The 55961-nt window shown below is 63.5% G+C and carries 51 protein-coding genes and 2 pseudogenes (2 of these 53 only partly in view); 24 read left to right on the top strand and 29 right to left on the bottom strand.

The window, feature by feature from the left end; translation table 11 throughout:
- Positions 1 to 638, bottom strand: partial view of a 2-hydroxy-3-oxopropionate reductase gene (locus ACQKRQ_RS36555; RefSeq protein WP_427482492.1) — the 5' portion only. It extends 256 nt beyond the left edge of the window; the window shows 638 of its 894 coding nt (coding positions 1-638); its start codon is at positions 636 to 638; its stop codon lies beyond the left edge, outside the window.
- Between the two features lie 31 nt (positions 639 to 669).
- Complete coding sequence (gene garL, locus ACQKRQ_RS36550; RefSeq protein WP_427482490.1) at positions 670 to 1470, bottom strand: 2-dehydro-3-deoxyglucarate aldolase; 801 nt, start codon at positions 1468 to 1470, stop codon at positions 670 to 672.
- A gap of 221 nt (positions 1471 to 1691) precedes the next feature.
- Here garL and ACQKRQ_RS36545 point away from each other — a divergent pair, with 221 nt between their 5' ends.
- Positions 1692 to 3275, top strand: a complete 1584-nt coding sequence (locus ACQKRQ_RS36545; protein ID WP_427482488.1) for an aldehyde dehydrogenase (NADP(+)) — start codon at positions 1692 to 1694, stop codon at positions 3273 to 3275.
- A gap of 98 nt (positions 3276 to 3373) precedes the next feature.
- On the opposite strand, the gene ACQKRQ_RS36540 is transcribed toward ACQKRQ_RS36545, so the two are convergent.
- The 3 genes from ACQKRQ_RS36540 to kdgD all read right to left on the bottom strand — a co-directional run bounded on the left by ACQKRQ_RS36540 (position 3374) and on the right by kdgD (position 6797).
- Entirely contained in the window at positions 3374 to 4117 is a 744-nt protein-coding gene (locus ACQKRQ_RS36540) for a FadR/GntR family transcriptional regulator (protein ID WP_132382844.1), read from the bottom strand.
- Positions 4118 to 4318: 201 nt separating this feature from the next.
- On the bottom strand, positions 4319 to 5731 hold the full coding sequence (locus tag ACQKRQ_RS36535; protein WP_427482486.1) for an MFS transporter: 1413 nt from the start codon (positions 5729 to 5731) through the stop codon (positions 4319 to 4321).
- Between the two features lie 148 nt (positions 5732 to 5879).
- Positions 5880 to 6797 carry a 5-dehydro-4-deoxyglucarate dehydratase gene (kdgD, locus tag ACQKRQ_RS36530; protein ID WP_132382848.1) on the bottom strand — a complete coding sequence of 306 codons (918 nt, stop codon included), beginning with the start codon at positions 6795 to 6797 and terminating at the stop codon, positions 5880 to 5882.
- 226 nt (positions 6798 to 7023) lie between these two features.
- Here kdgD and garD point away from each other — a divergent pair, with 226 nt between their 5' ends.
- The 7 genes from garD (at position 7024) to ACQKRQ_RS36495 (ending at position 15340) form a co-directional block, all read left to right on the top strand.
- A complete protein-coding gene (gene garD, locus ACQKRQ_RS36525) occupies positions 7024 to 8613 on the top strand; it encodes a galactarate dehydratase (RefSeq protein ID WP_427482483.1) in 1590 nt (529 codons plus the stop codon).
- Positions 8614 to 8667: 54 nt separating this feature from the next.
- Positions 8668 to 9510, top strand: coding sequence for an NAD-dependent epimerase/dehydratase family protein (locus tag ACQKRQ_RS36520; protein WP_427482481.1), 843 nt, complete (start codon positions 8668 to 8670; stop codon positions 9508 to 9510).
- Positions 9507 to 10436, top strand: coding sequence for an SMP-30/gluconolactonase/LRE family protein (locus tag ACQKRQ_RS36515; RefSeq protein WP_427482479.1), 930 nt, complete (start codon positions 9507 to 9509; stop codon positions 10434 to 10436). Before ACQKRQ_RS36520 ends, ACQKRQ_RS36515 begins: the two co-directional genes overlap by 4 nt.
- Positions 10437 to 11063: 627 nt before the next feature.
- Positions 11064 to 12056, top strand: a complete 993-nt coding sequence (locus ACQKRQ_RS36510; RefSeq protein ID WP_132382856.1) for a TRAP transporter substrate-binding protein — start codon at positions 11064 to 11066, stop codon at positions 12054 to 12056.
- Positions 12057 to 12202: 146 nt separating this feature from the next.
- Positions 12203 to 12682 carry a TRAP transporter small permease gene (locus ACQKRQ_RS36505; RefSeq protein ID WP_132382858.1) on the top strand — a complete coding sequence of 160 codons (480 nt, stop codon included), beginning with the start codon at positions 12203 to 12205 and terminating at the stop codon, positions 12680 to 12682.
- 7 nt (positions 12683 to 12689) lie between these two features.
- Positions 12690 to 14042, top strand: coding sequence for a TRAP transporter large permease (locus ACQKRQ_RS36500; protein ID WP_095420608.1), 1353 nt, complete (start codon positions 12690 to 12692; stop codon positions 14040 to 14042).
- 98 nt (positions 14043 to 14140) lie between these two features.
- Positions 14141 to 15340, top strand: a complete 1200-nt coding sequence (locus ACQKRQ_RS36495) for a porin (protein WP_132382860.1) — start codon at positions 14141 to 14143, stop codon at positions 15338 to 15340.
- 178 nt (positions 15341 to 15518) lie between these two features.
- Here the strand turns inward: ACQKRQ_RS36495 and ACQKRQ_RS36490 are convergent, their stop codons facing one another.
- The 3 genes from ACQKRQ_RS36490 to ACQKRQ_RS36480 form a co-directional block, all read right to left on the bottom strand.
- Positions 15519 to 15704: a 4-oxalocrotonate tautomerase gene (locus tag ACQKRQ_RS36490; RefSeq protein WP_106280598.1), complete on the bottom strand. Its 186-nt coding sequence runs from the start codon at positions 15702 to 15704 to the stop codon at positions 15519 to 15521.
- Positions 15705 to 15756: 52 nt separating this feature from the next.
- Positions 15757 to 16533, bottom strand: a complete 777-nt coding sequence (locus ACQKRQ_RS36485; RefSeq protein ID WP_427482476.1) for a class II aldolase/adducin family protein — start codon at positions 16531 to 16533, stop codon at positions 15757 to 15759.
- Between the two features lie 70 nt (positions 16534 to 16603).
- Positions 16604 to 17554 carry an urea transporter gene (locus ACQKRQ_RS36480; RefSeq protein ID WP_427482474.1) on the bottom strand — a complete coding sequence of 317 codons (951 nt, stop codon included), beginning with the start codon at positions 17552 to 17554 and terminating at the stop codon, positions 16604 to 16606.
- 275 nt (positions 17555 to 17829) lie between these two features.
- Between ACQKRQ_RS36480 and ACQKRQ_RS36475 the strand changes: the two genes are divergently transcribed.
- The gene (locus tag ACQKRQ_RS36475; protein WP_132382866.1) at positions 17830 to 18384 is read left to right on the top strand and encodes a putative glycolipid-binding domain-containing protein; all 555 of its coding nucleotides are present in this window, start codon (positions 17830 to 17832) and stop codon (positions 18382 to 18384) included.
- Here ACQKRQ_RS36475 and ACQKRQ_RS36470 read toward each other — a convergent pair.
- From ACQKRQ_RS36470 to ACQKRQ_RS36440, 7 genes and pseudogenes are all read right to left on the bottom strand, one after another.
- Positions 18359 to 19057 (bottom strand): annotated as a pseudogene (locus ACQKRQ_RS36470) (alpha/beta fold hydrolase); the annotation flags it as partial. The gene ACQKRQ_RS36475 and the pseudogene ACQKRQ_RS36470 overlap by 26 nt on opposite strands.
- Positions 19023 to 19202: pseudogene (locus ACQKRQ_RS36465) on the bottom strand (MerR family transcriptional regulator); the annotation flags it as partial. The pseudogenes ACQKRQ_RS36470 and ACQKRQ_RS36465, both read right to left, overlap by 35 nt.
- A gap of 254 nt (positions 19203 to 19456) precedes the next feature.
- The gene (locus tag ACQKRQ_RS36460; RefSeq protein WP_427482472.1) at positions 19457 to 20050 is read right to left on the bottom strand and encodes an N-acetyltransferase family protein; all 594 of its coding nucleotides are present in this window, start codon (positions 20048 to 20050) and stop codon (positions 19457 to 19459) included.
- 180 nt (positions 20051 to 20230) lie between these two features.
- The gene (locus ACQKRQ_RS36455; protein ID WP_408178412.1) at positions 20231 to 20515 is read right to left on the bottom strand and encodes a hypothetical protein; all 285 of its coding nucleotides are present in this window, start codon (positions 20513 to 20515) and stop codon (positions 20231 to 20233) included.
- A 56-nt stretch (positions 20516 to 20571) separates the two neighbouring features.
- Positions 20572 to 21135 carry a D-alanyl-D-alanine dipeptidase gene (gene ddpX, locus ACQKRQ_RS36450; protein ID WP_427482470.1) on the bottom strand — a complete coding sequence of 188 codons (564 nt, stop codon included), beginning with the start codon at positions 21133 to 21135 and terminating at the stop codon, positions 20572 to 20574.
- A 22-nt stretch (positions 21136 to 21157) separates the two neighbouring features.
- A complete protein-coding gene (gene sapR, locus ACQKRQ_RS36445; RefSeq protein ID WP_132382874.1) occupies positions 21158 to 22054 on the bottom strand; it encodes a sap1 transcriptional regulator SapR in 897 nt (298 codons plus the stop codon).
- 167 nt (positions 22055 to 22221) lie between these two features.
- Positions 22222 to 23112: a DMT family transporter gene (locus ACQKRQ_RS36440; RefSeq protein WP_132382876.1), complete on the bottom strand. Its 891-nt coding sequence runs from the start codon at positions 23110 to 23112 to the stop codon at positions 22222 to 22224.
- 283 nt (positions 23113 to 23395) lie between these two features.
- On the opposite strand from ACQKRQ_RS36440, the gene ACQKRQ_RS36435 reads away from it, so the two are divergent.
- Positions 23396 to 26785, top strand: a complete 3390-nt coding sequence (locus ACQKRQ_RS36435; RefSeq protein ID WP_427482467.1) for an autotransporter outer membrane beta-barrel domain-containing protein — start codon at positions 23396 to 23398, stop codon at positions 26783 to 26785.
- Between the two features lie 166 nt (positions 26786 to 26951).
- On the top strand, positions 26952 to 27479 hold the full coding sequence (locus ACQKRQ_RS36430; RefSeq protein ID WP_427482465.1) for a hypothetical protein: 528 nt from the start codon (positions 26952 to 26954) through the stop codon (positions 27477 to 27479).
- Positions 27480 to 27531: 52 nt separating this feature from the next.
- Here the strand turns inward: ACQKRQ_RS36430 and ACQKRQ_RS36425 are convergent, their stop codons facing one another.
- From ACQKRQ_RS36425 to ACQKRQ_RS36415, 3 genes are all read right to left on the bottom strand, one after another.
- The gene (locus tag ACQKRQ_RS36425) at positions 27532 to 28608 is read right to left on the bottom strand and encodes a TAXI family TRAP transporter solute-binding subunit (protein WP_408314056.1); all 1077 of its coding nucleotides are present in this window, start codon (positions 28606 to 28608) and stop codon (positions 27532 to 27534) included.
- Positions 28609 to 28801: 193 nt separating this feature from the next.
- Positions 28802 to 30076: a hypothetical protein gene (locus tag ACQKRQ_RS36420; RefSeq protein WP_427482463.1), complete on the bottom strand. Its 1275-nt coding sequence runs from the start codon at positions 30074 to 30076 to the stop codon at positions 28802 to 28804.
- A 375-nt stretch (positions 30077 to 30451) separates the two neighbouring features.
- Positions 30452 to 31987: an MDR family MFS transporter gene (locus ACQKRQ_RS36415; RefSeq protein ID WP_427482461.1), complete on the bottom strand. Its 1536-nt coding sequence runs from the start codon at positions 31985 to 31987 to the stop codon at positions 30452 to 30454.
- A 74-nt stretch (positions 31988 to 32061) separates the two neighbouring features.
- Here ACQKRQ_RS36415 and ACQKRQ_RS36410 point away from each other — a divergent pair, with 74 nt between their 5' ends.
- Entirely contained in the window at positions 32062 to 32856 is a 795-nt protein-coding gene (locus ACQKRQ_RS36410; protein ID WP_427482459.1) for a TetR/AcrR family transcriptional regulator, read from the top strand.
- 65 nt (positions 32857 to 32921) lie between these two features.
- Here ACQKRQ_RS36410 and ACQKRQ_RS36405 read toward each other — a convergent pair whose 3' ends face one another.
- Entirely contained in the window at positions 32922 to 33641 is a 720-nt protein-coding gene (locus ACQKRQ_RS36405) for a ribonuclease activity regulator RraA (protein WP_427482457.1), read from the bottom strand.
- A 478-nt stretch (positions 33642 to 34119) separates the two neighbouring features.
- Between ACQKRQ_RS36405 and ACQKRQ_RS36400 the strand changes: the two genes are divergently transcribed.
- Positions 34120 to 34632: a response regulator gene (locus ACQKRQ_RS36400; protein ID WP_408234591.1), complete on the top strand. Its 513-nt coding sequence runs from the start codon at positions 34120 to 34122 to the stop codon at positions 34630 to 34632.
- Positions 34633 to 34770: 138 nt separating this feature from the next.
- On the opposite strand, the gene ACQKRQ_RS36395 is transcribed toward ACQKRQ_RS36400, so the two are convergent.
- Together ACQKRQ_RS36395 and ACQKRQ_RS36390 are read right to left on the bottom strand one after the other, a co-directional pair.
- Complete coding sequence (locus ACQKRQ_RS36395; protein WP_132382892.1) at positions 34771 to 35346, bottom strand: Fur family transcriptional regulator; 576 nt, start codon at positions 35344 to 35346, stop codon at positions 34771 to 34773.
- A 132-nt stretch (positions 35347 to 35478) separates the two neighbouring features.
- Positions 35479 to 36105, bottom strand: a complete 627-nt coding sequence (locus ACQKRQ_RS36390) for a glutathione S-transferase family protein (protein WP_427482455.1) — start codon at positions 36103 to 36105, stop codon at positions 35479 to 35481.
- Positions 36106 to 36320: 215 nt separating this feature from the next.
- Here ACQKRQ_RS36390 and ACQKRQ_RS36385 point away from each other — a divergent pair, with 215 nt between their 5' ends.
- Positions 36321 to 38006, top strand: a complete 1686-nt coding sequence (locus ACQKRQ_RS36385; RefSeq protein WP_427482453.1) for an ATP-binding domain-containing protein — start codon at positions 36321 to 36323, stop codon at positions 38004 to 38006.
- Between the two features lie 11 nt (positions 38007 to 38017).
- Here the strand turns inward: ACQKRQ_RS36385 and ACQKRQ_RS36380 are convergent, their stop codons facing one another.
- A complete protein-coding gene (locus ACQKRQ_RS36380) occupies positions 38018 to 38965 on the bottom strand; it encodes a phosphoribosyltransferase (RefSeq protein ID WP_132382898.1) in 948 nt (315 codons plus the stop codon).
- Positions 38966 to 39214: 249 nt separating this feature from the next.
- On the opposite strand from ACQKRQ_RS36380, the gene ACQKRQ_RS36375 reads away from it, so the two are divergent.
- Both ACQKRQ_RS36375 and ACQKRQ_RS36370 read left to right on the top strand, forming a co-directional pair.
- Complete coding sequence (locus tag ACQKRQ_RS36375) at positions 39215 to 39757, top strand: molybdopterin-dependent oxidoreductase (RefSeq protein WP_427482451.1); 543 nt, start codon at positions 39215 to 39217, stop codon at positions 39755 to 39757.
- Complete coding sequence (locus tag ACQKRQ_RS36370) at positions 39727 to 41583, top strand: ATP-binding protein (protein ID WP_427482449.1); 1857 nt, start codon at positions 39727 to 39729, stop codon at positions 41581 to 41583. Before ACQKRQ_RS36375 ends, ACQKRQ_RS36370 begins: the two co-directional genes overlap by 31 nt.
- A gap of 81 nt (positions 41584 to 41664) precedes the next feature.
- Here the strand turns inward: ACQKRQ_RS36370 and ACQKRQ_RS36365 are convergent, their stop codons facing one another.
- The 3 genes from ACQKRQ_RS36365 to ACQKRQ_RS36355 form a co-directional block, all read right to left on the bottom strand.
- A complete protein-coding gene (locus ACQKRQ_RS36365) occupies positions 41665 to 42519 on the bottom strand; it encodes a helix-turn-helix domain-containing protein (protein ID WP_132382904.1) in 855 nt (284 codons plus the stop codon).
- Positions 42520 to 42812: 293 nt separating this feature from the next.
- A complete protein-coding gene (locus ACQKRQ_RS36360) occupies positions 42813 to 44153 on the bottom strand; it encodes a type II toxin-antitoxin system HipA family toxin (RefSeq protein ID WP_408178398.1) in 1341 nt (446 codons plus the stop codon).
- Positions 44154 to 44155: 2 nt separating this feature from the next.
- Positions 44156 to 44410 carry a helix-turn-helix domain-containing protein gene (locus ACQKRQ_RS36355; protein ID WP_310815576.1) on the bottom strand — a complete coding sequence of 85 codons (255 nt, stop codon included), beginning with the start codon at positions 44408 to 44410 and terminating at the stop codon, positions 44156 to 44158.
- A 262-nt stretch (positions 44411 to 44672) separates the two neighbouring features.
- Between ACQKRQ_RS36355 and ACQKRQ_RS36350 the strand changes: the two genes are divergently transcribed.
- The 6 genes from ACQKRQ_RS36350 to zwf all read left to right on the top strand — a co-directional run bounded on the left by ACQKRQ_RS36350 (position 44673) and on the right by zwf (position 51090).
- On the top strand, positions 44673 to 46013 hold the full coding sequence (locus ACQKRQ_RS36350) for an NAD(P)/FAD-dependent oxidoreductase (RefSeq protein ID WP_427482446.1): 1341 nt from the start codon (positions 44673 to 44675) through the stop codon (positions 46011 to 46013).
- Between the two features lie 35 nt (positions 46014 to 46048).
- Positions 46049 to 46681 carry a C39 family peptidase gene (locus ACQKRQ_RS36345; protein ID WP_132382912.1) on the top strand — a complete coding sequence of 211 codons (633 nt, stop codon included), beginning with the start codon at positions 46049 to 46051 and terminating at the stop codon, positions 46679 to 46681.
- Positions 46682 to 46778: 97 nt separating this feature from the next.
- On the top strand, positions 46779 to 47030 hold the full coding sequence (locus ACQKRQ_RS36340) for a hypothetical protein (protein ID WP_132382914.1): 252 nt from the start codon (positions 46779 to 46781) through the stop codon (positions 47028 to 47030).
- 200 nt (positions 47031 to 47230) lie between these two features.
- Complete coding sequence (locus ACQKRQ_RS36335) at positions 47231 to 48337, top strand: potassium channel family protein (protein WP_132382916.1); 1107 nt, start codon at positions 47231 to 47233, stop codon at positions 48335 to 48337.
- A 45-nt stretch (positions 48338 to 48382) separates the two neighbouring features.
- Positions 48383 to 49318, top strand: a complete 936-nt coding sequence (gene lhpI / locus ACQKRQ_RS36330) for a bifunctional Delta(1)-pyrroline-2-carboxylate/Delta(1)-piperideine-2-carboxylate reductase (protein ID WP_427482443.1) — start codon at positions 48383 to 48385, stop codon at positions 49316 to 49318.
- 290 nt (positions 49319 to 49608) lie between these two features.
- Entirely contained in the window at positions 49609 to 51090 is a 1482-nt protein-coding gene (gene zwf / locus ACQKRQ_RS36325; protein ID WP_132382920.1) for a glucose-6-phosphate dehydrogenase, read from the top strand.
- A 325-nt stretch (positions 51091 to 51415) separates the two neighbouring features.
- Here the strand turns inward: zwf and ACQKRQ_RS36320 are convergent, their stop codons facing one another.
- The 4 genes from ACQKRQ_RS36320 to tssJ form a co-directional block, all read right to left on the bottom strand.
- A complete protein-coding gene (locus ACQKRQ_RS36320; RefSeq protein ID WP_427482441.1) occupies positions 51416 to 51682 on the bottom strand; it encodes a tlde1 domain-containing protein in 267 nt (88 codons plus the stop codon).
- A gap of 180 nt (positions 51683 to 51862) precedes the next feature.
- A complete protein-coding gene (gene icmH / locus ACQKRQ_RS36315; protein ID WP_408178391.1) occupies positions 51863 to 52642 on the bottom strand; it encodes a type IVB secretion system protein IcmH/DotU in 780 nt (259 codons plus the stop codon).
- Positions 52639 to 53985, bottom strand: coding sequence for a type VI secretion system baseplate subunit TssK (tssK, locus tag ACQKRQ_RS36310; protein ID WP_408178390.1), 1347 nt, complete (start codon positions 53983 to 53985; stop codon positions 52639 to 52641). The genes icmH and tssK overlap by 4 nt, the downstream gene beginning before the upstream one ends.
- Before the next feature lie 108 nt (positions 53986 to 54093).
- A complete protein-coding gene (tssJ, locus tag ACQKRQ_RS36305; RefSeq protein ID WP_427482561.1) occupies positions 54094 to 54720 on the bottom strand; it encodes a type VI secretion system lipoprotein TssJ in 627 nt (208 codons plus the stop codon).
- 364 nt (positions 54721 to 55084) lie between these two features.
- Here tssJ and ACQKRQ_RS36300 point away from each other — a divergent pair, with 364 nt between their 5' ends.
- Together ACQKRQ_RS36300 and tssB are read left to right on the top strand one after the other, a co-directional pair.
- Positions 55085 to 55771, top strand: coding sequence for a tetratricopeptide repeat protein (locus tag ACQKRQ_RS36300; protein ID WP_427482439.1), 687 nt, complete (start codon positions 55085 to 55087; stop codon positions 55769 to 55771).
- 36 nt (positions 55772 to 55807) lie between these two features.
- Positions 55808 to 55961: the beginning of a type VI secretion system contractile sheath small subunit gene (tssB, locus tag ACQKRQ_RS36295; protein WP_106280696.1), read on the top strand. It continues 395 nt past the right edge of the window; only the first 154 of its 549 coding nucleotides appear in the window; the start codon lies at positions 55808 to 55810; the stop codon falls past the right edge of the window.

The following is a 55961-nucleotide window of genomic DNA, read 5'->3' as shown; positions in this document are numbered from 1 at the left end:
CGCGAGGACGCGAACCCGCCCATCAGCGCTTCCCGCACGCGCGCCGGATCGACGCCGGCCTTGGAGGCGAGCAGCAGCGCCTCGCCGACTGCCTCGATCGTCGCGGCGACGATCACCTGGTTGGCCACCTTGCACACCTGGCCGGCGCCGACGCCACCGATCAGCGTGACGTTCTTGCCCATCATGTCGAACAGCGGCTTGACGGCATCGAAGGTCGCGGTTTCGCCGCCCACCATGATGGTCAGCGAGCCGGCCTTGGCGCCGACTTCGCCGCCGGAAACCGGCGCATCCAGATAGTCCGCGCCGCTCTCGCGCACGCGGGCCGCGAACTCGCGGGTGGCCATCGGCGAAATCGAGCTCATGTCGACGACGGTTTGTCCCGCGCGCAACGATCCGGCGAGACCTTGTTCGCCAAACAGCACGCGCTCGACGTCGGGCGTATCCGGCACCATGATGAAAATCACGTCGGCCTGCGCGGCCACGGCGGCGGGGCTGTCGCACGCGACAGCGCCCGCCTGGATGAGATCGTCGGGCACGCCGCTGCGTGTGAACGCTGCCAGCGCGACGCCGTTCTTGAGAAGGTTGGCGGCCATGGGCTTGCCCATGATGCCGAGTCCGATAAAGCCTGCTTTTTGCATGGAATGCTCCGAAGATGTCATGGCGGCCGGGTTATTGCTGGCCCGCCTGTTTCTGCATGAAGTGTTTTTGAACCGTCTGCGCGGCCGCTTTCAGCAGCCCCATATCCGCGCAGACCGCGACGACGCTGCAGCCCATGGAGATGTAGCGCTCCGCGTCGGCCTGCACCGGCGCGAGAATGCCGCTCGGCTTGCCCGCGGCTTGCGCGCGTTCGAACACGCGCGCGATCGCCGCCTGCACGTCGGGATGATTCGGATTGCCGAGATGGCCGTATGCGGCCGCGAGGTCGGACGGTCCGACGAACACGGCGTCGATGCCGTCAACGGCGAGAATTTCGTCGATCGCGTCGACGGCCTTGCGGCTTTCAATCTGCACGATGACGCAGACGTTGTCGTTGGCGACGTCGAAGTAGTCGGGCACCGTCGCGTAACGATTGCCGCGATGGCTCACCGAAACGCCGCGAATGCCCTGCGGCGGGTAACGCGTGGCGGCAACGGCGCGCGCCGCGTCGTCGGCGCTTTCCACGAACGGCACCAGGAAATTCGAGAAGCCGGTGTCGAGGAGCCGCTTGATGAACACGCTGTCGTTAGCGGGCGGCCGTACGACCGGCGCGCTGCCGCTGTCCTTGAGCGCCATCAACTGCGGGATCAGCGTGAGGACGTCGTTCGGCGCGTGCTCGGCGTCCAGCAGCATCCAGTCGAAGCCGATAATGCCGAGCAGTTCGGTGACGATCGGGCTGGCGAGCGACGCCCAGCAGCCGATCAGGGTTTCACCGCCGCACACTGCTCGGCGGAAACTGTTGGGTAAGGGCTGGTAAGGCGTGACGGCTGGCATCGGCTGTTTCCTCGAACGGTAATGGATCGGGCAAGTTCCGACGACGGCTCAACACGAGTTATAGGTCGTCGTATGTCTTGATTGCAGATTAGCACCGGCCTCGCCGGTTGTAACGGTCACGTTAACCCGAATTCCTCGCCAGGCAAGCGTTTCAGGTTGCGCTCATACCTCGTAATGTTGTAGGATGACCTATATCTTAGGCCTTCACTCAAGGAAAGCAAATGTCTATTACCGGCGAAATGCTGATCGGCCGCCAAGCGGTGCGCGGCGAGGAAAAACCATTGCATGCGTTCAATCCTGCCACGGGTTCCGATATCGCGGAGCCGGTTTTCGGCAGCGGCTCGGTGGCCGTCGTGGGACAGGCATGCGAGCTGGCGCAGCAAGCGTTCGATCCGTACCGACAACTGCCGCTCACGGTGCGCGCCGAGTTTCTCGAGCGTATCGCCGACGGCATCACGGCGTTGGGCGACGCGCTGATCGAACGGGCGCACCAGGAATCGGGTCTGCCGAAGGCGCGTCTCGAAGGCGAACGCGGCCGCACCACCGGCCAGCTCAAGCTGTTCGCGCAAGTCGTGCGCGCCGGCCAGTGGCTCGCCGCCACGCTCGATTCGCCGCTGCCGGAGCGCAAGCCGCTGCCGCGCTCTGACCTGCGCATGCAAAAGATTCCGCTCGGCCCGGTCGCGGTGTTCGGCGCCAGCAATTTCCCGCTCGCGTTTTCGGTGGCGGGCGGCGACACGGCGGCAGCGCTCGCGGCCGGCTGCCCGGTCGTGGTGAAGGCGCACCGCGCGCACCTTGGCACGTCCGAGATGGTCGGCCGCGTGATCCAGCGCGTCGCGCAAGAGATGGACTTGCCGGAAGGCGTGTTCTCGATGATCGTCGGCGCGGGGAATTCCGTCGGCGAGGCGCTGGTCGCGCATCCGGCGATCAAGGCGGTTGGCTTCACCGGTTCGCGCGCGGGCGGCACGTCGCTGATGCGCGTCGCGGCGGCGCGTGCCGAGCCGATTCCGGTCTACGCGGAAATGAGCAGCATCAATCCCGTGTTCCTCCTGTCGAATGCGCTGGCTGCGCGCGGCGAGAGCATTGCGCGCGGTTTCGTCGATTCGCTGGTCCTTGGCGCCGGCCAGTTCTGTACCAATCCGGGTCTCGCGATTGCCGTCGACAGCGACGCGCTCAAGACTTTCGTCGCCACGGCGTCGAACGCGCTGAGCGGCAAGCCCGCGCAGACCATGCTGACGTCCGGCATCTGCGCTGCTTATGAAGAAGGCGAGGGCAAGCTGGCGGCGATCAAGGGCGTCGAGGCAGTAGCGCGCGGTGTCGATACAACCGGCCCGACGCAGGCGCGCGCGGCGTTGTTCGTGACCGACGCACAGACGTTCCTCGCCACGCCGGCACTGGAAGACGAGGTGTTCGGCCCGGCGTCGACCATCGTCCGTTGCAAGGACGAGCGGGAACTGCTCGCGGTCGCCGAGCACTTTGCCGGCCAGTTGACCGCCACGGTGCAGATGGACAGCGCCGACCTGGCAGCGGCGAAGAAGCTGGTGCCGATTCTCGAACGCAAGGCCGGCCGGATTCTGGTGAATGGTTTCCCGACGGGCGTCGAGGTGTCGCACGCGATGGTGCACGGCGGCCCGTTTCCGGCGACGTCCGATAGCCGCGCGACGTCGGTCGGCACGACGTCGATCGAGCGTTTTCTGCGTCCGGTGTGCTACCAGGATTTCCCGGCCGATCTGCTGCCGCAAGCGCTGACCGACGGCAACCCGCTGGACCTGTGGCGTCGTCGCGATGGCGAGATCACGCGCAGTTAAGGGGCGGGTAATCGAGTGAGATAAAAGAATGGCCGGGATATCCCGGCCATTTTTCTATTGCGTCCGCCTTAGCGAACCTAAATCAGAAGCGAGCCGAATCAGCTATTCGCCTCGGCGGCTTCGTTAGCGCGCCGCAGACGCTCGCGGCTGTTGGACAGATGCATGCGCATGGCCGCGCGCGCGCCTTCCGCATCGTGCCGCGTGATTGCTTCGAGAATGCTTTCGTGCTCAAGGTTGACGAGCGACAGATACGCGTCCGGTTCCGCGCGCGCAATGCCCGCCGAATCGAGCCGGTTCCGCGGAATCAGCGCGCTGCCCATTTGCGTGAGAATGTCGACGAAATAGCGGTTGCCCGTGGCGCGCGCCACCGAGATATGAAACTGCAGATCGGCGTCGACGCTGTCCAGCCCGTTATGGCGCGTGGCTTCGATTGCGTCGAGCGCGCCGCGCATGCGCGCGAGGTCATCCGGCTTGGCGCGCTGGGCCGCGAGACCCGCGCATTCCGTTTCGAGACTGATGCGCAGTTCCAGGATCGACAGCACGTCGCGCAGAGTGGTGGCGGGCACCATGTCGATGCCCAGCTTTTCGCGCTGCGGCTCGAGCACGAAGCTGCCGATGCCGTGCCGCGTCTCGATGATCTTGCCCGCCTGCAAACGCGAAATCGCCTCGCGAATGACGGTGCGGCTCACGCTCAGCGTGACCATGAGCTGCGATTCGGTCGGCAGCTTGTCGCCGGGCTTCAACGCGCCGGACGCGATTTGCTCGGTGACGTAGCTGACGACGAACTCGGCAAGATTACGAGCGCGTCGTGGCGGTGCCGCGGATGCCAGTGGTGTAGCCATCGAAAACGCCCCTTGAATCAGATAGTTGCAGACACTTCATGCGTTTCATTATACCGTCGTCTGACGACTGATTATAACCACGCCATATCATTTTGCGGGCCGGCGCCCGATGCGACGCCGGGGTCCCTTTCTAGCCTGCGTTTCACGCTGCGGCGGCGCTCATTTCGCCGTCCGCAGAGAAGTACGATAACCGCCGCGCGATCAGCGCGGGCGCAACTCGACCCGCTTGATGTCTTTCACGATCACGAGATAGCTGAACACCGTGAGCAGGGCATTGATGCCCACGAACACCAGCGCGCCGTTGAACGAGCCGGTCTTCGCCACGAGATAGCCGATCACGATCGGCGTCACGATGCCGGCCACGTTGCCGAACATATTGAAGATCGCGCCCGAGAGGCCGAGCGCTTCTTTCGGCGACGTATCGGCGACGACAGCCCAGCCGAGCGCGCCGATCCCTTTGCCGAAGAACGCGAGCGACATGAGCGCGACGACGACCCAGTCGGTCGACACATAGTTGCAGCCGATGATGCACACCGACAGCAGCATGCCGCCGACGATCGGCACCTTGCGCGCGATCGTGAGCGAATGGCCGCGACGGATCAGTCCGTCGGACAAGATGCCGCCGAGCACGCCGCCCGAGAATCCGCAAATCGCCGGCAGCGAAGCGACCAGACCCGCTTGCAGAATCGTCATGCCACGCGCCTGCACGAGATAGATCGGAAACCACGTCAGGAAGAAGTAGGTCAGCACGTTGATGCAGTACTGCGCAAGATAGACGCCGACCAGCATGCGGTTGCTGAGGAGTTGGCGAACCAGGGACCAGCCGCCGGTACTTTCGATCTTGTCGGCGGATCGGGCTTGCTTCTGCCCGCTGATCACGCCGCCGCCCTGTTCGATGTACTCCAACTCGGCGCGCGAAACACGCGGATGATCCGTGGGATTCTTCATCACCTTCAGCCAGGTGAGCGCGAGCAGGAGCCCCATCACGCCCATCACGACATAGACCATGTGCCAGCCGAACGCGTGGGTAAGCCACGCCATCAACGGCGTGAACACGACCGCCGCGAAGTATTGCGCCGAATTGAAAATGGCCGACGCCGTGCCGCGTTCGTTGGTCGGGAACCAGCTCGCCACGACCTTCGCATTGGCCGGAAATGCCGGCGATTCGGCCGCGCCCATCGCAAAGCGCAGCACGAACAGCGCGGTGACGGCGGCCGCCGCGCTGCCCAGCAAGCCGATCGAGCTTTGCAGCAGCGTGAAGAGCGACCAGAAGAAAATGCTCGCCGCGTAGACGCGCCGTGCGCCGAAGCGGTCCAGCAGCCAGCCGGCCGGCAGTTGCGACAGCACGTAGGCCCAACTGAACGCGGAGAAGATGTAGCCCATGCGGATCGCGTCGAAGCCGAACTCGGCGCGCATGGCCGAGCCGGTCACCGACAGCGTGGCGCGGTCCGCATAGTTGAAGGTCGTGATCAGAAAGATCAGCAGCAGGATTCCGTAGCGGACTCGGGTGCGCTTTGCGACGTGGGCGGCACTGACGGTGCGGCTCATTTCCATGGTCATCTCCTGAATTTCTTTTGCGCGGGAGGAGTGAGCTCCCGAGGCGTCGTGGCGCAAAAAGCGGCTACGACGCCTTGTCGATACATTCGTGCGGCACAAAAACGCCCGGCGACGTTGCCGTCCCGGGCGCTCTTTGCGGTGCCGTCTACGCAGCCATCGTTCGCACGGCCGGCGGGTGTCAATTGCTACTAATAGGCCAGCCGGATTACTGCGGACCGAGCGTCTTGATGAGCGCGTCCAGCTTGCTCATTTCTTCTTCCGTCAGATCGGTCAGCGGCGCGCGGACCGGACCGGCGCTGTGGCCGACCAGCTTCGCGCCCGCCTTGACGATGCTGACCGCGTAGCCGGCGCGGCGGTTGCGGATTGCCAGATACGGCAGGAAGAATTCGTCGATCAGCTTGCCGACGGTCGCGTGGTCGTCCGCGGCGATGGCGCGATAGAAGTCCATCGCGGTCTTCGGAATGAAGTTGAACACTGCCGACGAATACACCGGCACGCCCAGCGCCTTATACGCCGCGGCATAGACTTCCGCGGTCGGCAAGCCGCCGAGATAGGAGAAGCGGTCGCCGAGGCGGCGGCGGATCGACACCATGTTCTCGATCTCGCCCACGCCGTCCTTGAAGCCGATCAGGTTCGGGCAGCGCTCGGCCAGCCCTTCGAGCATATCGGCGTTAAGCTTCGAGTTCGCACGGTTGTAGATGATCACGCCCATGTTCGGCACGGACTTGCAGACTTCTTCAGCGTGCGCGGCGATACCTTCCTGGCAGGCTTCCGTCAGGTAGTGCGGCATCAGCAGAATGCCGTTCGCGCCGTGGCGCTCGGCTTCCTGTGCGTAAGCGATCGCGACGCGCGTCGGGCCGCCCGCGCCGGCGAGAATCGGCACCTTGCCTTTGCAGACTTCGGCGGCCGTCTTCACGACGTTCGAATAGTCGTTGTGCGTGAGCGAGAAGAATTCGCCCGTGCCGCCGGCGACGAACAGCGCCGACGCGCCGTAAGGAGCGAGCCATTCGAGGCGCTCAGCATAGGTGTCGGCGCGGAAATCGCCTTGTTCGTCAAAGTCGGTAACGGGGAAGGACAGGAGGCCTTCGGAAACGATCTGCTTCAGTTCCTGCGGTGTCGTCATGATGAGTATCCAGAGCGTCGGAATGGTTCGCGGGTGGTTCGTTCAGATAGAAATTGAGATTTCTTATACGTCATCGTACAACAACAAAACGGCTAACTCAACGGGCATTTCACGGCATAATGCTTCTCCTAGGGTAAATACGGAACGTCTGTGCAATCTTCTGTGTTGTAGGATGACGTATGAATAGCTGGCGCAGCAGGCGTACATCGCCATAAGGATCGATGCAATGGAACAATCTCCGCTCTACATTCGCGTTCACCCCAATGACAATGTCGCGATCGTCGTCAACGACGGCGGCCTGGGTGAGGGCGCGGTATTTCCCGATGGCCTGGCGCTGCGCGAGCGCGTGCCGCAAGGGCACAAGGTCGCGCTGGCGGATCTGGCCGAGGGCGACGAGGTCATCCGCTACAACGTGGTGATCGGCTATGCGCTCAAGGCGCTGCCCAAGGGCAGCTGGATCAACGAACATGTGATCCGCATGCCGAGCCCGCCGGGACTCGAGGATCTGCCGATCGCCACGATCAAGGCGCCGGAGATGCCGCCGCTCGAGGGCTACACGTTCGAGGGCTACCGCAACGCGGACGGCTCGGTTGGCTCGCGCAACATTCTCGCCATCACGACCACGGTGCAATGCGTCGCCGATGTGGTCCAGCACGCGGTCACCCGCATCAAGGCCGAACTGCTGCCTAACTATCCGAACGTCGACGACGTGGTGAGCCTCGGCCACACCTACGGTTGCGGCGTTGCGATCGACGCACCCGACGCGATGGTGCCGATCCGCACCGTGCGCAACATCAGCCTTAATCCGAATTTCGGCGGCGAGGTGATGATGGTCAGCCTCGGTTGCGAGAAGCTGCAGCCTGAGCGCCTGATGCCGCCCGGCACGATTCCGATCGCCGCGGCCGCGAATGTGGCCGAAGTCGCGGACATCGGCGATATCGAGGCCGATCTGAACGGCGACGTCGTCGTACTGCAAGACGAATCGCACGTCGGCTTCCAGTCGATGATCGAGTCGATCATGCGAATGGCCGATGGTCATCTGAAGCGTTTGAACAATCGCCGCCGCGAGACTTGCCCCGCGTCCGATCTCGTGATCGGCGTGCAATGCGGCGGCAGCGACGCGTTCTCCGGCCTCACCGCGAATCCCGCGGTGGGCTACGCGACCGACTTGCTGGTGCGTGCCGGCGCCACGGTCATGTTCTCCGAAGTCACCGAAGTGCGCGACGGCGTCGATCAATTGACGGCGCGCGCGGCCAACCCGGAGGTCGCCGCGGCGATCATCCGCGAGATGCAGTGGTACGACGATTATCTGAAGCGCGGCGGCGCCGATCGCAGCGCCAACACCACGCCTGGCAACAAGAAGGGCGGCTTGTCGAACATCGTCGAAAAGGCGATGGGGTCGATCATCAAGTCGGGCAATTCGGCGATTTCCGGCGTGTTGTCGCCGGGCGAGAAGGTTCGCCAGAAAGGCCTGATTTACGCGGCCACGCCGGCTAGCGACTTCATCTGCGGTACGCTGCAAGTCGCGGCGGGTATCAACCTGCACGTTTTCACCACCGGCCGCGGCACGCCGTATAGCCTCGCCGAAGTGCCCGTCATCAAGGTCGCGACGCGCTCGGATCTGGCGCGCCGCTGGCACGACCTGATGGACATCAACGCCGGCACCATCGCGACCGGCGCGGCGACCATCGAAGAGGTGGGCTGGGAACTGTTCCGTCTGATGCTCGACGTCGCCAGCGGGCGCAAGGAGACCTGCGCTGAAAAGCTCAAGCTCCACAATGCGTTGACGCTGTTCAATCCGGCGCCGGTGACCTGATGGGCCGGCTGGCTGCCTTGCCTGATCCGATCGCACTCACACCACTATAGAAACATGACTGACTCGAACCTTGACCGCGGCGCGGCACAGAAACCCTTTCGCCGCCTGCTGCTCACCGGCGCGGCGGGCAACCTCGGCAAGCAGTTGCGCGGCGCGCTCGCCACGTGGGCCGATATCGTGCGCGTCACGGATATCGCTCCGCTTGGCGACGTGGCGGCGCATGAGGAAGCTTCGACCGTCGACCTCGCGGACGAAGCCGCGGTCCACGCGCTGCTCGAAGGCGTGGACGCGGTGATTCACCTCGGCGGCATTTCCGTCGAGGCGCCGTTCGAAGATCTGATCGAAGCGAATATCCGTGGCCTGTACAACCTCTATTCGGCTGCGCAGAAGCAGGGCGTGAAGCGCATCGTGTATGCGAGCTCGAATCATGCGGTGGGTTTTCATCCGGTGACGGAGGTGGTCGATATCGATGCGCCGCTGCGTCCCGACAGCCTGTACGGCGTGACGAAATGCTTTGGTGAATCGTTGTCGCGTTACTACTTCGATCGCTTCGGTCTGGAGACCGTGTGTCTGCGGATCGGTTCGTCGTTCGAGCAGCCGAAGAATCCGCGCATGCTCGTGACCTTTCTGAGCTATCGCGACTTCATCGAGCTGGTGCGCTGCTCGCTGTTCACCAACCGCGTGGGTCACGCGATCGTCTACGGCGTGTCGGATAACCGGACCAAGTGGGTGGACAACACGAAGGCCGCGTTCCTTGGTTTTCGTCCGCAAGACAGTTCGGTCGAATTCGAGCATCTCTTTCCGGTCACGGCACCGACCGCCGAACTCGACGATCCGACGCAGCGTTTCCAGGGCGGCCCGTTTGTGCTCGCCGGTCCGATGGAGCCGAAACGGTGAGCGCCGCGGCGAACCCGCGAGTGGAGCGAGTCGAGGCAGCGGGGCAGGCGCCGGCCTCAGTCGGTGAAAGTCCTGTGTGGCGCGTCGCGGAGCAAGCCCTGTATTGGGTGGATATTCCGGCGCAAAAGATCGTGCGGTTGCGGATCGATTCGGGCGAGCGCTCTGAATGGTTGCTGCCGGAGAAAGTCGCATGCATCGCGTTCGATCATCGCGGCACGGTGCTGGCCGGCTGCGAGACTGGGCTCTTTGCGGTCACGCTGACCGCGCCCTCGGCGAACGGCGAACCCGTGCAGGTGACAGGGCGCAAGCTCGCCGCCCCGGATTTCGCTTGCGACGACATGCGTTTCAACGACGGCCGCTGCGACCGGCAAGGACGCTTCTGGGCCGGCACGATGGTGCAGGACATGGCGGCGGCCAAGCCGGCCGGTGCGCTCTATCGTTTCGATGCGCGCGGCGTGCTGTCCGCGCCGGTCGTCGACGCGCTCATTACGCAGAACGGCCTCGCGTGGTCGCCGGACGGCACGACCATGTATCTGTCGGACTCGCATCCGTTGCGCAGGCAGATCTGGGCCTTCGATTACGACGTCGAGACTGGCGAGCCGCGCAACCGTCGCGTGTTCGCTGATCTGAACAACCATGCGGGCCGTCCGGACGGCGCCGCGGTGGACGCCGACGGCTGCTACTGGATCTGCGCGAACGACGCAGGCCTGTTGCTGCGCTTCACGCCCGAAGGCAAGCTGGACCGGCAGATCGCCGTGCCGGCCATCAAGCCGGCCATGTGTGCCTTCGGTGGCCGCGATCTGGACACGCTGTTCGTCACTTCGATTCGTCCCGCAGCGAACGCGAGCGAGCACGACGGCCATCTGTTCGCCGTGCGTCCTGGCGTGACCGGACTGCCCGAGCCGGAGTTCGCCGGCGAGCTGTAAGCAAAGCCCGCATGAGAAGGGCGCCGGGCATGTCGTCATGCTCCGGCGCCCTTTGTTTGTCTGCTCGATATTCATAGGTCGTCGTACAACATTGTGGTGTAAAGACTACGGTCTCGTCACATTTCGCTACGAAAAACCGCGTCTCCGGGGCATGCCGGTTTTACCCCGGGAGCGCCGCGCCAGTTGGCGTAGGGACTCGCCGTGCGATGCATCGGCCATCCGTGCCGGATGCCTTCGCGGTGCGGGTAAATACCGTCTGTACAACTCAAACTTCGTTTTATAGACTTCATATGTCGTCGTACAACGTATAAGCCCAAACGAATTCCTTTCTGTGAATTTTCAAGTTTTCGGTATGAACGAGGCGGCGTCGACGCGCGCGACTACTCGCACGCGCGACGCAAGCCGATGCAGTTGAAGCAAAAGTAAAAGAGTCGAGTTGTCTGACAGGAGTGCTGAGCATCTGCGCCGGGGACGTTGCACAGACCAGCATGGCAAAGCGCTCGTGACCGCAAGCGGTGGCGAGCGTCGAGCCGGGAGACGCAGCAAACCATGTCGCATCCGCGGGCGGCCACCGCAAGCGGGCCCTCCGCAATCGATTGGATGGTCAATTTTTCAAGGAATTTCACGATGAATAAGAAGTTTGCCTCTTCCCGTGTTTCGATGATCGTCGCAGCCTCGCTGCTGGCCTTCAGCACCGTGTCGGCACAAGCGCGTGTGTTCCGCGTGTCCGACGTGCACGGCGACACCTATCCGACCAACATGGCCGTGAAATACATGGGGGAACAGATCAACAAGGCAACCGGCGGCAAGGATTCCGTGAAGGTCTTCGGCAATAGCGCGCTGGGTTCCGAAAACGACACGATCGATCAGGTGCGCATCGGCGCATTGGACATGGCGCGCGCCAACGGTGCCGCTTTCAACGAGATCGTGCCCGAATCGATGATCCCGTCGCTGCCGTTCCTGTTCCGCGACATCGACCATTTCCGCAAAGTGATGTACGGCCCGGAAGGCCAGAAGATTCTCGACGCATTCAAGGCGAAGGGCATGATCGCGCTGACGTTCTACGAGAGCGGCGCGCGTTCCATCTACACCAAGAAGCCGATTCACACGCCGGCTGACATGAAGGGCCTCAAGGTTCGCGTCCAACCGTCCGATCTGATGGTCGACGAAATCCGCGCAATGGGCGGCACGCCCACGCCGATGCCGTTCGCCGAGGTCTATACGGGCCTGAAGACGGGTCTGGTGGATGCCGCTGAGAACAACCTGCCGTCGTACGAAGAGACCAAGCACTTCGAAGTCGCGCCGGTCTACTCCGAAACCCAGCATTCGATGACGCCGGAAGTGCTGGTGTTCTCGAAGAAAGTGTGGGACACGCTGACGCCGCAAGAACAGGACATCATCAAGAAGGCTGCCGCCGACTCGGTGCCGTACTACCAGAAGCTGTGGACGGCGCGTGAAGCCGACGCGGGCAAGACGGTCACGAAGGGCGGTGCGACCATCGTCGCCTCGACGCAGATCGATCGCGCCGCGTTCGTCAAGGCCATGCAGCCGGTCTGGGCGAAGTACGAAAAGACCCCGCAAATGAAGCAGCTCGTCGACGAGATTCAGGCAGTCAAATAAGGTTCGCCTGAACGGAGGCACAGTTGCGGCGCACAGAGCCTGCGAGAAGATTCGCGGGCTCTGCCGCTGCGTGCTTCCTGAATCGATAAGTCGAACAGGATTGCTGACTATTAAAGACAGGTCGGTCGTATGCAAGGATGGGTTCAATGAGATTCATGAAACGCCCAAATGATTTTCTGTTCCGCGCGCTGGTTATCCTGGCGTCGGTGAGTCTCGCCGTGCTGAGCCTGCTGGTGATCTACAGCGTCGTGATGCGCTACGTTTTCAGCGATGCGCCGGATTTCGTCGAGCCCATCGCGCTTTTGCTGGTGATCGTGATCGCCATGTTCGGCGCCGCGCTCAAAGTGCGTGAGGGCGGTCATATCGGGCTCGATTCGCTCGTCAAGAAATTGCCGCCGAAAGGGCAACTCATCGCCACGGCGTTTCAGCATATTTGCCTGATCGCGTTTGCGGTGATGGTTTTCTTCGGGTGTCTGCAGATGGTGGAGGCCACCGCCGAAGACCGGATTCCAATTATCGGCTTGCCTGAATCGTTGCGTTACTGCATTCCGGTTATTGCCAGCGTCTGCATTGCAATGTTCTCGATTGAGAACCTGCTCGCGCTTTTCGCACAGAAACAAAACTAGAGCAATCATGGAACTTGCCATCCTCTCCGTTAGTTTTCTTGTTTTTCTCCTTCTCGGCGTTCCTGTTTCCTTCGGGCTCGGGCTCTCGTGTGTCCTGACTTATCTGTACGAAGGCTTGCCGGCGGCCACCGCCATGCAGTCGATGATTTCGGGCATCAACGGCTTCTCGTTTCTCGCGGTGCCGTTCTTCATTCTGTCCGGTGAGCTGATGCTGCACGGTGGCATCGCGGACCGCATTCTGCGTTTCGCGCAAGCCACGGTCGGGCATTTCCGCGGCGGCCTCGGTATGGCCAACGTGGTCGCCTGCACACTGTTCGGCGGGGTCTCCGGTTCGCCCTCGGCGGATACGTCGGCCATGGGCGGCGTGGTCATTCCGTTGATGAAGCGTGAAGGTTATAGCGCGGCCTATGCGGTCAACGTGACGACGCACTCGTCGCTGGCGGGCGCGCTGATGCCGACGTCGACCAATATGATCATTTATGCATTCGCGGCCCAGGGCATCACGGGCACGTTGAACGGACACCCGATGAGCGGTGTGTCGATCGGCGATCTGTTGTTTTCCGGTCTGCTGCCGGTGTTGTGGGTGATGGGTTTCGTGCTGATCGCCGCATACTGGCAAGCGGTCAAGTACGGTTATCCGCGTCGTGCCGATGGGTCGACGGAACTGCAAAAATTCCCGGGTTGGTACGCCGTGGCCCGCACGTTCCTTGGCGCGTTGCCCGGCTTGATGGTGATTGCGATCATTCTGGTTTGCGTGGCAAAAGGCATTGCCACGGCGACGGAAGCCGCCGCTATCGCAGTGTTTTATTCGCTGGTGCTGACGATCGTCGTGTATCGCTCGATGACGATGAAGAAGCTGTTCCACGCATTGTCCAAGGCGGCCAAAACCACCGGCGTGGTGCTGCTGCTGATCGGCGTGTCGAACATGCTGCGTTACCAGATGGCCTATCTGGAGATTCCGGATGCGATCGAACACATGCTCGACGGCGCGACCAGCCTGCCGTGGCTGATGCTGCTGTACATCAACCTGATCCAGATTTTCCTCGGCACGTTCGTCGATATGGCGGCGCACATCCTGATCACCACGCCGCTGTTCCTGCCGATGGCGATGCACGCCGGCGTCGGTCCCGTGCAGTTCGGGATCATGATCCTGCTGAATTGCGCATTGGGTCTGGTGCACCCGCCAATCGGCTCGGTGCAGTTTATCGGGTGCGCGATCGGCAATGTGTCGATTGGTGAAACTACCAAGGTGGCGTGGCCTTATTACCTGGCTATCTTCAGCGCGATCAACATCGTGACTTACGTACCGATGTTCTCGACATGGTTGCCTAGCCTGATCAATGGTCATCCGGTATTTTGAAATCCTTAATTAATGCCGGAGCATTCGAAAAATATCCACACTCCGCGGCCCTCGAAGGGTGCCGTGATCAAAGAATAATCTTTTAAAGAGGAGCAGAAATGAAAAAGGCATTGGCAACTTCGGCGCTTGGCTTGGTCGCCCTCGGCGCGCACGCTCAGAGCAGCGTGACGCTGTACGGGATCGTCGATACGGGGATCGGCTATCAGAGTAGCCAAACGTCGCTCGGTTCGACCAGCGGCGGCCGTTCGGTCGTGAAGATGGTCAACGGCATCTGGGCCGGCAGCCGTTTCGGCCTGAAAGGCGCCGAGGACCTGGGTGGCGGCACGAAGGCGATCTTCCAGTTGGAAGAGGGCTTTAACAGCGCAACTGGCGCGCAGTCGGTTTCCGGTCTCGCGTTCAACCGCCAGGCTTACGTCGGTGTGGCGAATGCCAGCTACGGTACGTTCACCGCAGGCCGCCAATATACGTCGTACTACACGCTGCTCTCGCCGTACAGCCCGACCACCTGGCTGACGGGCGCATACGGCGCACACCCGGGCGATATCGACTCCCTGGATACGCTGTACCGCGTCAATAACTCGCTGGTGTACACGTCGCCGAACTTCTATGGGCTGACGGCTAGCGGCTCGTATGCGCTGGGCGGCGTGCCGGGCAGCTTCAACGCCGGTTCGACGTGGAGCGCGGCCTTGCAGTACCTGAATGGTCCGTTCGGCATTGCGGCGGGCTTCCAGCGCATCAACAACTCGACGCCTGGCGGCGGCGCATGGGGCGCTGACTCCACGACGTCGAACAACGGCGCCCAGGCGGGTGTGTCGGGCATCAACAACGGCTATCAGCGCGCCCAGGCACAGCAGCGCGTGGCGGTAACGGGCGGCTATGCGTTCACTCCGCAGTGGGACGTGTCGTTCTCGTACTCGAACGTGCAATACGTTCCGGGTATCAACTCGCCGTTCCACACCACCGCGATCTTCAACACCGGCGGTGCCGTGCTGCACTTCAAGCCTTTGACGGCACTGGACCTGGCTGCGGGCTACAGCTATACGCGTGCTACCAAAGCGAACGGCATCACGAGCTCGGCTAGCTACCAGCAGTTCAACCTCTCGCAGTACTACAGCCTCTCCAAGCGCACCGGTCTGTATGCGCTCGAGGCGTATCAACGCGCAGGCGGTCAGACCCTGGGCACGAACGGCGTGAGCATCATCAACGCGACGGCCGATATCGGCGACGGCCAGAACAGCGCGCCGTCCTCGTCACGCAGCCAGTTTGCTGCCGGTGTGGGCATCATCCACAAGTTCTGATGGCGTAACTTCGTGGCGGTGTGTTGTTACGCCGCCACGGCGATGCGTTAAATACGCTTCGCTGAGCATCACAAGCTGCGCGCGCAACGCGCGCAGCTCAAGGTGAGAACCCTTGGTGACGCGGATTTGAAGCGCCAGTGCACGGCCAGCGTCGTCAAGCATACCGCACGCTTCACCCTCAGGCGTCGGACCACAAACGCCCGGCCGTTGCCCAGTTTTCGCGTTTCACGTCGGTCAGAATGATATCCACCGAATTCGGTTCGACCCCGAGCGATTCGCAAGTCGCCTTGGTAATGGCTTCGACGAACTGGCGTTTCTGTTCCACCGAGCGGCCTTCGAAGAGTTCGATATGAAACGTGGGCATGGTGTGACTCCGTTAAGAACGAGATTGGAATTGAATTGAACGTGGCGCGAATTCAATCGCGATAGCTGGCGTCGAGGCGGTCGAGTTTGCGCAGCAAGGCAGGCCATTCGAGCACGCCTTCAATGGCGCCGCCATCGTACAGTTGTTCCGCCGTGCGTGCGGCGACTGCATCGCTCGGCACGACGAGTTCCGCGCCGCATGCTTGCGCCTGCAACTGGATCTCGCAGGCCTTGAGCAGCGTTGCCATCAGCACGTAGGCTTCGGCGACCGTGCGGCCGGTGGTCAGTGTGCCGTGATTGCGCAACAGCATGGCGGGCTTGTCGCCGAGATGCGCGACGAGTCGCTCGCCTTCCGCCGGCGTGAACGCGAGGCCTTCGTAATCGTGGTACGCGAGTTGGCCGTAAAAGCGCAGCGCGTGTTGCGAGGCGGGCAGCAAGCCGGCCGGTTGCGCGGAAACGGCCACGCCCGCCGTATTGTGCAGATGCATCACGCAGAAGGCATCGGCGCGTGCGGCGTGGACCGCTGCGTGCAGTGCGAAGCCGGTCGCATTCACCGCATGTTCGCTCGTGCCGACGATGTTGCCCGCAATATCGATTTTCACGAGATTCGCTGCGCGCACTTCATCGAAGGCGAGGCCGAATGGGTTGATCAGGAAGTGGCCGGGTTCGTCCGGAACGCTCGCCGAGATATGCGTATAGATCAGATCGTCCCAGCCGTTGAGCGCCGCGAGCCGGTAGGCCGCGGCCAGGTCGACGCGGGTCTGCCGCTCGGCATCGGACAATGGCCCCGCCTCGGCGACGCGGCTGGCAGGGCTGTGAGTGAACGACATGTCTGTCTCCTGAAGTTGCATGATCGCCGAAACGTGTGGTGCGGGCTTGTGACGAAACCCGGCGGCGCAACTAGCTCGCGAGGCTGGCCTGGACCGGCGTCGTCGCGGCGCGTGCGGCGTCCACAGGTTGCGCGGGTTCGGCGGCCGCCGCGCTCACGCCGTGGACCAAGCGTTGCCTGAGCCACTGCACGCTCCAGGTCGCGAGGACGAAGGGCGCCGTCATAACCGGCCAGCCCAAGTGCGCCGCCGACGCTTGCAGCACGACCGACACGGCCACGCCGCCGAGCATCGTGACGAGGCCGCAGTCGGCCAGCGCAAGCGCGGTCAGCGCGCCGTTGAATCCTAACAGGCCCGCGTCGAACGAGGTTATCGTTGCGCCGAGCAGTAGATGCGCAGCGCTGGCGAATCCGGCGCCGATCAGCGCCCACAGCGCATGCCTGCGCGACGCCGCCGCAATCCCGACCAACACCAGCAATCCGGGCAACGCGTCCGACGCAAAGCCTGTTTGCGCGAACCCGGCGAGCAGTCCGCTGCCCACTTGCGTCGCGCTCAGCGCGTGCGCCGGGGGCACGCTGGCGAATGGGGCATTGACCGTGACCATCGGCAGCCAAAGCCACGTGACGATCAGGCACGGGCTCGAAAAGAAGCAGAGTCCGCGCGCCCGCAGCCAGCGCGACCACGGCTCCACGAACCACGCCGTGCACGTGGCGGCGAGAATCGCCACCGCGCCCGCTGTCGCATTGTCGGCGATGAAGTTGAAGGCGGCGAGTCCCGCCAACGCGCCGTTGAAACCGTGCAATCCGGCGCGCGTATCGTCCTCGCGATAACCGGCCAATACCGCGCTCACATTGGCCGCGACCGCGCCCATCAGTGCCGCGCAAGCGAGGCGCGGGTCGTAGAGCAGCCAGGCGGCGAGCAGGCACGCGCCGGTGAAGGCGTTCGGTTGCAGCACGATCTGGCCGAGGCTGCGCAGCAGCGTGCGCAAGGCGGCGGATTGAGCTTCGGTCGCGGCGGCGTGCATGATGGGAAGGCGGGGTGATTTCGATGATGCGCAATTCCGCCGCGCGAGCGTCGGGCGCGCGCCGGTCGGATGACTGCGAACCGCGAGCATAGGCCAGTCAGGCCGCGCCGGGCATCGCTGCGCGTTGATAGTGGCTATTTGCGACACACGCCCGCGATGTCCAGGAGTCGGCGAGTCGAAAGCATTCGCGCTACGATATGAACCCGGCGGAACCCGGCGGAACCCGGCAGAACCCGGCAGAACCCGGCTGCGCCGCCTCACGAGGAGACAGGCACATGCGTGAATTACGGTGGGCATCGGAAGAGGGCGAAGGCATCGAACATCTGGCGTTCGATGCGCACGAGGACGGCTTTGCGGTGGAAAGCGTCGTGGTCGGGCAGCGCTACGGCAAGCCGTATGGGCTGCACTACAAGGTGCGCTGCGACGCGCAATGGCGCACGCGCTATGCGTGGCTGAAGATCGTCGGCGGCGGCGAGCTGGAGTTGCATGGCGACGGTGCCGGCCATTGGCACGATGGGCACGGCCTCGCGCTGAGCGCGATCGAAGGCTGCATCGACATCGATATCGCCGCTACGCCGTTCACCAACACGCTGCCGATCCGCCGCTTGCAACTGGCCGAAGGCGAGCGTCAGCCGATTTCGGTGGCGTATATTTCGACGCCTGATTTGCAGGTCACGCGCGTCGAACAGGCGTATTCGTGCATCGAGTTGCATCGCGAGTATCGCTACGAGGGCATCTTCCGCAACTTCGCGGCGGACATGAAGGTGGACGAAGACGGTCTCGTGATCGACTATCCGACGCTGTTCACACGCCTGCCCCGCGAGCGTTGAGCGTCGGCGCTGCGCAGCCGCCGCAATCCGTGCGGTGCCGCTCTACGAAGCGTTCGATGCTCGCCGCGATCCGGTCGGGTTCGCGCAACACGACCCAATGGCCCGCATCGATCTCGGTGCGCTCATATGCGCCCAGCCAGCACTCCAGTCCGAGCGAGAGCGGCGGCCCGACGTAGCGGTCACGCAGCGGCACGATGAATTGCACCGGCGCGTGCGCATGACGCGCGCGTGGGCGCAGCAGCTTGTCGATGAAATTGGCGCGGTAGAGGTTCAGACCATTGATCGCGTTGCGCATCTGCGCCGGATCGGGCGCGGGGCGCACGCGTTTCGTCACACGCAGCCACAGCGGCCACAGGCGTGCGCCGCCCGCGCGCCACATCAGTTCCGGCAGCCACGGCAAATGAAAGAAAAAGATGTACCAGGACTTGAGCGTTTGCCGAACGCTACTGCCGAATGGGGGCTTCGTTATGGGATGTGCGGTTTGAGTGTCGTCGTCGCCGTCACCCTCGCTCTCGCCGCGCAAGCCGAAAGACGCGTGATCGAGACTCGGCCCCGAAATCGACGTGTACGAAACAATGCGGCCTTTGAACGCCGGGTCGGTCACCGCTTCCCAACTCTGAATCGAGCCCCAGTCGTGCCCGACCAGATGAAACGGCCGCGCGCCGCAGGCCGCGGTCCTGATAGGCGCGCACGTTGCGCACGGTGGTGTCGGTGACGCGCGCGAGTTCGTCGACGGTGTATTCGTTGCGCGGCGTGGTACCGGCCGGGTCGTGCGAGTCGGCGGCCAAGGGCGGGACAGGAGGCGGCGTGTTGGGCATGGGAGGGATTCTAACGAGGCGGCGCGCGCGGCTACCAGCGCGTCGCCCGATGCAGGCCCAAGATGGAAATTTGCATGTGGATTCGCTTGTATTTCCGGTCTCGCGCTTGGGCTACTCACTGTCTGCATATGGCAACCGAATCGCACTACGTAAGCGCGGCGGTTGCCGTTTGCCTGTGCCCTCGAAGGACTGGCCGGTCACCTGCACCGCGGTACTGCGCAACTCGCGCTGAGTCGAATATAAGACACGGCGCTTCAGTCGCGCCCTGACGTCACGTCGTCCGGCATGCTCGAGTCACCCTTGCCGAGCGTTCGCTGCATCAACGTCGTGTCGAGCCACCGGCCGTGTTTGAAGCCCACCGCCTTCAAGGTGCCTGTCAATTCGAATCCCAATTGCGTATGCAGTGACAATGAACCGCCGCTGCCGCCATCCGCGATCACGGCGACCATCTGGCGCCACGGTCCGGTTTCGCAGCGTTCGATCAGCGCCTGGAGCAGCACGCGCCCGAGACCTCGGCCGCGATAGGCGTCGTTCACATAGATCGAATCTTCGATGGTGTTGCGATACGCGGCGCGCGGCCGGTAAGGCGTGGCGTAGCAATAGCCGGCGACTTCTCCGTCGATCTCGGCCACCATGTACGGCAGCCCGTGGCTGCGTACCGACGCGAGCCGCGTGCGCAGGTCGTCGACGGAGGGAGGTATCTCTTCGAACGAGGCGACGCCGGTCAGCACGTGGTGCGCGTAGATCGCCTGAATCGCGGGAAGATCGGCTTCGATGGCGTCGCGGATCAGCGGGGCGGTTGCGTTCGCTGATCCGGAGGTGCCGGGCGCGGGATGGGTGGTGCTCATACAGGTTCCTGTCGTGGCGAAAAATCGGCGGATACGTTTTACTATGCCCGCCGCGCGCGCGAATTTGAAGCGAGTCAAAAATCACCACGACGTATGGCGGGTATTTCGCTTTAGCCCATGCGCGTGTCAGCAAGCTTTAGCGAAGACGACGCACGCTCACGGCCACCCGCCTGGCACCGCTCAGCTATGCGAGTACGTATCCGGCTGCGTCACATGCCCACGATGATGCCGATGATACTTCGCCTTATGTTTCGGCTTGGCCTCGGATACCGGCGCATGCTGTTCGGCGGATTGTTGCGAAGCCGGCGCCTGTTGGGCCTGCGCGCGAGGCGCGGGAGCGGGCTGCGCATGACCGGACGGCAGCGAGCTTTGGCCTTCGCCGAAACGGAAGGTTTGCGAGGTCTGGGCGTACGCGCCGACAGACAGCGTCAGGGCTGCAACCGCCAGGCAAATTGAAAACTTCATGGATCCTCCTTCTGAACGAGCCGGTGAGGATACCCGTTTTCCTGGCAGCCGATCGATCACATCAGGCGCAGCGGCCCGCTTGCGCTGTTGTCGATCAACGGCAACGCGCGCGAACCCGGCAACTCGTAGTGCCACCATTCGCTCTTGATGTGCGTGAAGCCCGCGCCATGCATCACACCTAGCAACAGCATGCGATTGCGTTGCACCTCTAGCCTCAAGCCCGGATGAAAGTGCTCCGATTCGATCGTCATCGCGTCGAAGCCGGTGCCCATGTCGAGTTCCTCGCCGTGTGCGTCGAGCAATGTCAGGTCGAGCGCTGTCCCGCGGCTATGGTTCGAGCCGCGCGTCAGGTCCGCCACGTAAGTCGGGTCGGGCAGAAAATCCCACAGTAGTTGCTGCGCTTGCGGCGGCCGGTACGCATCGAAAATGCGCAACGTCGTGCCGATCTGACTCGCCAGTTCGACCGCACGGCGCAATGCCGCTTCTGCCGGTTCGAGCAGTAGACAATGTGCAGTCTTGTAGATCGGTTTGCCGGTGAGATTGCGCGCGGTGGCGTAGACGAGGTCGATGTCGACGCCATGTGTGGCGGACGTGATTTCGATGAGTCGATGGTCGGTCATGAGGCGAAGGACGTGGCGTGCATCAGAGGTCGTCGAACTGATCGAATTCGCTTTGCAGTTCCCGGTTGCGCGCGACACGTTCGTCGATACGCGGCCCGAGTCTTTCCACAATCGCCGAAATCAGCAGATTGAAAAGACACGTAAGCGGCGCGAGCGAATCCCAGAATTGGCCGACGTCGGTTTTCACCTGCAGCAGATCGCCATCGAATTCGCGCGCCCACGGACAATAGATGTCGGTGATGAGCGCGAAGGGCAGGCTGCGGCGCGTCGCGGCTTCGCAATAGCGGCGCGCGACCTTTGAGTAAGCGCGCGTGTCGGTGACGATCAGATAAGGTGATTCGAATCCGGAGTTCAGCGAATCGACGTACGAGCCCGACATGCCGTCAGAATAGAACACGCGTGGGCGGATGTATTCGAGGTAGCTGTAAAACGCGTTGCTGATGCCGCGCGTGGACTGAATGCCGAGAATGTAGACGGCGTCCGCGTTCGAGATGCGCTCGGCTACGCGCGCGAACACAGGCGACTGCGCGAGTTGATAGACATGCTGGATCGCGCTGGTTTCGAGTTCGAGCGAACGGGCGAGCGCGGGGTTGGGCTCGGCAGGCGAACTCGCGTCCGGCGTGGTTTCGTCGTGTTGGCCGGCAGCGCGGCGGAACGCGTCGAGCCGGTCCGTGATCAGCCACGGACGCTCCTGAGCGCCGCGCAGTTCGCGCTTCAGGTCGTCGAGATTCTGATAGCCGACGCTGCGCAGGAACCGGCCGACCGAAATGCCGCTCGTGCCGGCTTGCTGGGCAATCTGATCGGCGGTTTCGAGGCCGAGCCGGTCGAGGTTGGCCAGCATGTAGCTGGCGACGCGCTTGGAGGTGGGCGTGAGTTCGGCAAAGCGGGCTTCGACGGTTTGAGCAAAAGCGGTCGGCATCGTAGTCGCGGCGCTGGGCAGTGGTTAGTCGATCATGGGAATGATGACATATTCAACTGGCCATCCGCGCCGCGCGGGCTCGAATGTCGATGAGACGCATGCTAGTCGGATACCAACCGAAAGCAAGACGAAAGCTTAATGCGAGCCAGCCGCAGTCGAGACGCGCCTCAGATGGCCGGTCGCGCCGACGCCGGTGCCCGCGAGAAGTGCCGCGCACCCGCCACGCAGCCCACCACGACCACGGAGACCACAATCATCGCCAGCGGCACCTGTTCGTGCAGCAGCAGCCCCGCAAGCAGCAGGCCGAAGAACGGCTGCAGCAACTGCAACTGCCCGACGCCCGCGATGCCGCCGAGCGCGAGGCCGCGATACCAGAACACAAAGCCGATCAGCATGCTGAAGAGCGACACATAGGCGAGGCCCCAGAGCGACGCGTGACTGACACCGTCGAATGATGCCGGCCGCGTCCACACCGCGAGCGGCAGCATGAGCGGCAGCGACAGCACGAGTGCCCACGAAATCACCTGCCAGCCGCCGAGGTGGCGCGACAGTCGCGCGCCTTCGGCATAACCGAGCCCGCATGCGACGATGGCGGCCAGCATCAGCGCGTCGCCGATCGGTGAGGCATCGAGCCCGTGACGCAAGGCAAACGCCACCACCGCGCCGCTACCGAGCGCCGAGAACAGCCAGAACGCCGGTTGCGGACGCTCGCCGCCACGCAGCACGCCGAAGATCGCGGTGGCGAGCGGCAGCAGGCCGACGAACACGATGGCATGCGCCGCGCTCACGTGGCGCAGCGCCAGCGCCGTCAGCAGCGGAAAGCCGACCACCACGCCAAGTGCGACGATCAGCAGTGGAATCAGCTCGCGGCGGGACGGCCGCGCCTGGCGAAATACGAGCAGGAGCAGCAGACCGAGCGTACCGGCGATCGTCGCGCGGGCGACCGTGACGAATAGCGGGTCGAGGCCTTGCACGGCGACGCGCGTGGCCGGCAGCGAGCCGCTGAAGATCAACACCCCGATGAAGCCGCTCAGCCAGCCGTTTGTCGTTTTGTCCATTGGGAAGGTCCGCGTGCGTGGGGAACGAGACTCATAGCATCCGCTATCTGGGCAGGGACGGTAAGGTACGGATCGGTGCAAATCGTCCAAACTGTACCGAGGAATGGGGCGGTACAGCGGTCACATGGCTGGCGATGTGTTGGTCACAGCAACCGGCTCGTGGCAAGGCGAAACAGGCCCACGCCTAAAGTCCCGCCAGGAATCCAACCTGGTAAGAGCCTGTTTCGAATGCTATAACTCAGCGAGTTTGTCCACATGAAGCATCAGGGAAAGGACAAGACACATGCTGAAAACGCTTGGAACGAGGCTTGGTTTTGCCGTGCTGCTGTACCGGGCGTTTGCTCCGTCTGCAGTGGCGTCATGCACCGGTACTGCCCCGCCCAGCGGGACAACTGTGGCATGTACGGGAGCCGGCATCCCTGCAGTGGCTGCCCAGACGGGCAGCACGGGCGTAACGATCAATGTCGACTCGACCGCCGTCGGCAATTTTGCGCGGGCTGCGCAGCCGGTGGCGCTGAGCGTCGACACCGGCAGCGCGATCACGAGCAGCGGCAATCTTTCGCTCACCGGTGGCGGCGGTAGTGGGGGCGCGCGCGGGGCGGTGCTGCTCGGCGTGAGCAGCGCAAACCTGCTCACCAATGCGTCAGCGGGCGTGATCAGCACAACCGGCGCGTTCAACGACGGCATGGCCGCGAACGGCAGCAACAACACGCTGACCAACAACGGTTCGATTACCACCAGCGGCCCCAACGCCTATGGCATATCCGCGGCGTGGGGGCAGACCAATCTCGGACAGGCCGGCAACATGATCGTGAATACCGGCACGGTGTCCACCTCCGGCAGCAATGCCCGGGCTGCGTCGATACTCGGCGGAAGCGGCACCGTCAACAACAGCGGCCAGTTGTCCACGACCGGCGCGGCGGGGCAGACCGTCTACATGCAAGGGAACGCCGATCACCTGATCAACACGGGGACGATTACCGCGAGCGGCGTGACGGCCGGCGGTACTTCGGCTGACGCGGTGTTCTCCAACACCGCAGGCTCGAATTTCACGGCGCTGATCGAGAACCGCGCGGGCGGCCAGATCATCAGTCAGAACGGCTCCGGTATCCGCACGCTGAACGGCAATTCGACGATCATCAACGCGGGGCTCGTGCAAAGCGGTATCGGCACGGCCATTACGATGGGCAATGGCAACGACTCGCTGATCCTGCAAAGCGGCTCGGTCATCAACGGGAGTGCGAACGGCGGCGCCGGCTCCAACACGGTGACCTTGCAAGGGAGCGGGACGGCATCGAACGCATTCACGAACTTCCAGACCTTGCTCATGCAGGGCACGCTGTGGAACTGGACCGGCACCGGCACTTTCACGCTCGCTCACGTGCAGACCGGCACACTGAACCTCACCGGGACACTCGGCACATCGGCGGCGGCGCTCGTCGATGCCGGCTCGACGCTGCAAGCTAATGCGCAGACTCTGCCGCAGAACGTCACGGACAATGGACTGGTCCGCTTTGCGCAAGACAGCGCGGGCACTTATGGCGGTCTGATCTCGGGCACCGGCTCGGTCGAAAAGGCCGGGGCAGGAACATTGACGCTTGCGCCGGCCGCAGCGAGCGGCAACAGCTATTCGGGCGGCACCGTGCTGACTGAAGGGACGCTGTCGGCGTCGGCGGACAGCGCGCTTGGCGCGGCGAGCGGCGGCGTGACATTCAACGGCGGCACGCTGCAACTTGGCAGCAGCTTCAACCTCGCCGCGACGCGGGCCATCACGATTGCGGCCGGCGGCGGCACCATCGACACGCAAGACTTCCAGTCGACGATTACGCAGAACATCTCAGGAGCGGGCGCGTTGAACAAGGTTGGCACCGGCATGCTGATTCTCGACGGCGCGAACTCGTATGCCGGTGGCACGACCGTCAGCGCGGGCACGTTGGTAGTAGGCGATGCCGCGAGCCCGGGAGCCGCGCTCGGTAGCGGCGGCGCGACGACAGTCGCGTCCGGTGCGACGCTCGGCGGCTACGGCAGCGTAACCGGCGACGTCACGAACAATGGCACGATCAGTGTCGCCAACGCGCTCGCACAGTTCGACGATCAGCCTAACGGCGCATTCACCATCAATGGCCAGTTGGTGAACGCCGGTCTCGCGCAAATCGGCAACGCCCGAAGCGTCGGCAACACGCTGACGGTCAGCAACTACGTCGGCCAGAACGGCACGATCGCGCTGGGCGCCGTGCTTGCCGGCGACAACTCGGCATCCGACAAACTCGTCGTCAACGGCGGCAAGGCAACGGGTTCGTCGACGTTGCAGGTCACTAATGCCGGAGGCGCAGGCGCGCCGACGCTCGCTGACGGCATTCAGGTCGTGCAGGCAGCGAACGGCGCGAGGACGGACCTATCCGCGTTCAGACTGTCCGGCGGCGTGGTCGCGGCCGGTGCGTATGACTATTACCTCGCTAAAGGCGGCGTCACGAACGGCACGTCGGAGAGCTGGTATTTGCGCAATACGGTGCCTCCCGCGCCGAGTACGACGACGGGAACGCCAACGGGAACGCCCCCGACCGGAACACCCCCGACCGGAACACCAGGCGGAACGCCGACGGACACGCCAACCGGTACGCCGCCAGGGACACCAGCAAGCATCCAACCGAACCTTCCAATCGCCGCAGCCGGCACGCCGCCGCTTCCAAGCCTGTCGCCGAACGCCGCACCCATGCCCTTATACCGCCCCGAAGTCGCGATCTATGCCGAGGTCCCAAGTGTCGCGCGTCAGCTCGGCATTCTGCAGGTCGACAACTTTCACGACCGCCAGGGCGAGCAGTCGTTGCTCTCCGAAAACGGCACGTTGCCCGCTGCATGGGGCCGCGTGTGGGGCGGCCATAGCACGCTGAGTCAGAGCGGCGATGTGAATCCTGAATTCGACGGCTCCGTGGTCGGCGTGCAGGCCGGCCACGACATTTACGCCGACACCACGGCAAGCGGCCAACGCAACCATTTCGGCTTCTTTATCGGCTTCGCGCGCGCAACGGGCGACGTCAGCGGTCTGGCTGACGCCACGCCGAACGCCGACGTCGGGCATCTCGCGATCAACGCATACAGCCTCGGCGGATACTGGACGCACGTCGGCGCCGGCGGCTGGTACACCGACGCGGTCGTGATGGGCAGCTCGCTGGTGGTCGATCCCTCGTCACGCAACGGCATCGCGACGACGACGCACGGCAATGCGGTGACCGGCTCGCTCGAAGGCGGCCTGCCACTCTCCATCGGCTACGGCCTGACGCTCGAACCGCAGGCGCAACTGATCTGGCAGCATCTGTCGATCAACGATCTGAACGACGGCATCTCGACGGTGACGTTCAACAACGGCAATACCTTCGTCGGCCGTTTCGGCGTGCGGCTCGCGGGTCACTACGATGTCGAGCACACGACTTTGCAACCCTACTTGCGCCTGAGCGTATTGCGTTCGTTCGGCAGCGACGACAAGGCGACCTTCGCCGGCGTGACGCCGATCGTGACGACGGTGGGCCAAACCGCCGGGCAGATCGGCGCGGGAGTCGTGGCGAAGCTTACGAAGCAGGGCAGCGCGTTCGCCACCGTCAGTTACGTCACGAATCTTGGTGGCGAACATCAACGGACGATCATCGGCAACGCGGGCGTTCGTTGGGCGTGGTGAGGTCCACGCTTTGCGTGGGACCAGAGTAAGCGCCAAAGCGCTAACTCTGATCGACCGCTTTGCGTGGGACCAGAGTAAGCGCTAAAGCGCTAACTCTGATCGACCGCTTTGCGTGGGACCAGAGTAAGCGCTAAAGCGCTAACTCTGATCGACACAGGAGACGAACATGAGCAAACTGACCGCCAAGATCAAGCACGAATTTATGGAGATGCTTCCGCCGACGATCTATTTCTTCGTCATCCTGCATATTGTCGCGATCATGCGCGCGCTGATCAACCGAGGCTACGACGTCACGCTGCCAACGTCGGTCTCCGTGACCATCGCCGCGTTGATTCTCGGCAAGTCGGTGTTGATCGCCAACATGCTGCCGTTCATCAACCGTTTTCCCCGGAAACCGTTGATCTGGAATATCGGCTGGAAGACGGCGATTTATACGCTGGTGGCCTTGATCGTGCACTACCTGGAGCATCTCTATGAATACTGGAAAGAGGCGCCGAGTCTCGCCGCCGCCAACCAGAAGCTGCTCGCCGATCTGAACTGGCCGCATTTCTGGGCCATCCAGATCTTGCTGGTGACGCTGGTCGCCAGCTATTGCGTGGTCGCCGAACTGGTCCGCGTGATCGGCCGTGACAAGTTCATCGCGATGTTCTTCGGCCCAATGCCGCCGAAGCCGGCTGGTCAGGCTGCCGGCTAGTTCAGTTGTCGCCGATGGCGCGCCTGAACATCCGCTTGCCAATGCGCCGAACTTACTTGCACAGCAGAAGCAAGCGCTCCTGATCCGTACACGTCGGACGCGGTTTCGGCGCGGCCTGCTGGACCGCCGTGGCGTTCATCGCGGCGCTCTTGTTCACGAGACACGCGCGCAGATGCTTCTCGACCGGTGAGTAGTATTTCCACCCACGCACGAGAGGCGGCAACTCCAGCTTCACCTGCTTCCATTTCGGATGCCCGTGCTCCTGAAGATTGTCGAAGTTGGCGCATAGCGAATCAGCAAAGCGATTCAGATTGCCGACGGTATCGCGCAGGCCATAGTCGTACGTGACGAGAAACGCCTTGACGGTCAGCGCGGGCACGTCTTCCTTCAGCCAGGTCGGATAACTGGCCGCGCGAATCGTCGTCGGGAAATAGGTTTGTTTGGCGCGGGTGGTTTCGGGTGCGGCCGGATCGGCCCTTAGAAGGCGGATTTGCTGCAACAGGTCGGGGTTCATGTCGTTGAACAGTTTCGCCGGCTGTCCGACCACGATGATCGCGACGTCCACTTTCTTGACGATCAACGCGGCCAGCGCGTCTTCGTTGCTGAGATGCTGGATGTTCTGCTCAGGAATTGCCTGACCGAACATCAGGTGATAGAGCGTCGTGGCCGACTGCGCGGTGCCGCTGCCGATCAGGCCGACACTGATGCTTTTGTCCTTGATATCAGCGAGGGTTTTCAGCGGCGAGTCCGCGCGCACCACGACGTTGATTTCCTCGTCGTAGAGCGGCATGATGAGCCGCAGCGGCCGGATTGCCGTGCCGGCATCGGCATTGCCGGCGTTGGCCATGTCGATGTAAGCCTGGTACACGTCGGATTGCACGAGCGCCAGTTTCACGCCCGGCTCGAAGCGCATGCGTTGCACGTTTTCAGCGGAGCCCTTCGAGGCCATCACTTCCAGGTCGATGCCCGCTGGTTGCGCAACCCATTTCGACAGATCCTGGCCGATCTGAATATACGTGCCCCGTTCCGGACCGGTGACGATCTTGTAGTGCGCCGGCTCCGCGCAGGCCAGTGAAGATACGACCATCAGCGCCAGCCCCAGCCATCCCGCCAGAAGTCTCTTCAGCATGGTCTATCTACCTATCGGTCAGGTTCGTACGACTTCGCGCGTCGACTCGCGTGAAGCACCAGTGAGCCGGATTGCCATGTCATGTTCTATGTGCCGCGCCCGCCGCGTCCGTCTGTTACCTCTCAAACGATACGCGCTGACGTGCGCGATTTTCGGGCGGTTTGTTTATACGATTCGGTATCCAGATTATCTGTCACTGGCTCGGTGAACCACCCGCGGAGGGCTTCGCGGCATTCGTCGCTGGACGTTTCCAGCCGGAGTCCTTGATGGCGCGTTCGCGTGCCTCGACGCTGTTGCCCTCCGGCGTCGCGGCGGCGGAACGCGGGGCGGCCACCACGACTTCGCTGTTCGGAGGCGTGCCTTTGGGCAACGGCGTCTGTAGCTGAACCGCCTGCTGCGACGAGGCCGCGGCTTGCGCTTGCGCCGACGCTTTGACTTGTGGCGGCGTGCCTGCCGCGGCGCGCGGGTTGAGCGGCGCCCAGCCGGTCTCGCGAATCACGCGTTCAAGAATGGACTTCGCCGTGTCGTTGCCGGTATCGATCGCGAGCGCTTCGTTGGCGTGTTGACGTGCGCAAGGCCACGACTGCTGCGCGGCGCAAGTTTGCGCTGCTTGCAACGCGGCGTCGCGGCGGGCGGCCAGCGACTTCAATTCTGCCGCGAGGTCTTGTGCGTCGGAGCTGCCCGGTTGCATCGTTTGCGCGGCGCCGAGCGCGGCTTGCGCCGCGGAGAGATCGTTGGCGCGGAAAGCGAGGCGCGCCGCCTGCAAAGCTTGCGCGGCATCGCGGAACTGTGGCGCGGGTTTGGCGGGCGCAGCGGCCACCGGTGGGGCGATGGGCGTCGCCGGCATCGCCTGTACCGGCCTGGCGGGATTGACGGGCACGGCGGGTTTGCCCGCGGCGGCAGCCTGGTTGGTGGACTGAGCCGGCGAATACAGTGCGATCGTACCGGTCGTCGTTCTGGCATCCTGAGTAGTTTCGGTTTCAGCCGACTGGTCGCTACTCCCGCTCAACGAATCGCGATCGCTGAATAGCGCATATCCGACATACGCCAGGCCGATTACGACAACTGCGCCGATGGCATAGAGCACCTTGCGAAGCGGGATTGCGCCGTGAGCCGCCGCATTGGGCAGCGCGTGAAGATGCGGAATCGGCGCGTCCGGTGAAACGAGTGCGGACGCAGGCATCACTACCTCGCCACGAGCGGGTTCGCTCGCGAACGTGGCACGCGTCGTGGGGTCGGTCTCATCGGCTGTCGCCGCTTCGAGGCTGTTCTCGAGGCTGTTCTTTTGCGCGGCTTTGTTCATGGCGCTGGCGCGGCTGCCGGGAATCACTGTGCGCTTGTGCGGACCCGCGTCGAGTGGATGGGCCGCGCCGCAATACGGGCAATAGTCGACTTGCCGGTACAGTGCGCCGCCACACCGCTTGCAAGGCGTCGGAAAACTATGTCCGAGTAGTGTCTGGGTGGACATGCTGTGGACCCACCTTTGGAAAACGATGCCATTACGGCATGTTCCGGATCATGTTGAAGCGGGAGCAATGTCCGCGGAAATCACGATCCACATGCGCCGGAGAGTCATTGCGGCAAGGCCACGCTTGCGATGCCGCTGGTTGCAATATGTGGCGTTTCAGTGAGAACGTCAATCGCCGTTGCTACCTAGGTTATGTGCGCCAGCGCACATTTGCAGGTACGACGAAATACCCCCTATATCGGCAGGACGAACGGGCGTGAAGGTTTTTTCACACCATTCGAAGGGCGCTGAAAATAGAACGAGGTCGGCGCGCGTGGCGTCCGACCTCGTCATTTAAGCGCTTGCATCAAGCGCCTGAGAAAAGCGGGAAAATAGTCAGTGCTTGCGTAGCGGATGATCCTTCAGCAGCCATGCGAGCGCGAATGCCAGCACCACCACGCACGCAGCCGAAAGGTACACCGTGTGCAACGCGCCTGCGAATGCTTGCAGATAATCGTCGCGCAACGCTTGCGGCAACTCGTGGATCGCGGCAGGTCCGAGCGCGTGCGGCAATTCGGTGTCGGGCGGGATCAGCTTTTCGAGGCGCGCGGCGAGACCGTTGGAGAACACGGCGCCGAAGCTCGCCACGCCAATCGAACCACCGATCGAGCGGAACAGCGTCGCGCCCGAAGTCGCCACGCCCATATGCTTGAACTCCACGGTGTTCTGCACCGCGAGAATCAGCACCTGCATCACCATGCCGAGCCCGCAGCCGAGAATGCCCATGTCGAGATACATCACATGAATCGGCGTGCTGATCTGCAGACGTGCGAGCAGCAGCATTGCGACCGCCACGAGAAACGTGCCCGCGATCGGGAACATGCGGTACTTGCCGATCTTGCTGATCACCCGGCCGGTCACCATCGACATCAGGAACAGGCCGCCCATCATCGGCAGCATCTGCATGCCGGCTTCCGATGGCGTCGAACCTTTGACCACCTGCAAATACAGCGGCAGGAACGTCACCGAGCCGAACAGCGATACGCCGATGATGAAGCCGATCAGGCTGCTCAGCAAAAACGTACGCTGTTTGAAGAGTTCGAGCGGCATGATCGGTTCGACCGCGCTGCGTTCTTCGTGAATGAAACCCCAGATCGCCACGAGGCCCATGCCCAGCGTGAACCAGAGTTGCGGCGACGACCACGGCAGGATCGTGCCGCCCTGGCTCGTGAACAGGATGATGCAGGTGAGGGCGCCGGCGAGAAACGCGGCGCCCATGTAGTCGATGGTGTGCTTCACGTGGCGAACGTGCGGCCTGAAGACCGCGCCGATCACGACGAGCGAAATGATGCCGAGCGGCAGATTGATGTAGAAGATCCAGCGCCACGTCAGGTGCTCGACGAGAAAGCCGCCGAGCAGCGGACCGATCACGGTCGCAAGACCGAACACACCGCCGAACACGCCCTGATAGCGGCCGCGTTCAGCCGGCGGAATCACGTCGGCGATGGCGGCCATCGTCACCACCAGCAAACCGCCGCCGCCGAGACCTTGAAGCGCGCGCAGCACGATGAGCTGCGTCATGTCCTGCGCGACGCCGCACAGCGCGGAGCCGACCAGGAACACGATGATCGCTGTCTGCAGCACGATCTTGCGGCCGAACAGGTCGCCGAACTTGCCGTACAGCGGCACGACGATGGTCGAGCTGAGCAGATAGGCGGTCACCACCCATGACAGATTATTGAGCCCGCCCAGTTCGCCGACGATGGTCGGCAGCGCCGTCGAGACGATCGTCTGATCGAGCGCGGCGAGCAGCATGACCAGCAGCAGTGCCGGAAACAGCAGGCGGATCGGCGGGTGATCGGCTGCCTGCGCGCTCGCCTGCGCGTGGGCCTGGGTCAGCTCGGCGGGTTGTGTCGTGGTCGATTGGTCCATGGCATCACGGGTTGAAATTAATTAATTCAGAGATTAATATATGCGACATCGCGTCACCAGTCAATTTGAAGGCAATGGCAAGGATTCCGTCCGATGGTCGAAGGGTGAAAAACACGGTGCCTGACACGGCTGCCGTGAAGGTTCGCAAGGCGCGCTCCGCGCCGAGCCACGCCGTTGAAACCCACGCAGGCGCGCTGTCGGTAAAACCGGAGGCGGCCGCCGCACCCGCACGGCGGCCAGGCAGGCCTTCAGGCGCCGCGCGCGGACCGGAGCAGCGCAACCGCTTGCTCGATGCCGCGCTCGTGCTGTTCGCGCGGCAGGGCATCGTCGACACCACGCTTGGGGAGATCGCCCGCGAGGCCGGTTTCACGCCGGCGATGATGCATTACTACTTCAAGACGCGCGATCAACTGCTCGACGTGCTGATCGACGAACGTTTCGCGCCGCTGCGCGCGGGGCTCGGCGTGCCGTTCCAGGAAAATCCCGACGATCCGGTCGCGGCGATCACGCAACTCGCGCAGCGACTGGTGCAGGTGGCGGCCGACCATCCGTGGTTTCCGTCGCTGTGGGTGCGCGAAGTGATCAGCGACGGCGGTCTGTTGCGTCAGCGCATGCACGAGCGCTTTGGCAACGCGCATCAGAAGGCGTCGCTGTCAGCCATTGCCCGCTGGCAGAAAGAAGGGCGCTTGAACGCCGGACTGGAACCCGCGCTCGTATTCGTCACGCTGCTAGGGCTGACGATCTTGCCGCTGGCCACGTCGAAGCTGTGGTGCAACGATCCCGTGCGTCGCAATATCGGCGGCGAGGAAATCGCGCGGCATGCCGTGGCCTTGCTGCTGCAGGGCATTGGTCCGAAGAAAGCCGATTGATAGGCGATTGATGGCCGCTGCTCGCTGAGCCGCGCCGGCGTCACGCGGAACGCGATCACCCCGCCTTACGCTTTGCGTTTTTCCTTCCACGCCTCATAAGCGGCTTTGGTCGTTTCGTTCGGCGGGTAAGTACCGGGCAAGGCGGCGCCGTCACGAATCCGCTCGGTGAGAAACGCTTCGAGTTGCTCCTGTTCGGCAGCGGCTTGCGCGACCTCTACCGCCATTTTCAAGGGAATCACCACCACACCGTCCGCATCGCCGACGATCACGTCGCCTGGAAACACCGCGACGCCGCCGCAGCCGATCGGCACATTGATATCCACCGCGTGATGGCGAATCAGATTGGGCGGCGCGCTCGCGCCCGCGCAGAACACGGGGATGCCGAGCGCCGCGATCGTCGTGCTGTCCCGCACCGGGCCGTCGGATACCATGCCCGCCACGCCGCGAACCTGCAAGCGTTGCGTCAGGATCGAACCGAACGACGCGCTGCCACGCTCACCGCGGCAATCCTGCACGAGCACATGGCCGGCCGGAATCGTTTCGACACATTTGCGCTGCGCGTACTCGGGATCGGCGAAGAGTTCGAGCACGTCGATGTCTTCCCGCGACGGAATGTTGCGCAGCGTGAACGCCGGCCCGACCAGATTCGCGCCGCTGTGCGCGGCGAGCGGCGCGACGCCCTGCATGAATGTATTGCGCAGGCCGCGCTTGAACAATTGAGTCGTCAGCGTGGCGGTGCTGACCTGGCGAAGGGCTTCGAGCGTGGCGGAGTCGAGATCGGACATGTGTCGGGCGGCCTCAAGGTGGGAAGCGGAAAGCCGGGCATGGCAAGCGCATAACGCGCGGCGCGGTAGCGGCGCAATGCCCGATGCGGTGCGCCCACGATGATAGCGCCCCCCGCAGCCAGTTCAGCAAGGCCCGGCGCCGCGCCGCATTCGTCCGACGCCGAAGCCGGCGAGGCACGCAACGTGCTACTGATCGGTTGGATGTAAATGCAGGCGGCATCAACACAGGTCGCCGGCTTTGCAAAAGAACAGGAATGTGAAAAGAGGCGCCAGGCGGGAAGGGCCGTGCCAATGGGGTTTGCACGAGCCGCCGCGGCGAATCGGGAGTCGGCATCGGTCAGCCATGACTGTGGCGCCGAAGGCCGGTTTTTCATTGGCGTGCAATTTTGGCGCGTTACTGTGCGCGCGTTGGTGCTCGGGCCATGTTTTACAATCTTGGGTCTGTGTGCAACTCGGCGTACGAAATCGAGTCGGAACCATGAACAGCAATATCGCAGCCGCGCAAATCGGCGGCAAGCAGCAGGGCGACACGTTGGCCAAGTCGGACGGCCTAACCGGTTTTTTAGAGCAACAACGGAAAATGAACGGAGCATTGAGACTCGATCAGGCCACGATCGTGCTCGTAGAAGACGACCCGGACAGCCGGGAATCGTTGACCCTATTACTCGAAGCGGAAGGCGCGCATGTCGTCGCTGTGGCGGATGCGGAAGAGGGCGTGGAGGCGGCACTGCGGTTATTGCCCGACGCCGTGGTGTGCGATCTGGAACTGCCCGCCATGGACGGTTTCTACCTGATCCAGCGCCTGCGCGACCACGAGATTCGCGGCGACCACCCGCCGTCGGTGGCGGTGGCGCTCACCGGCCACACTGACGACGCCTACCGACTACGCAGCATCGGTGAAGGCTTCCAGCATTTCATGACCAAGCCGGCTTTGCCCGATGACCTCGTGACGCTGCTGCACGACGCAATTCACGCTCGCGCGGCGGGCTGAATCAGGGCTTCGAGGCAACTCGCGGATTCGCGGCACGGCTTGACAGCCGCGCCGTGAGACGCTTGCGTCCTCAAATGCCTGGCTTGATGGCAAAGTAGGGGGGCGAGTGCGGTTTGCGCACGTTGCCGTTCGTTGCCGCTACTTGACGGCGGCGACAGGCGTTCCCGAATCCTTGCTCGACGCCGCCGCTTCCAACGCCTGGCAGGCAGAACACAATCCCTTCAATTCGATTTCATCGCTCGCGAGACGGTAGCCCGAGTCTTCGATTTGTGCGACGAGTGCCTGGCGCAGTTTCGGCTGATGCAATTCGGTGACGTTGCCGCATTGCTGGCACACCACCAGGATGCCGTGCTGGCATTGCGTCAGATCGTGGCAGACGGTGAAGGCATTGATCGATTCGATCCGATGCACGAGCCCCGCCGAGAGCAGAAAGTCCAGCGCCCGGTACACCGTGGGCGGCGCCGAACCGGGATGGATCTGGCGCATCTCGTCGAGCAGTGAATACGCTTTGGTGGCGCGCCCGGAATTCAGCAGCAATTCGAGCACTTTGCGACGGATCGGCGTGAGTTTTTCGCCGCGTTCGCGGCAATATTCTTCCGCGAGTGTCAGTGCGGCTTCCTGCGAAACACCGTGCGTGTGCCCCGGCTCATCGGAATGAGCGGAGGCGGCGGAGGTGGCTTTGTCGGCGGTCGCGGCGGGCTTGGCGGTCTTCATGCGTCGATTATAAAGGCCATCGCGTCTTGCCGTGCCGGCGCGCGAAGCGCGTGGCCGCCGCCTTGGCTATGCGCGGCATGATCGAGCGGTAGCGCGCGTGGCCAGAGCACGGGCCGCGCGCGGCCCGATGGCTCAAGTCAGCGGGAAGTCGACGTACTTCTTGAACCCCGTGCGCGTCGCAATACGCGAATACCAGCGCTCCAGATTCGGCAGCGGCGGCCGCGCCACGCCGTCCAGCCCGAACCAGCGTTTGGCGTAAGCGCCGATCACGATGTCGGCCAGCGTGAACTTCTCGCCTTCAAGGAAGAAACGTCCTTGCAGATGCGTGTCCAGCATGCGCCACAGCGCGGTGACGGCGTCGAAGTCGGTGGCGAGTCTGGCGGCGTCGCGCCCGGCGGCCGGCGTGCGCACGAGCGCCCAGAATACCGGTCGTTCGGCGGGTTGCAGCGTGGACAGCGACCAGTCCAGCCAGCGGTCGACGCTGGCGCGCGATGCCGGCTCCGACGGATACAACAGACTGCCTTCGCCGTACTGCGTCACGAGATAACGCAGGATCGAGTTCGATTCCCACAGCACGAAGTCGTCGTCGACCAGCGTCGGGATCTTGCCGGTCGGGTTCATCGCGAGATAGTCGGCTTCGTTGTTACGGCCGAATTGCAGGCCGGCGTCGATACGGTCATACGGCAGCACCAGCTCATCGCAGCACCACAACACTTTCTGGACGTTGACCGAATTGGCGCGTCCCCAGATCGTAATCATCCGGTAAATCCTTTTCTTTACGTTGGTAAGCCGCGCCGGCCGCGCGGCGTTCAGCCAGTAACGATACACGATGCGGGTGATTTTGCGCGCCGCCGGGCGGCAGCCGGCCGGGCCGAAGATGGCGGGAAGCGCGTCTGAAAGCGACGCCCCGGCAGGCATTCGGCAATGCGCGCGCGTTGCGTACAATGAGCCCACCCGAATCCGACGAGGCACGCATGGCCCGCATTGTTCCCGACGACTGGAAGAGCCTCGCCGCCACCGGCGCGGCGGCCCGCGAACGCGAAACGCTGGCGTTGCTCGAAGAGGCGCTGCCCGATGGCTACACCGTCTATCACGGCGTGCACTGGACGCGCCTGAACCCGAACTTCTCGGTGTTCGGCGAAGCCGATTTCGTGATCGTCAGCCCGGCTGGGCGCGTGATGATTGTCGAACAGAAAACCGGCTTTCTGCGCGAAACGCCGAAAGGGCTCGTCAAGGTCTATCTGCAGACCGAGCGCAATGTGGCGATCGCGCTCGCGCACACCATCGAAAGTCTGCATCGGCGCTTTACCGCGGCGTTTGGCGCGGGCACGTATTTCGTCGAGGAACTGCTGTACTGTCCGGACCACATCGTCAAGGACGCGGCGATCGCGGGCGTGAATCCCGCGCGGATCGTCGATGCAACGCGTAAAGACCGGCTCGCGGCGATCATCCGCGAAGCCTTGCCGGCCGACGAACCGCGCCTTGCCTGCGCGCCGAAAATCCACCACTTTCTCGCCGACGAACTGGCGCTCACGCCCGACGCGAGCGCGCTGGTCGGGCAAGCGGGCACGCTGGTCACGCGGCTCGCGGGCGGCCTCGCGACATGGGCGCGGCGGCTCGAGTTCGCGCCGTTCCGGCTGCGCGTGATCGGCACGGCCGGCTCCGGCAAGACGCAACTCGCGGTGCAGGTCATGAAGGACGCGGTGGCGCGCGGCCAGCGTCCGTTATACGTGTGCTTCAACCGGCCGCTGGCGGATCACATCGCACGGGTCGCGCCGCCTGAGGCGAAGGTAGCGAACTATCACCAGCTGTGCGACTGGATCGCGCGCGACGCGGGCCGCGAACCCGATTTCCAGGCGGGCGATGTGTTCGACCAGCTCGAAACGACTTTCGCCGATACGCCGATCGATCCGCGCTGGCAATTCGACGTGCTGATCGTCGACGAAGGCCAGGACTTCCAGCAGCCGTGGGTCGCCGCGCTCGAACGTCTGTTGCGCCCCGGCGCCGCGTGGTGGTGGCTCGAAGACCCGCTGCAGAATCTGTACATGCGTGAACCCGTCGCACTACCGGGCTGGACCACGTTGAAGGAAACCACCAACTATCGCAGCCCGCGCGACATCCTCGATTACGTGCGCGACGTGGTCGGCGCTTCGGTGCCGGTCGCCGCGGCGCTCGCGTCCGGCAGTCCGTTCGACGGCTCCGATATCTCGCTCTCGGTCTACGACGAAGCGAATGCCGCCGAAGGCAGCATCGAGGCCACCAAGCGCGCGATCACGCAGGCGCTCTCGCTCGGCTTTCGCAAGCAGGACATTGTGGTGCTGTCGTTTCGCGGCCGCGAGGGCTCGGCGATGAGCGCGCTGGATCATCTCGGGCCGCATCGACTGCGCAGTTTCACGGGCAAGTACGATCTGTTCGGCAACCCCGAATACCGCGAAGGCGACGTGCTGTTCGAGTCGATCTACCGCTTCAAGGGACAGGCGGCGCCGTGCGTGATATTCACCGAGGTCGACTTCGAGACTTTCGACGAACGCATCGCGCGCAAGCTGTTCGTCGGCGCCACGCGCGCGACGATGAAGCTGATCGTCGTCGCGTCGCAGCGGGCCGCGCGGCATCTGCACTTGCGCGACGGCAAGGAGATCAAGGAAGCGAAAGAAGTCTAGCGCTCAGGCGCTCAGGTCCACGCGCGCGCGCCGACCAGCATGCCGGTTTGCGTGGCCGCGTCCCACCAGATCACGCGCAAGAGCGGCGCTTGCTGCGCGATCAGCAGCGCCTGCACCGGATCGCTCTCAATGAAATGCGTGACGCCGCCGCGCAGTGCGGCCGCGGCCTTGTGCGCGGCGCTGCCGGCGGGACTTTCATCGTGCGTGTCGGGCGTGCGCATCACCAGTTGCAGATGGCCGAAGCCGTGCCGCGCGAGCCACGTTTCGGTGCGCGCGCGATCCACTTCCGGCCGGCCGGTGATGATCGTGCGAACCCGCTGCAAGTCGATCTCCGGCAGCACCTCGAACGGCAGCAGTGCATCGCGTTCGGCGAGCGCGGCGGCCAGGTCCTCGTCGTAACGCGCGAGCGGCACGTCGGGCAGCAGAATGCCGTCGAGGTCGATCGCGTAGGTGGCGTATTCGTGATCGTCGGCCATCGCGGGCGCGGCGCCTGATTCGACGCGCGCCCAGTCGTCGCGATAACGCTCGGTGTACGCCTGGCGCTCCCACGGAAACAGCGCGAAGTAGCCGCGCGCGTCGATTGCATAGTCGGGTTGCGTGCGGCTCAGGTCGTCGACGGCGCCGGTCAGCGTCCTGACCACGAGACCGTGCTGCTGAAGAAACGCGATGCAATCGGTCAGCGTAAATCCGCGCCCGGCGATGTCCTCGCACAGCAGCACGGTCGAACCCGCGGGCGGCATCGGCAGCGTCGAATCCCAGGCCACCGTGCGCGCCTGGCGGTCGTAGCGCAGAAAGGCGACCGGCGTTCCGACGGCATGCGAGACCATCAGCGCGAGCGGCGCGCCGCCGCGCAGAATGCCGATCGCCATCGTGAAGCGCTCCGCCAGCAAGGCAGGCTGCAGCGATTCGATCCAGTGATCGAGTTGTTCATACGTCAGAGGCAAAACCGGCTTGTTCATGACTCGTGGGGCGTCGCGTGGCGCGGGTGGGGCGAGCGTCTCTGGCGCGGCCGAGGGACCTCGTTTTTGAGACAAAGAATTTTGGCGATATTATGCATGCGGTTCAAAGATCGCGCGTCGGGGTGACGCGCGGCACCCGACGCGCGAAGCGAGACCGCGGCCGGGGCGAGGGGCGGCGGGCCGGCACCAGACCGAGCCGGCGACTGTCAGGCCGCCCGCAAGAAAATAGATAACGGAATAAAAAAGCAGATGACCAACTCGACCACCAGGGTGAATGACCGAAAACGCGCCGTCACGGGCGCACGCTGGGCTGCGGGCCTCGTTCTCGCGCTGGCCGCGTGGAGTGCGCAGGCTCAGTCGGAACAGCCACTTTTAGCGCTCGACGTGCAAGGCAAGATCGGCAAGACCACCGATGCCGCGCACAAGACATACCACCTCACCGAAGCTCAACTGCTCGCTCTGCCGGTCCATTCGATCACGACCTCGACCACGTGGACGCCGCGCTCCACCTTCACAGGACCGCTGCTGGCGGATATTCTGAAGACCGTCGGCGCATATGGCAGCCAGGTCGAGATCCATACGCTCGACGACTATACCTACACCATTCCGGTGTCGGACTGCGATCGCTATGGCGTGGTCGTTGCGTACAGCATGAATGGCCGGCGTCTGAAGATCAGCGACTTCGGGCCGCTGTTCCTTATCTACCCGCGCGATGCGTTCCCGGATGAACTCACGGGCGCCTCGGGCGATTCGAAATTCGTATGGCAGATCAAGGCCCTCATCGTCAAATAATGCGCCATCCGTGGCGCCGTGCGCTCTACGTGCTGATCTGGCTGACCGCGCTCGCGGCGCCGGTCGGCGCGATCGGCTATCTGTTGTACGCGAATCTGCTCAACCCGCGCGCCACCGAGCAGTTGACCGGCTCGTACGACGGCTTCTACTGGGACGCCGCGCAACTGCAAATCGCTTACGCGCGCTTCGAGAATCAGTTGCTGCTGTATCAGTCGGGTGTCGACGACGACTATCAGCGGCTCATGCTGCGTTACCAGTTGCTGCAATCCAAGCTGCACGTGATGGCCGGTTCCACGCGCCGGCTGACTACCCAGCTCTCGCTGCTGCAAAGGCAGCTGGACGAAATCCATGCGCTCGATCAGTTGCTGGGCGGCATCGAACCCGAAGTCGACGCGCTGCCGAAAGACCGCAGCCAGGCCAACCGGATCGTCGCGCAACTGCGTCAGCACTGGAACGAGGTCAACGATCTCGCGCTGAGCCGCCGTTTCGCCGACGTCGCCGATCGCGAAGCGATGAACCGCGACTTCATCGACAAGCGTCGCATCCTGTTCGCCGGCGGCATGTTGCTGCTGTTGCTGTCGGCGGCGGCGACGCTGCTGCTCGTGCTGAACGGACGGCGCCGGACGCGCCTGATGCATCAGCAGCACGCGGCGCTCGAAGCCGAGCACCAGGCGAGCCGCGCCGCGCGCGAGGCGAGCCATGCGAAGGACGCGTTTCTCGGCATGATCAGCCACGAACTGCGCACGCCGTTGCATGCGATCGTGTCGTCGATCGAATTGCTGGGCTTCAACTATCACTCCGAGGCAGACCGCAAGGTGATCCAGCGGCTCGAAACCGCGGCGCGGCATCTGGAGGCACAGATGAAAGATCTGACCGACTACGCGCGCCTCGGCGCCGGCAAGCTCGAGTTGCGTCACGAGCATTTCGAGCCGCGCGAACTGCTGGCGTCGATCGTCGATGAACATGCGATGTCGGCCGCCGCGCGCGGTCTGCAACTGGAGAGCGATGCGAGCGGCATGAGCGGTCTCGTCGATTCCGATCCGCACCGCATCCGCCAGATCGTCAACAACCTCGTCACCAACGCGATCCGCTATACCGAGACCGGCACGGTGCGCGTGCAGTTGCGGCAGCGGCCGGCGATGCTGGTCTTCGTCGTCAGCGATACGGGGCCTGGCGTGCCGCATGCGCAGATTCCGCTCATCTTCCAGGAGTTCACTCAACTGGACGCGTCGCGCACGCGCCGCTTCGAAGGCGCGGGCATGGGGCTGACGATCGTGCAGGGGCTGGTCAAACTGTTCGGCGGCACCGTCGAGGTGGCGAGCAAGGTCGGCGAGGGCACCACCTTCACCGTGACGATTCCGGTTACGCCGGTCGCGGCTGCGCAGCCGCAGAGTGTGGCGGCGCGCGCCGAGCCAGGTGGTGGCGCGCGTCCGTGCGTGCTGATCGTCGACGACAACCGCCTGATCCGCGAGTCGCTCAGCGAAATGATCGCGCACATGAATTTCGACGCGCACGCCGTCGCCAATGCCGACGATGCGCTCGCCTGGCTCGACACGCGCCGTTGCGACGTGGTGTTGCTCGATCTGCACATGCCCGAGCGCGACGGCTATACGTTTCTCGCGGACTTCGCCACGCGGGGCGGGCCGTCCGCGGGTGTGCCGGTGATCGTGGTCAGCGCGTATGCGCCGGAGGAGGAAGTAGCCGGAGGGGCGGAAGAAGGAGAAGCCGGCTCGCAGCCGTTCTTCGAAGCGTTATTAAAGCCGGTACATTACGAGGAGCTCCGCAGCGCGTTGCAGCGGGCTTTGGCTTCGCGGCATACGGTGTGATACGAGGCGTGGCGGCCGGGCGAAGGTGGGCATCAACCTGAGCACACGCCTTCAGCCGTTTGCCGGCGCGAGTGGATCCGCTTAGGGCCGGTTCAGCCGCTTCGACAGATCGGCGACCAGGATCGCCATGCGCGCGGGCTTTTCATAGCACGCGACGTCGTAATTGCGGATCACCTGGCTGATCTCCGATTCGCTGGCCTTGCCGGTCAGCAATTCGCCAGTCAGCACGAAGATCGGCGCGTCCGGATTTTCCGAGGCGCGCACCGCGCGAATCGCGTTCGCCGAAGTCTGAGCGCCGAACAGCCAGTCGATCACGATGCCGTCGAACACCTGGCTTTGCAACTGGTCGGCAAAGGCCGCGAGTCCGTAGATCGCCACCGCCGCGAAGCCGCTGCGCTCCAGATAGTCGCGCAGGTTGTCGGCGCTGGCCTGATCGTCGTCGACCACCGCGATGGTCGGCTTGTCGGTTTCGGCGCGGCGCGGATAGATCTCGATCTTGTGAACTTCGTACGCGCTCTGGTAAAGCGTGCCGTCGTGGCGCGCCACGCGCCATTGACCGAGCCGGGAGTACGCGACGAATTCGGGGCGGCTGCCCGCCTCGAGCGCGGCGCCGACCCAGGCCGTGCAGGCCAGTTCGATCGCGCCGATGCTGAACACGGCTTCCTGGGCGATCGCGCCGACCATGCCGGGATCGAGCGATTGCGCGCCGAACAGCTGGGCGGCCGGTTCGCCGAACACCTCGGCGACCTTCTTGATCTGCGAGAGCGTCCACGGGCTGTTGCCGCGCAACTTGCGGTGCCCCTGTGAAAAACTCAGATCGAGGATGCGGCACAGCTCCGTGGTCTGCTGGCGTTTGCCGATTCCGTGCCGGCTCATCAACTCGCGCACGCGCTCGGCGACTGCGATGGAGTCAGGTGAGTTTGTTTCGTTGGCCATACTGCGTGAGAACCGCCGTCTTAAAGGGTACTGGGGAGTGCGATACGACAGGCGCAGCGCGGCCATGCACATTCAATGCGCAAAGACGCGGCGTCGCAGGGGACAGCAAATGTACCGTAAAAAGTATCGCAATCTGTAGTTTTGTACGACCGCCGCCGAGCCCGTCCGCGCGAGAGTCGGCAAGGACCGGTTTGGCGATCTTTTTATGCATTAAGCATCAATGTATTTTACCGATGAAACCTCGCTGCATCTGAAGAGAAATATGTCGCGCGGTGCCGGCCGCTCGAAAACCTCTAACCAGCAGACATCGTGCCGAGCTTCGCCGCCGAGTTTTTCAGGCCTTTGAAAATCCGCTCGGCGACCTTGGCCGGAAAGCGTTCAGGCAATTCCGCCGAGACCCGCTCGATCACGCCGGGCGTCTGTTCGATCAACCGCTGGATCAGCGGTTCCGCGTCCGCGCCGTACGAGCACTTCAGCGCCATGGTGTTGAAGTGGCGCCGCTGCACGTCGCGAAACGCGTCGTGCTTGCTGCGCGACCACATGCCCATGGCGAGCCTCGCCTTGAACCATGACCACTGGTTCGGGCCGCTGCCTTCCACCGGCCAGATCGACATCACGTCGTAAAGCGGCGTGAGGCGGTAGTGGCCGCCCGCCAGCAGGCGGATGCTGAAGTTCTTGGCGTGGCCGTCCGGCGCCGCCAGCATCCAGAACAGAATCTGGCTTGCCAGCAGCGTTTCGATGTCCTGCCGCGCCTCCACCGATTGCTGCAGAATCCGCGCGAGGTCGAGCACGCCCGGGCCGCCTTCGTTTTCGTATTTGCGATGCGACGGCACGCCGTACACCTGGCAGAAATCTTCCTGCGGCAGGCGCAACAGCCATTGCCCGCTCGAATGCATTTGCCGGTCGAAGCGCTCGACGCTCAACACCCGCTGCTTGCCGAACGTCATGATCTCCGTATTGGCGACCGGCAGGCCATAGGCGCGCAGAATCCGCAGGCAGAGCCACTCGTTTTCAACCGAGGTGCTGAGGTCAGCGAGCTTGTTGCCGACGAGGCCGAGCGGCAACTTGAAAATGTGCGTGGTGGGCGTGGCGCCATGCGGCCGCTGCCACTTGCCGTCGTGCCACAGCAGCGCGGTTTTCTCCTGCGCGCCGGCGAGCGAGATGCGGAAGTCGTCCGTCTCGTCGGGTGCGCCGAGCGCGGGGTTGCTGACCGTGCGCGCCAGCATGGTCTCGATCTCGCTGTCCGTGAGCGGCGTGCCCTCGATCCGTTCGACGCCTTGCGGCGCGTCGTCTTCGGCGAGCAACTGCACGGCGCCCACGCAATCGCGGCCGATGGCTTGCAGCAGATCGAACGCATCGAGCGTCTCGGTCTGGTAGCGTTGGCCGATGCGTTTTCTGATCGCCTCGCTGTCGGGCAGCAGGTTGTCGAAATAGTTGAGGACGCGCGGGCCTTTTTGCGCCAGGTTGCCCGGCGTGAACGGCAGCGACAGCGACAGCGGCCGTCCCGCGGGCGAGGCGACCCACGCGGGATCGTAGGCGAACTCCATGGGCCCGCGAGCGGGCAGGCGCCAGACGCCGACGCGCTCGCCGTTGGCCCATACCGATAGCGCACGTGAGTGAGTTTGGCGGCCCATGCTCACCACTCGATCAACGGCGCCGGGCCCGGCAGCGCCTGGCTCTTGTCGCGCAACTGCAATTGCAGGCCGTAGACGCCGCACAAGGCCAGCAATTGTGCGAGGGTGAGGGCGGCGGCGTCGGTTTCGAAGGCCGAAATGCGGCTCTGGCTGACGCCGATCCGCGCGGCGGCCTCGGCCTGCGTGAGGCCGGCTTGCCGCCGGCTGGCGGCAAGCAGCTGGGCCATCTGGTCCGGCGTGGCGATGAGGTGGAGCATGGCAGATTATCCGCGACACGAATAAATGCACTTTATGCGTCACACGAATATTTGTCAAATATTCGTGTGACGCATATTTTACGTATATCTGTTTGGCGAATAAAATGCAGATATCTGTGTGGCGAATAAACGGCGCGAATGGCATGAGAGCCCCGCGGACGCGCTTCAACGCGCTTGCACCGTCGGTCTTCAGGCACAGCGGCATTGCGGACAACCGGGCCGCCTGCGAAGATTACGCCCACACTTAAAACCTGCCCGCCCGATGACCACGACTTACCCGTTGCACGCGAGCCTCACCTCCGCCGACCAGGCGTTCCCGAACCATGCCGATGTGGTGATCGCCGGCGCCGGCATCATGGGCTGCGCCGCCGCTTACTATCTGGCGCGCCGTGGCCTTTCGGTGGTGGTGCTCGACAAATCGCGGATCGCCGGGCAGCAGTCGTCGCGGGCGTGGGGATTCGTGCGCCAGCAGGGCCGCGAATCCGCCGAAGTGCCGCTGATGATGGCCGGCATCCCGCTGTGGAAAAAACTCGAGAGCGAGCTGAATTACGATCTCGAATGGCGTCAGGGCGGCTGTCTGTACGTGGCGACCGGCGAGGAGGACTGGGCCTCGTTCCAGCAATGGATGGACGTCGCCCGTCAGCATGGGCTCGATACGCGCACGCTCGACCGCAAGCAGATCGACACGGTCGTGACCGGCATGCACGCTCCGGCGCTCGGCGGCCTCTACACGCCGAGCGATGGCCAGGCGGAACCGCGTCGCGCCGCGGCTGCTTTCGCGGCGCGGGCGACCGAGGCCGGCGCGCTCTTTTTCGAAGGCTGCGGCGTGATCGGCGTGGAGCGCGCGGGCGGTGCGATTGCCGGCGTGGTCACCGAGCGCGGCACGCTGCGCACCTCGCGCTTCATCTGCGCGGCCGGCGCCAGCAGCTGGCGTCTGCTCAAAACACTCGGGCTCGAACTGCCACAGCAGGCGGTGCGCGGCACCTGCATGCGCACCAATCCGCTGCCGCGCATCAGCGCGTCGACGTTCTGGGGCCACGGCCTCGGCGTGCGGCAGCGCGCGAACGGCGCGATCAATCTCGCCGACGACATGCAGGTCGACGTCGACATGACGCTCGGCCATTTCCGCGCGCTCAAGTGGTTCCTGCCCGAGTTGTGGGCGCAGCGCGAGAAGTTCAGCTTCCATCTGAACGGCGCATGTCTGCGTGATCTGCGCGAGCGTTTGCCAGGCGGCGTGTCGAAACACGAACGTGTGCTGCATCCGCGTGATCCGCATCCGCAGCCGAACGTGGGCCATGCGCCCCGGGCGTTGAAAAAACTGCGCGCCTTGTTCCCCGCGTTGAAAGACGCGCAGGTGGTCGAATCGTGGGCCGGTCTGATCGACGTGCTGCCCGACGGCATTCCGGTGATCGACGCGCCGCCGCAGGTCAGCGGGTTGACGATCGCCACCGGCTTTTGCGGTCACGGTTTCGCGATGGGGCCGATCGTCGGCAAGCTGCTCGCGGAATTGAACGATGGCGGCCAGGCGTCGCTCGATCTGTCGGCGTTCCGTCTGCAGCGTTTCTTCGACGGCACGATGCAACGGCCTCGCAGCATGCTGTAAAAAACTTCTGTCTCAATCTTCCTCCCGCACCACCAATGAACGAACCGACCTTGCGCCACGCCGGCGTGCCGTACTACACGCAATGGGGCAGCCCCGACTGGGTTGGCCGGATCGTCGAGCAGCACGGCGATCCGTGCGCCGATCCCGGCTGGCAGCGCAGCGGCTTCTCCGATCCCGAGCGTTACCGCTTCTGGGCCAGGCGCCTGTGCGGCCTGACGTGCCTCGAGTCGGCGCTCGACTATTGGCGCATCGAACACGCACCGCGCGCCGCGCTGCTCGACGAAGCGTTGCGGCATGGCGTGTACCGCATGCGCGAGGATGGCGGCGTCGACGGTTTGATCTACCGGCCGTTTGCCGATTGGGTGGCTGGCGCGTTCGGCGTTCAGGTCGACGTGCTGCCGCAGGCGTCCATCGAAGACATGGCCGCGCGCCTGAACGCCGAGACGCTGGCGATCGTTTCCGTGAGCCCCGAAATCCGCTATCCCGAGCGGCCCAATCAGCGCCAAGGCGGCCATCTGATCCTGCTGCACGGACGCGGCCGCGATGGCGTGTGGTTTCACAATCCCTCGGGCATCGCGCCGCATCAGGCCGATGTGTATCTACCGTTCGAAACCATGGTGCGTTTCTACGCCGGGCGCGGCATGACGCTCAGCCGGATCGCGCGCTAGGCGCGACGTGCGGCGGGTGGGGCGTCCGGTGGGCGGGATGTTCGGGCCCGTTTTCTGCTGGATAGCCGGTACCGACTTCTGCGCTACCGGAACCGCCATGAAACGAACCTACGCCCTCCTTGCCGCCAGCTTGATGGCTCTTGGCTCCGCCGCCTCGGCGGACGCTGCCAGCCGCGACGATCAGGCCAAGGCCTGCCGTGGCGACGCCATGCATTTCTGCGCCGCCGACATTCCCAACGAAGACAAGATCACCGCCTGCATGAAGCAGCACGTCGATGAACTCAGCCCAGCGTGCCGCGCGATGTTCAAGGGTGGCAAGAAGGGCGGCGACAAAGACACGTCGCAGTGATGGCGGCGCGGCTGGTTTTGGCTTTAGCCTGGCTTGAACGCACGGCCATGCGCGCGGCTGATCAGGCTGTGTCGAACCGATCTTCAACCGCGCGCTAACGCGTCCGTCGTCGCGCGACTTACCGCCGCGCTTTCCCGATCCGGCCCCAGGGCGCGCGCGGCGTCGTAGAATCGCTTGTCCTCGACTCCCGGAGCCGCCGCGTGCCTGATTCGCCCAAGCCGGAGCCACGTCCGCCGCGCTTCCGTTTGTCGCGCCGCGCCCGCACGCCCTGGCAGGCGCCGCGCGCCCGCACGCTGTTCACGCGGCCCGCGGCGTCGCCGCAGCGCATGCTGCTGCATCGCGTCTATCTGGTGGTCGGCCTGTGCGTGCTCGCCTTCGCCGTGCTCTACATCGATCGGGACGGCTTGCGCGACGCTAACCGCAAAGTCCTCGGCATCGTCGATTTGATGTACTTCACGATGGTGACCGTGGCCACCGTCGGCTATGGCGACATCGTGCCGGTGACCGCCCGCGCGCGGCTCATCGACGCCTTTTTCATCGTGCCGATCCGCATCGTCATCTGGTTCGTGTTTCTCGGCACCGCCTATCAGTTCGTCATTCAACGCGTCATCGAGGAATTCCGCATGAAACGCCTGCAAAAGCGGTTGCGCGATCACGTCGTGATTTGCGGCTACGGATTGAGCGGTTCGGTCGCGGTGCGCGAGTTGCTGGAAAGCGGTTTCGCCGCGGAATCGATCGTCGTGATCGATCCGCAGCAGGCGGCGCTCGAAGCGGCCACGGGGCTCGGCGTCGCCGGCCTGCTCGGCGATCCGTCGCGCGAAGATCTGTTGCAGCAGGCGCAGGTGCATATTGCCCGCGCGATCATCATTGCCGTCACCGACGACGCCACCGCGATCCTGCTCACGCTGACCGTGCGCAGCGTCGCGCCGCAGGCCAAGATCGTCGTGCGGATTCAGGAGCAGACCTATCAGCGCCAGTTGCGCCAGGCCGGCGCGAACGTGATCGTCTCGTCGACCAAGATCGGCGGTTTGCTGCTCGCCGACGCGGTCGACAGCGAATACATCGTGCCCTTCGTGAACGATCTTTTGTCGGCACGCGGCCGCGTCAATCTGGTCGAACGTCAGGCGACGGCGCAGGAAGTCGGCCGCTGGAGCAATGCGTTGCCGGGCGCGGTGGTGGTCGGCCTGGTGCGCGCGGGACGCGTGCTGTCGTTTTACGAAGACGAGCCGTGTCCAATCGAGGCGGGCGATCTGCTGATGGTGATCCAATCGTCGCGCCGGCCGAACGAAACGCCCGCCGCCTGCTAGCCCATTCGAACTCAACCTTCTGCCAAGGACTGGAACGACCTGCCCATGACCCACCCGACCACGCAGACTTTCGACGCCGCAGCGACCACGCGGCTGATTCCCTATGCCGCGCTCGTCGGTGCACTCAAGCGCGCGACGATCGACTACGCGCAACAGCGCATCGCGAGTCCCGAGCGGCTCGTCGTGCCGCTCAACGAAGACGGCATCATGCTGTCGATGCCTGCCACCGCGCCCGACCTCGCGATCCACAAGCTGGTCAACGTGTGCCCGGGCAACGGCGCGCGCGGCCTGCCGACCATCCACGGCAAAGTGATGGGATTCGACGCCGACACCGGCGAGACGCTTTTCATTCTCGACGGCCCGACCGTGACGGGACGCCGCACGGCGGCGATCTCGATGCTCGGCGTCGACACCTTCGCCGCCGGCACGCCGCGCGAATTCCTGTTGATCGGCACCGGCACGCAGGCGCTCAACCATCTGGAGGCGATCGGCGAACTGTTTCCCGACGCGCGGGTGTGGGTGAAGGGCAGTGCGCCCGCGCGCGCCGAGGCGTTTTGCGCCGCGCATCGGGACAAGGCGCGCGATCTTCAACCGCTGATGCAACCCGGCGCCACGATCCCCGATTCGGTCGACGTGGTGATCGCGCTGACCACGAGCAGACAGCCCGTCTACGACGAAGCGGCGCGCGCGGAGCGGCTTGTGATCGGCGTCGGCGCATTCACGCCGGCGATGGTCGAGATCGGCGCGCGCACCCTCGGCGGCAGCGCGCTTTTCGTCGATGATGAAGCGGGCGCCCGCCACGAAGCCGGCGACTTCATTCAGGCTGGCGTGGACTGGGCTCAGGTCGGCGGCATCGCCTCGGTGCTCGACAATCCAGCGTTGTTGCCGCAAAAAAAACCGGTCGTATTTAAAAGCGTCGGCTGTGCCGCGTGGGATCTGGCGGCGTGCCGCGTGGCGCGCGAGGCGTTGTCAGGTGGTTGAAGGCTTGCCGAAAAATCGTGCATGAGAGGGCCGCGTGAGCGGCCTGCGGGCGTGCTTTGCAACAGCATAGGGCGTGGCTCGCGAACATCGAAAAAGGCCTTGAAAACAGGCCTTTACGGCGTCCGGTTGGCATATTGCGCTAACCTGAGGCACATGTTGCCGTGCAAACAATCGCAAAACGTTGCACCATAGGCGTTTGCCAGAAAAAGTGCCGGTCCGCCGGCACGGCGCTGCTGCTTTTTTCTGCCCGTTGACCGACGCCTTATCCCTCACGACGCTGCGACCGCGCTATGACGACCCACCACGCTTCTGCCACTCCCGACCTGCCGCTCGACATGATCATCTTCGGCGGCACCGGCGACCTGTCGTTTCGCAAGCTGCTGCCCGCGCTCTACATGGCGCATCTGCACTGCAATCTGCCGCCGGACACCCGCATTCTCACGATCGGCCGCAAGCCCTGGTCGCGCGAGGAGTACATCAACGAATTCATGGAGCTGAAGGCCAAGCCCTTCATCGAAAAGAAAGCATTCGATGCCGGCGCCTGGGACAAATTTCTCGCGCTGTTCGAATACGTGCGCATGGACGTCGATTCGGTCGAAGACTATCAGCGCCTGAAAGAAGTGTCGCGTGAAGGCGTGCGCCGCGTGTTCTATCTCGCGACGTCGCCGGATCTGTTCACGAATATCTGCGACAACCTCTCGGCGGCGGGACTGGTGGACGCCAACTCACGCATCGTGCTCGAGAAGCCGCTGGGTCACGATCTGGCCTCCGCGCAGGAAATCAACACGGCGGTCGGCAAGCATTTCAGCGAAGCGCAGATCTACCGGATCGACCACTACCTCGGCAAGGAAACCGTGCAGAACCTGATGGTGCTGCGCTTCGGCAATCCGATTTTCGGCCCGCTGTGGCAAGCGCCGTACATCAAGAGCGTGCAGATCACCGTGGCGGAAACGGTCGGCGTGGGCAGCCGTGCGGGCTTCTACGATAAAACCGGCGCGCTGCGCGACATGGTGCAGAACCACTTGCTGCAATTGCTGTGCATCGTCGCGATGGAGCCGCCGGTGTCGCTCGACCCGGACGCGGTCCGCGACGAAAAGCTCAAGGTGCTGCGCTCGCTGCGGCCCATGACGCCCGAGGACATCGCGCGCGATACCGTGCGCGGCCAGTACACAGCGGGCGCCGTGGATGGCGAGGCCGTGAAGGGTTATCAGGAAGAAGACAATGTGCCGGCGGGCAGCCGCGCCGAAACCTTCGTGGCATTGCGCGCGCATATCAACAACTGGCGCTGGGCGCACGTGCCGTTTTTCCTGCGCACCGGCAAGCGGATGCAGAAGAAGGTGTCGGAGATCGTCATCGAATTCGCCGAACTGCCGTTCTCGATCTTTCCGAAGGGCGGTCGCAATTACGGCAATCGTCTGGTGATCCAGTTGCAGCCGGAAGAATCGATCCAGTTGCAGGTGCTCGCGAAAGAGCCGGGCAGCGGTATGCATATGCTGCCGGTGAATCTGAATCTGGATTTGCAGCAAGCCTTCACCGAGCGTCGCGCCGAAGCGTATGAGCGCTTGCTGATCGACGTGATTCGCGGACGCCTCACGCATTTCATGCGGCGCGACGAACTCGAAGCGGCATGGGCGTGGGCCGAACCGATTCTGGAAGGGTGGGGCAAATCGGGCGAAAAACCGCGCGGTTATACGGCGGGCACGTTTGGACCGGCGGCATCCACGGCGCTGATGGCGCGCGAAAATGCCGTGTGGGCGGAAGAGTCGCAATAAGCTTTGCTTCAGCGCTAGATGGAGATGGCCCGCATTTGCTGGCGGGCCACAAAGTTGGCACCCCGAAGCCTATCGCCTGCTGGACAGGTGCTTCCATGCGACTACGCTTGTGAATACAACAACGACGGCCGCGATCAGATAGCCCGAAACGATGAGGATAAAGTTAGTCCACGCCTCGATATCATAGGCATCGGGCATCCAGGCGGGATACAGTGAACGCAGCAGGCGTCTCACGAAGTCCGCGAGCCATAGCGGTATTTCAAACGAAAGCTGTTGCGATCCCCAAGCGAGTGCTGTGCCCAATGCCAACCATACTGCGAGCGTGCTAGCGCACCATCGAAGCAATCGTGCATGTCTCATCGGCCACGTGCTCGGCAATAAAATCTCTTGGCCCGCCGAAGCGCCCACCCGATTGCCGATCCACGATGTAGTAGGTGCCGGGAGGAATCGGGCCGACCTCCACTTCGGCCACTTCGTCCGGGTTGTCCCGGCCTATCTTCTGCCCTGAGTAAGCCTCCACCTGGCCGAAGCCGGAGCAGACCAGCTGCGAATTCTCTTTTCGATTGAGTGTGAAGCTACAGAACACAGGCATCGTTTTTTTCGTAGTGGAGAAAGACTCCTTCTAGCATTGCTCTTGCGGGCTTGTATATAGGACGATTTATTCTTGACGAAGTTTTACACTGGCCGATTCCATGCGCATATCCAGGCCGTCGAGGACGAAGAAAAGCCCGCGCGATGGCGGGCCACAAAGTACCTATGGATCGACGCGGCTCTAGGGCAATGAAATCGTCAACGTAGCCGATTGCGGCCCGAGCTTGACCACCTGCGAATACGGCGCGAGCGAGCGCAAGGTCTGATCGCGCAGATAGGTATTCAGGCCGAGATAAGCCAGCAATCCAACCAGCGCAAACACGGCGCCGATCGACCACAACGGCACCTCGCGTTTCAGACGATGCGCGACCTGATCCGGCAGCGGCCAATGCGGCGCGAACTGCGCGCGCTTGCCCTTCAGATGCGCGATTTCGTCGCCGATGCGCGCGGTCAGATACGCGAGCTTCTCCGGTCCTTCGAGCAGATACTTGCCCTGATAACCGAGCAGCAGGCACATGTGAAATACCTCGAGCGACTGCAAACGCGCCGCGCCTTGGGCGCGGCACTCCTCGAGATACTGGAAGAATTTCTCGCCCGCCAGTTGCTCGCCGAACAGCACGAGTTGCAGCGGCCGGCGCTCCCACTCCGTGCGGATCCTGAAGGTGGACGACAAGACCGATTCGTCGATAGCCGCGCAGAACGCAAACTTCGATGCGTAGACATCTTCGGCCGACGCATTGAGCTTCTTCGCGCCGCGTTCGAAGTCGCCGAGGAACTGCTGGATGCGCTGGCTGAATTCCTGCGCGTCGCCGGGTTCGCGACCGTTCTTCAACAGGAACAGCATGAAGAAGCCGTCGTACAAGAGATCGAGCAGCGAGCGGACCTGATAGCTCGGCTCCGTGATCGGTGCGGGCGTGGCGGTAGGCGTGCTGCCGCCAAAGAGGGATGGCGCGTAGCTCATGATGTGACGGCGATCAGTTCGAGTTGAAGATCGTTGATGCCCGACGGCGCGTAGATCATTGCCGATTGGGCCTGCAACATACGGTCGTACAGCGCGCCGCGCGCTTCGAACGAGAAGTAGCACGCACCCGGACGAACCGGAATGGCGGGCGGCACCTGCGGGGTGTAGACGAGCCGCACGCCCGGCATGGCCGAGAGCACCAGTTTGTCGACGTCGTCTGGCGCGCCGACCTTGAAGCGCGCGGGCACGGCTTCCACGAGTTCGGCGGTCGGCATGTCCGCCGACACCGCGATATAGAACATGGTCTTGTCGTCGATCTTGCCCGAGTCGAGGCGGCCCGCATGGAACGACGGACGCACTTCCTCGAGCGCGATCGCGAAGTAGCGCGTGGAGATCACGGTTTCGAGCAGATCGCGCAGGATCGTGTCGAGGCGCGCGAAGCCGGGGCCCGGATCGTCGTGCCGGTAAGCCGGCAAGTCGGACAGCGCATAGCCCTTCGAAAACGTCATCAACTGGCCGGCGAGGCGCAGCAGTTCCTGGAACAGACGTTCGGGGTGCAGCGCCGAATGCTGGTACAGATGCGCGAGCGAAGCGAATGCCGCGCTCGCGGTATGCAGCAGCCAGAACGAAGCGATGTCGCCGGAACGGAACTCGATGATGTTCTTGGTCGGCTCGCGGTGAAAACCGTACAGCGCATTGACCTTGGCCTGTAGTGCGTCGATCAGTTGGCGCAGGCGCTGATGCAGGATCGGCGATGCGTCGATGGCGAGGCAGGGCGGCACGAAGTTGTCGTCGATCTCGAAGCCCGAGGTGGCCGTGCGGCGCACGCGCACGAGCGGTACCGACAACAACTGGTCGCGCGGCTCGCTGTGCGCGATGAGTTTGACGCTGGTCTTCAGGAAGGTGATGTCGGCTTCGGCGGCGTCGGTGAAATGATCGGCCACTGGCGTCTGCTCGCTGACGTAACGCGACACGAAACCGGCGTTGCTGTCCTGCGCGTAGTTCGCGCCGGTTTCGCGCAGCGGATGCAGCGCGAGATAAAACGTGAATTCGTTGATGCCGTCGGGCAGCGTATCCAGCGCGATGGGCGGCGGCAGGTCGTCGGCTTGCGGGGCGGAATAGAGCGCGCCGTCGGGGAACACCAGCGAGAGTTCGCTCACACGCAGCACATTGCTGCCGAGCGCGTCGCGGTCGAAGCGCGCCGAACGCACGCCCCAGTTGTACGGCTGGATCGCCTGGATCGATTCGAACAGGCGCGCCTCATGATAGGCGTCCTGACGCTGAAAATGCTGCGGCCTTAGAAACAGGCCTTCCCCCCAGAGCACTTTTGCGGAATAACTCATCTCAAACCTGTTATATGCGTTCAGCGTGTGGCGCACCCGGAGATAACCGATTCGAGCGCCGCATTGTTAATTCTCTAAAAACTGTTAAATCGTATTTGACCGGCATCTTTATCCGCAGCTTACCGAAGAAAGCATATTCAGCGATTGCGCGGGCAATCCCTGTTCCGGCGGGATCACAGTGCCGTTGGTCACCGTCATTGCACAGTTATGCAGGCCGATCATTATGCCGGATTTCTCCGACTTCGCCGGGTCGAAGGCGAATTTCCAGCGCTGCATCGCCGGATCACGGAATAGCGCGACGATACCGAATGCCTGCGCTTCACGCGAGACTTTTTCGGTAACAACGTAGCGCTGGCCCGGGATCAGCGTTACTTCACGCACGCCCAGCAAATCGCCGCCCAATGTGGTCTTTTCCTTGGCCGGATCGGTAAATGCGTCGAATGGCGCCTGCTGGAATGAAGTCGGGTCTTTCAGCGTGTAAAGCCGTACCACCAGCGCCAATGGCCGTTTGTCATTCGCGGCATTCAGATTCGGCGCGGCATATAAGGTAAGGCCGACATTGCGCGGCGGTTTCTGGGCATCCGGCAGGTCCGGCTTGCCGAGGCCGCTCGCCTGCAAAGCCGCGTTGGCAGCGGCTCCCAGCACCGTCACGCCGGCCGCGCAGCCGCCCAGCAGCGCGCAGGCAGTCGCATGGGCAATCAATAGCGATGCATAGCGAAAAACACGCGAATTCATATACATCGACCGGCTCGGCGCCGTCCCCCGTCAAAACACCAATAACGAATTCAATCCGGCAAATTTGCAGCCACGCTATGCCGCGTAATGTCGCTTTATGCAAAGCGCATGTAACTACCGGTGCTCCTGTGCTTGCGGGCGGCGAGTGGAAATTTTTTCCGGTACCCGCATCACCGCTATTGCAGCAGGAAACAATTTCTGCATGTTTCATTTAAATGATCCACATGCATTTTTTTCGTGCAATCCTTCTTCACACGAAAGTTGAATTATCGAAAATTGGCCTGTACTATACCCGCGCACTTGAAGCAAAGCAAAAACTCCGGTTTCTCCTTGAATTAGAAAATTCGCACGTCGGTGAAAAACGATGAATGAGCGTCTGTTAGTAAAACTATCTGGGGTTGTGTTGGCATGCGGCGTGATGGCCGGTTGCGCGACACAGGGCAACGTGGCGAGCACACCGGAGGCTTTTAATAAGCAACTTGCGGATGCCGATACCGTCGCAAAGGGCGGTGATCAGGATCGCGCTATCGCGCTTTATCAGCAACTTTCCAAATCCGATCCGACGCGTGAAGAACCGTGGTCGCGTATTGCGCAGATCCAGTTCACACAAGGCCATTACGGCCAGGCTATCGTTGCCGCGCAAGAAGCGCTGCAACGCGACCAGACCGATCGCCAGGCAAAGAGCGTGCTGGCGGTGGCCGGCCTGCGCGTCGCCACGCAATCGCTCGGCGAATTGCGTCAGGACGCGTCGCTCGCGGGTGATGCGAAGTCGGACGCGCAAGCGCTCGCCAAGCAGTTGCGCGACACGCTCGGCGAAGCCACGCTGTTCCCGCCCGACCCGAGCGACAAGCAGGCGGTGAAGAAAAAGCGCGTGATTCGTCACGTCGCCAAGGGCAAGCCCGTGGACGCACCGGAAGCCGCCACGACCACCACCAGCGCCGCGGCGCCCGCCGCCACGCCGGCTGCTCCCGCCGCGCCGGTAGCGCCTGCCGCACCCGCCAAAGCCGCGCAAAGCGGCGGCGCGTCCGATCCGTTCAGCGCGCTGCGCTGATCCACACGCCTGATCCATCAGCACCGGGAGCCGACGATGGCGAAGAAAGAAAGCATTCAAAAACGCTTGCAAAAAGTGCGGCCGCCCCGCGTTCAATTGACCTATGAGGTCGAGCGCGGCGATGCGATCGAGGTGAAGGAGTTGCCGTTCGTCGTCGGCGTGGTCGCCGATCTGGCGGGGCAGTCTGAAG

It is taken from the genome of Paraburkholderia sp. NPDC080076 (assembly GCF_050281145.1).
Lineage (GTDB): Bacteria > Pseudomonadota > Gammaproteobacteria > Burkholderiales > Burkholderiaceae > Paraburkholderia.
The sequence above is the reverse complement of the archived record's forward strand: the minus strand, read 5'-3'. Positions and strand labels throughout refer to the sequence as shown.

What these genes read in the sequence shown, in the direction of transcription:
- ACQKRQ_RS36460 (WP_427482472.1), bottom strand. Translation starts at nt 20,050, where the DNA reads ATGAGCACCACCCATCCCGCGCCCGGCACCTCCGGATCAGCGAACGCA.
- zwf (WP_132382920.1), top strand. Translation starts at nt 49,609, where the DNA reads ATGACGACCCACCACGCTTCTGCCACTCCCGACCTGCCGCTCGACATG.
- ACQKRQ_RS36485 (WP_427482476.1), bottom strand. Translation starts at nt 16,533, where the DNA reads ATGTCGTTCACTCACAGCCCTGCCAGCCGCGTCGCCGAGGCGGGGCCA.
- tssJ (WP_427482561.1), bottom strand. Translation starts at nt 54,720, where the DNA reads ATGAATTCGCGTGTTTTTCGCTATGCATCGCTATTGATTGCCCATGCG.
- tssK (WP_408178390.1), bottom strand. Translation starts at nt 53,985, where the DNA reads ATGAGTTATTCCGCAAAAGTGCTCTGGGGGGAAGGCCTGTTTCTAAGG.
- ACQKRQ_RS36510 (WP_132382856.1), top strand. Translation starts at nt 11,064, where the DNA reads ATGAATAAGAAGTTTGCCTCTTCCCGTGTTTCGATGATCGTCGCAGCC.
- ACQKRQ_RS36495 (WP_132382860.1), top strand. Translation starts at nt 14,141, where the DNA reads ATGAAAAAGGCATTGGCAACTTCGGCGCTTGGCTTGGTCGCCCTCGGC.
- garL (WP_427482490.1), bottom strand. Translation starts at nt 1,470, where the DNA reads ATGCCAGCCGTCACGCCTTACCAGCCCTTACCCAACAGTTTCCGCCGA.
- ACQKRQ_RS36435 (WP_427482467.1), top strand. Translation starts at nt 23,396, where the DNA reads ATGCTGAAAACGCTTGGAACGAGGCTTGGTTTTGCCGTGCTGCTGTAC.
- ACQKRQ_RS36345 (WP_132382912.1), top strand. Translation starts at nt 46,049, where the DNA reads ATGAACGAACCGACCTTGCGCCACGCCGGCGTGCCGTACTACACGCAA.
- ACQKRQ_RS36350 (WP_427482446.1), top strand. Translation starts at nt 44,673, where the DNA reads ATGACCACGACTTACCCGTTGCACGCGAGCCTCACCTCCGCCGACCAG.
- ACQKRQ_RS36500 (WP_095420608.1), top strand. Translation starts at nt 12,690, where the DNA reads ATGGAACTTGCCATCCTCTCCGTTAGTTTTCTTGTTTTTCTCCTTCTC.
- ACQKRQ_RS36440 (WP_132382876.1), bottom strand. Translation starts at nt 23,112, where the DNA reads ATGGACAAAACGACAAACGGCTGGCTGAGCGGCTTCATCGGGGTGTTG.
- ACQKRQ_RS36390 (WP_427482455.1), bottom strand. Translation starts at nt 36,105, where the DNA reads ATGATTACGATCTGGGGACGCGCCAATTCGGTCAACGTCCAGAAAGTG.
- ACQKRQ_RS36400 (WP_408234591.1), top strand. Translation starts at nt 34,120, where the DNA reads ATGAACAGCAATATCGCAGCCGCGCAAATCGGCGGCAAGCAGCAGGGC.
- icmH (WP_408178391.1), bottom strand. Translation starts at nt 52,642, where the DNA reads ATGAGCTACGCGCCATCCCTCTTTGGCGGCAGCACGCCTACCGCCACG.
- ACQKRQ_RS36420 (WP_427482463.1), bottom strand. Translation starts at nt 30,076, where the DNA reads ATGTCCACCCAGACACTACTCGGACATAGTTTTCCGACGCCTTGCAAG.
- ACQKRQ_RS36385 (WP_427482453.1), top strand. Translation starts at nt 36,321, where the DNA reads ATGGCCCGCATTGTTCCCGACGACTGGAAGAGCCTCGCCGCCACCGGC.
- ACQKRQ_RS36425 (WP_408314056.1), bottom strand. Translation starts at nt 28,608, where the DNA reads ATGCTGAAGAGACTTCTGGCGGGATGGCTGGGGCTGGCGCTGATGGTC.
- ACQKRQ_RS36365 (WP_132382904.1), bottom strand. Translation starts at nt 42,519, where the DNA reads ATGGCCAACGAAACAAACTCACCTGACTCCATCGCAGTCGCCGAGCGC.
- ACQKRQ_RS36395 (WP_132382892.1), bottom strand. Translation starts at nt 35,346, where the DNA reads ATGAAGACCGCCAAGCCCGCCGCGACCGCCGACAAAGCCACCTCCGCC.
- ACQKRQ_RS36540 (WP_132382844.1), bottom strand. Translation starts at nt 4,117, where the DNA reads ATGGCTACACCACTGGCATCCGCGGCACCGCCACGACGCGCTCGTAAT.
- ACQKRQ_RS36490 (WP_106280598.1), bottom strand. Translation starts at nt 15,704, where the DNA reads ATGCCCACGTTTCATATCGAACTCTTCGAAGGCCGCTCGGTGGAACAG.
- ACQKRQ_RS36520 (WP_427482481.1), top strand. Translation starts at nt 8,668, where the DNA reads ATGACTGACTCGAACCTTGACCGCGGCGCGGCACAGAAACCCTTTCGC.
- sapR (WP_132382874.1), bottom strand. Translation starts at nt 22,054, where the DNA reads ATGCCGACCGCTTTTGCTCAAACCGTCGAAGCCCGCTTTGCCGAACTC.
- ACQKRQ_RS36355 (WP_310815576.1), bottom strand. Translation starts at nt 44,410, where the DNA reads ATGCTCCACCTCATCGCCACGCCGGACCAGATGGCCCAGCTGCTTGCC.
- ACQKRQ_RS36505 (WP_132382858.1), top strand. Translation starts at nt 12,203, where the DNA reads ATGAGATTCATGAAACGCCCAAATGATTTTCTGTTCCGCGCGCTGGTT.
- ACQKRQ_RS36475 (WP_132382866.1), top strand. Translation starts at nt 17,830, where the DNA reads ATGCGTGAATTACGGTGGGCATCGGAAGAGGGCGAAGGCATCGAACAT.
- ACQKRQ_RS36545 (WP_427482488.1), top strand. Translation starts at nt 1,692, where the DNA reads ATGTCTATTACCGGCGAAATGCTGATCGGCCGCCAAGCGGTGCGCGGC.
- ACQKRQ_RS36430 (WP_427482465.1), top strand. Translation starts at nt 26,952, where the DNA reads ATGAGCAAACTGACCGCCAAGATCAAGCACGAATTTATGGAGATGCTT.
- ACQKRQ_RS36360 (WP_408178398.1), bottom strand. Translation starts at nt 44,153, where the DNA reads ATGGGCCGCCAAACTCACTCACGTGCGCTATCGGTATGGGCCAACGGC.
- ACQKRQ_RS36480 (WP_427482474.1), bottom strand. Translation starts at nt 17,554, where the DNA reads ATGCACGCCGCCGCGACCGAAGCTCAATCCGCCGCCTTGCGCACGCTG.
- ACQKRQ_RS36405 (WP_427482457.1), bottom strand. Translation starts at nt 33,641, where the DNA reads ATGTCCGATCTCGACTCCGCCACGCTCGAAGCCCTTCGCCAGGTCAGC.
- ddpX (WP_427482470.1), bottom strand. Translation starts at nt 21,135, where the DNA reads ATGACCGACCATCGACTCATCGAAATCACGTCCGCCACACATGGCGTC.
- ACQKRQ_RS36370 (WP_427482449.1), top strand. Translation starts at nt 39,727, where the DNA reads ATGGCAGATCAAGGCCCTCATCGTCAAATAATGCGCCATCCGTGGCGC.
- ACQKRQ_RS36375 (WP_427482451.1), top strand. Translation starts at nt 39,215, where the DNA reads ATGACCAACTCGACCACCAGGGTGAATGACCGAAAACGCGCCGTCACG.
- kdgD (WP_132382848.1), bottom strand. Translation starts at nt 6,797, where the DNA reads ATGACGACACCGCAGGAACTGAAGCAGATCGTTTCCGAAGGCCTCCTG.
- lhpI (WP_427482443.1), top strand. Translation starts at nt 48,383, where the DNA reads ATGACCCACCCGACCACGCAGACTTTCGACGCCGCAGCGACCACGCGG.
- ACQKRQ_RS36380 (WP_132382898.1), bottom strand. Translation starts at nt 38,965, where the DNA reads ATGAACAAGCCGGTTTTGCCTCTGACGTATGAACAACTCGATCACTGG.
- garD (WP_427482483.1), top strand. Translation starts at nt 7,024, where the DNA reads ATGGAACAATCTCCGCTCTACATTCGCGTTCACCCCAATGACAATGTC.
- ACQKRQ_RS36415 (WP_427482461.1), bottom strand. Translation starts at nt 31,987, where the DNA reads ATGGACCAATCGACCACGACACAACCCGCCGAGCTGACCCAGGCCCAC.
- ACQKRQ_RS36340 (WP_132382914.1), top strand. Translation starts at nt 46,779, where the DNA reads ATGAAACGAACCTACGCCCTCCTTGCCGCCAGCTTGATGGCTCTTGGC.
- ACQKRQ_RS36320 (WP_427482441.1), bottom strand. Translation starts at nt 51,682, where the DNA reads ATGCCTGTGTTCTGTAGCTTCACACTCAATCGAAAAGAGAATTCGCAG.
- ACQKRQ_RS36410 (WP_427482459.1), top strand. Translation starts at nt 32,062, where the DNA reads ATGGCAAGGATTCCGTCCGATGGTCGAAGGGTGAAAAACACGGTGCCT.
- ACQKRQ_RS36300 (WP_427482439.1), top strand. Translation starts at nt 55,085, where the DNA reads ATGAATGAGCGTCTGTTAGTAAAACTATCTGGGGTTGTGTTGGCATGC.
- ACQKRQ_RS36455 (WP_408178412.1), bottom strand. Translation starts at nt 20,515, where the DNA reads ATGAAGTTTTCAATTTGCCTGGCGGTTGCAGCCCTGACGCTGTCTGTC.